This is a genomic window from Streptomyces sp. NPDC005202, assembly GCF_040608235.1.
Taxonomy (GTDB): Bacteria; Actinomycetota; Actinomycetes; order Streptomycetales; family Streptomycetaceae; genus Streptomyces.
Genome location: NZ_JBEXHW010000040.1, coordinates 1 through 54,512, shown reverse-complemented (window position 1 = coordinate 54,512; position 54,512 = coordinate 1). Strand labels below are relative to the sequence as shown.

The window sequence follows — 54,512 nt, the reverse complement described above, 5'->3', positions numbered from 1 at the left end:
TCGAACGCACCATGTCCTGGCTCGCCGGCTGCCGCCGCCTGCACCGCCGCTACGAACGCAAGGCCGAACACTTCCTGGCCTTCACCGCCATCACCCGCACCCTCATCTGCTACCGCAGACTCACCAAATGAGACGGCGTCTAACTCATGACCATTGCTCCAAGGCCCTGGCCGCCAGCGTCGTGATCGGCTCTGCGTCCTCGTCCACGAACTCGCCCACCTCCACCATCCCCACCATCCTCCCGGGTTCTGGCGCACCGTCGGCCGGGCGATGACCGACTACGAACACCTCCGCGACGAACTCGATGAGTGGGGCGCCGACGTCTGGCTGCCTAAGGCGATGCTCGGCCGCCTGTTGGTGCCCTTTGACCTGGGCTGGTGATCAAGAATTGGATGTGCGCGGGCTTGCCCCCGGAGCGCGGTCGGGTGAGGGCGGCCGCGATGACGGTGGCGAGACTGGTCATACCACCTCGAAATTCGCCATCATCGCCATGTCCTCGTGCTCAAGGTTGTGGCAGTGCAGCATGAAGCGGCCGTGATAGCCGTCGAAGCGGGCAAGGATCTCCACCACCTCGTACGGGCGAACGTCGACGGTGTCCTTCCAGCCCGCGTCGCTGGCCTCCGGGGGTGGGCCGCCGCGCGAGAGGACCTGGAAGTGGGCCATGTGCAGATGGACGGGGTGGTGGAAGTCGCTGCTCAGGCGCCAGCGTTCGACGGTGCCGAGGCGCGGGCGGGCCAGGGTCTCGGCGGCGTTGAAGGGACGGCCGTTGATCGTCCACAGGTCGGTGCCCTTCTTGATGAACCCGGTATCGTCGATGATCAGGACGCCATCTGGCTGCCCGAGCTTTTCGGCGACGTATTCCTGAAGGTCGTCGCGGACGGCGTCCGCGTCCCAGCGGCACCAGGACAGCAGCCGTTGCAGTCCATCCGGGGTGGGGTGGCCTGCGTATTCGGCGAGTTGCCAGCCGTTCTTGCGGCCCACCGGACCCAGCAGCCCGCGGACGTAGTCCCGCATCCTGCGGCGCGGTTCGATGCGGCCGAACCGGTGAGCCACCCGCTGGAAAAGATCCTCAAGTTCCGCTTCCCATACACCTGCTGCAAGATCCCCGATCACATAGGCAGGCTCCCCAGCAGATCACGCCTCCAGCGGCGGATATACACGATCGAGGGGCGGTCCCACCGAGACCGCCCCTGACACGCCGTCATTCGGATACGCTCAAAACCCTGCCCCTGACCAGCAGAAATACCAAAGTCCTGCTAGAGTACTAAGCCGTCAACGGCACGATCTTCCGGTGGGTCACGGGGGTACAACGAGGAGCGGCTCCACTCCGCCCTCGACTACGTGCCACCTGCCGAGTACGAACGCGACTACTGGCGGAGCCAGGCTCAAGCCGCGCAGTCTGCCTGAAACAAGATCACCGGACTCTACGAAACTTGGTGCAGTTGGTTCAGCCCCCAGCGGCTCGCCCGCGTGTTGCGCCTCTGGCTGATGTGCCGGAGGCCACTGTTCTGGTGGCGGGCCGACAATAGGCTCGTCGGCATGACCGATGACCATCTCACCCGCGTTCTGGAACGGCTCGACGCATGGCTCGAAGCGAACGCGCCGGCCGACCACGCGGCACTGAACTCCCCAGCCGCGCAAGGTGACATCAGCAAGATCGGCGAGTATTTGATCGAGCTGCACCCCGACGTCGTCACCTGGCTGAAACGGCACGACGGAGTCACAGCCACGACAGGCTCCTCCCCTGCCGGGTTCCTACTACCGGGCGGCTACGCCCCGAACACCGCCGACGAGATGAACGCTGGCCAGCGCGACATGGAACGAAGGGTTGCGTGGAGCCTCGACGAGGAAGACGAGGACGAGATTCTGTGGTTCACCGTCGAGGACGGGCACGAACTCGACATCATCGGTGACGGAACGACTGTCTACTCGACCGAGGACCTGGGACTCGTACCGGCTCCCACCACCTGCCACATCCGCTGGGTCCCGTTCGCATCCTCGACGGAATCCGGACACGACTTGATTGTCGACCACCGGCAAGGGCCGACGCACGGGGCTGTCCGCAGGATCGAACCGGACGCTGTGGACCCGAGCACTGTGGTCTGGCCCAGCGTGACCGCCATGTTCACCTCCGTGGTCGAAGCGCTGGAGACGGCCCGGCCGATCACGGTGGGAACGGTGGCATACGTGCCGAGAGTCCTTGACGGCGCTCTCGGCTGGGAGATCGTCCGCTAGGCGCGGACAGGCAGAAGGGGCCGACGAGTCGGACATCCTCGCCGGCCCCTTCTCGCTCCGCCGTATCAGCTACGGGCGGACCTCACACACCTCACCGATGGTGCACCCCTCCAGTCCTGGCGCTTCGATGTAGAAGGCGTCGTTGTCGGCGACCCGCGCCTTCGTGTAGAAGTTCCCCAGTCGGCCGCCGAGGCCCTGGTTCTGCTTGGCCGACATGGATGCGCGACCGCACAACTCCTTCCACGTGGGGTCGGGATAACGCTCGTCGTAGTACAGGCGCCACTTGCCGTCGTTGTTCTTCTGGGCATACAGCTGGACGCATTCATCGCCGCTCTGAACGAACTGGCCGCCGCTTTCCTTGGTGGCGGCGAACGGAAACTCGTCGCAGTCCACGCCCGACGTGCCCGGCTTGGTGATCTCCGGTGTGGCCTTGCTGTTCGTCTGCCACGACGTGGGACAGATCGTGTTCCGGTTCGCCTGGCGCACGGAGTCGTCGATCTCCCGGTGCAGCGGCTTCTTCTCCTTCTCGCTGCTCGGATGAGAGGGCAGCTGTTCCCGCAGCAGCCAGTAGTAGGCGGCCGCGACCGGGTACTTCGCGGTGTTGAGGGTGAACTTCGGGATGTGCTTCTTGAACACACAACCCGTCGAGTTGTTGACGTACACCGAGTTGTCGCACCTGACCTGGCTGAAGTAGGTGACGGTCGGCTGGGTGATCTTCAGCGACCCGGTCGCGGCGGACGGCTTGAAGTCCAGCCAGAACTTCCGGTCGAAGGTCTGCTCCGTTCCCTCGTCCGGCTTCGTCCACGTGGTCGTCTTGCCCGCCGCCGCCCAGTGGTGGTCGGACAGCCCTGTCCACATCGTGGAGCCATCCCAGGAGGACGAGTATTCGACCTTGCAGTTCGGTGCGCAGTCCGAATTCCAGGACTCCAGCGATACGGTTCCCAGCGTGGAATCGATCGTCAGGGCACTGACGGCGAGGATCTCGCGCATCGTGTTTTTGTAGCTGTTGGCCAGCTTCGTCTCATGGCGGACGAGGAACGTCGCATCGCCGATGTGCGTGACCTTGCCGTTGTCGACCCGGTCGACGCTGATCAGCACGGCGAACATCAGGCAGGCCTCACGCCGTTCGAGCGTGTAGCCGCTGACGGAGGGATCGGTGCCGCACCAGGTGACCAGGGTCCCGTTCGGTCCGGCGGCCCTGGGAGCGAGCCGAGGAGCGCGGGCGAACAGGGAAGGGTCGACTGTGGTCGTGTTGGTGACGCATTCCCGCAGGCCGTCCTTCGTCACGCAGTGCTGTGCCTTGCCCGCTTCGGCGCTCCGTATCAGGCCGGGCAGGGGTGTGGTGATGACGCCGTCGGGGTTGGGCTGCTTCTCCTTGTCGTCGTCGATGAAGTCGACGTCCGGTGCGTTGTTGTCGGCGTCCGGGAGGACGAGGCCACCCACCCCGGCGTCGGGTATGCCGTAGTCGCCGGGTACGAAGGCGGCCGCGTCCCAGGCGATGTCCTTGTCCGCGGTGCCAGAGCCGGTGGTGTTGGAGAGCCTGACCTCGGGTGTCTTGTCGTTGAAGCGGTAGGCGCCCAGGGACACCCACGAGTTGGACTTGTTGGCGCTCTGGTCGACCGTCTTCTTCACGATGCCTTCGGCGGTGTCGATCTCGTACACGGCCTGCTTCGTCTGTGCCCCGGTGTCCGGGATGTGCACGTAGACCTTGGCCTGCTTCTCGGCCACGGGCTTGTTCAGCTTCCAGGTGCCGAGGACGGTCAAGGGGCCTGCTGGCCCGCCCAGATGGTCCTTGTCGCGTTCGTGGGCGTACCAGAAGTGGCCCTGGTAGCCGCCGCCGATCTGGAACAGGTCTCCCTTGGCCTCGTACTGGCCGTCGGAGTCGGGGCGGAAGGTGAACTCGAAACTGCCGTCCGTCTTGGTCTTGCCGCAGTCGCTCCAGGTGTCGGTGCCCGCCGGATCGGACTCCACGACCAGGGATCCCGACGGTGCCCCGGAGCAGACGGGGGTGCCGTACTGGAGCCGGTATCCCCGTCCCGGCTCGGCCCGGAGCGTGGCGTACTTGATGTCCTCGTGGCCGCAGGTGGTGGCGCAGTCCTTCTTCCACGTCACATTGGAGCCGTTCCACCAGTACTGCTGGTAGCACTCGGCGTTGGGGCAGTCCGGCGGGCTGGAGACGTTGCAGTGGTTGGCCGTGTTGCAGAACGCGTCCAGCGGAGGCTTGATCTTGCTGCGCTGCCCCGCGTCGACCCACCAGGAGGGACGGAAACCGGCGGAGGAGAACCCGGACTCGCCGGGCCAGTCCTGCCGTCCGTCGGTGGAGTAGGAGTGGCCGGTGTCGATGGACCAGGCGGACCAGCCCATCACCTTCTCCTCATACGGCCAGTCCTGCGGATGGGCGGCGTCACGGCTGGCGTTCGGGTCCACGGAGGTGTCCATGAACGGCAGCCGGGACGGCGGGTAGAAGGGATTGGCGGGGTTGTTGTACCAGCCCAGACCCCAGTGCCCGTTGTTCTTCGACGCTTCCGACACCGGGTTGAAGCCGAGGTTGTAGTCCCACAGCGCGGCGAACCAGTTCTCCGGCCTGGACGGGTCGTCGTTGTTGACCGTGATGGTCTGCCCGCTGGTGTGGAGCTCGTTCCACTTGTCGGCCAGGATGTACATGGACGCGGCGACGTTCACCGTGTAGTCCAGCGCGACGGCCTTCTGCGTGGCCGGAGGCAGGCTGGTCTCGCCGGGCTTCTCGTGCCCGGCCAGGCGCATGCCGTCGGTGACCTGCCCGACGCCGTAGCCGCAGTCCGACTTGTCCCAGTGAATCTTCCAGTAATCGGCCGGGTCGCTGCCCTTGTGGCCGTAGAAACCGGCGGTGGCGGCGAGCGGGCTGCCCATCTGGCCGGGGATCACACCGGGTTCGGCCTCCCACATGTTCGACTCCTGGGCGAGGACGCCGAGCATCACCTGGGCGGGGATGCGTCCGCCGCCCTTCAGCGTGGGCGGTGGGAACATCCCTTGGGGGTCGATGGTGCCCAGGCCGGTCTGGGAGCGCCATCCGCCCTGGTTGACCCACTTGGCGCGCAGTTCACCGCGGACGGCCAGGTCGACCGCCCACTCGACCTCGTTCGGGGTCGGCTGAAGTGCCTGCGCTTTGACATCGTTGCGGGGGACGGAGCACCAGCGGTCGGTGTCGACCGGGTTGTGGGAGACGCCGGAACGCCGGTGTAGTCGAAGTCCCAGCGGCTGGTGTGGAAGGAGTGCCCGGCGAACGTCTCCAGGCCCGGCAGCCCGGGGAGTTTGGGGCGGTGCATCAGACCGATCGACATGGCCACGTACCGGGCCCGGATCAGATCCCCGCGGTCGGTGCTCACCAGCCACTTCCCGGCGGCCTCGTCCCAGCGCAGCTCGGTGACGGTGGTCTGGAAGAGGGCGTCGCGGTAGAGGTCGTACTGGTGGGCGATTTTCTGGAGGTGGGCGAAGATCTCGGGCCCGGTGGAGTACTTCTCGGTGGGTATCGTGCCGATCTCTTCGAGCAGCGGCATGTAGATGTAACTCTCGACGTCGCACCGGACGCCGGGGAAGCGGTTCCAGTACCAGGTGCCGCCGACGTCGCCGGCCTCGTCGATCAGCCGGATGCGCTCCAGGCCGGTCTCCTTGCGCAGATGGGCGCCGGTCAGCAGGCCGCCGATGCCGGCGCCGACGACGGCGACGTCCACCTCGTCGGTGAGCGGCTCGCGCTCCTGTCGCTCGGTGTAGGGGTCTCGCGCGTAGCGGCTGAAGTCACCGCGCGCGAACTGGTAGGTGCGACCGACGCTGCGCTTGTCGCGTTCCTGCCGGTATTTCTCCCTCACCGCTTCCAGGTCGATGGTCAGTGTTTCATCGCTACGGTCGTCGCTTTCGGCGCGGGCCACAGCTCCTCCTCTGGGGAAGGGGGCGGAAGGGAAACATGACGCCATACGTCGTCGAACTGATCGCGCAGCCGCAGCGGGGCGTCGGAGTTGCTGAAGAGATAGAAGCGGTCGGAGCCGAGGGCCTCCCACACGAGTCCGGCGACGTCCTCGGCGCTCACCGAGGTGTCGCCGCCCGCGCCGCGCGGGGCCGTCAGGCCTTTGACCATGGGGGTGTCGACCCGGCCGGGACACAGCACCGACACCCGGACCCCGGTGCCCCGCAGATCGGCGCGCAGACTGCGGGCGACCGCGAGGTCGGCGTGCTTGGAGGCGGCGTAGGCGGCGCTGCCGGCGCCGACGACGAAGGCGGACATCGAGGCGGTGTGGATCAGATGGGCGGGCCGACCGCGCTCCAGCAGCCGGGGGACGAAGGCGCGGGCGACCAGGACGTGCGCCCAGTGGTTCACCTCGAAGACCTGCCGCATCCGCTCCAGCGGCACCTCCCACAGGGGCTGTCCCACGGGGCCGAGGACCCCGGCGTTGTTGCACACCACGTCGATGTCGCCGAGCAGGTCGAACGCCGTGTCCGCGAGCCGTTCGACGGTGTCCGGGTCGGTCAGGTCGGCGGTCACGGCGGTGACCTGAGCGCCCTGTGCGGTGAGTTCGGCGGCCCGGCGGTGCAGTGCGTCGCCTTCGATGTCCGCCATGACCACGCCGGCGCCGGCCCGTGCGAAGCGGGCGCTGAGGGCGAGGCCGATGCCGCTGGCCGCGCCGGTCACCACGGCTGTCCTTGTCTGTAAGTGCACTTGGCTGTCTCCGCTTCTGCGCGCGGGTACGCCGAAGGACGGCGCGCCGTTGCCAACGAGAAGGTCTGGATCAGATCGCGCAGTTCGAGGGGCGCGGGTGTCAGCTGGGGTCGGGGAGCTTCAGGCTGATCACGAGAACAGTCGCCGAGAAACACGCCAACAGGGCGAGAACGAGCACGGCCGCCGACGCCGTCGACAGCGAACCGGCCAGGGAGACATAGAGGGTTCCGCCGACGGTCGCGCCCAGCGCGGTCGCCATCTGCTGGCTGGTCACCAGCACACCGCTGCCCATGCCGGCCTGCGCGGGGGGTACGTCGGCGAGGATCATCCGGAACAGCGTCGGGCCGATCAGCGCCGCGCCTACGCCGAAGAGGGCGATCCCGACGAGCACGAGCGCCAGGGAGGGATGCGGCCAGCCCAGCCGGATCACCAGCGCCAGCAGCAGCAGGCCCGTGCCCTGGACGAGGGCGCCCAGGGTGACGATCCGGCGGCCCAGGGCCGCCGCGATCCTCGGGGTGAACCGCGCCACCACGAAGAACGCCACGGCGAACGGCGCCAGCACCCCGCCGGAGGCGAGCCCGTCGAAGCCGAAGTGACCCTGCGCGATCAGCGCGTAGACGAACAGGAAGGCGCCGAAGCCGGCCGAGAACGGCACCATCGCCGCCAGCCCTCTGCGCATCCCCGGATGGGACAGCACCGACGGGGACAGCAGCGGTGAGCCGCCCCGCGCCTCCAGTCCGCGTTCGGCCCGCACCAGCGCCAGCGCCCCCACCGCGGCGACCGCGAGCAGCGACCACAGCCACAGCGGCCAGCCCAGGTCGGGGCCCGCCACGACCAAGGCCAGGACACAGACCATGGCGACACCGAACAGCACGGTGCCCAGCGGGTCGAAGCCCGGCTTCGCGTCGGCCCTGGTCGCGGGGACGCGTCGGACGGCCAGCAGCGCGGCCACTCCGATCGGCACATTGATCGCGAAGACCGACCGCCAGCCGATCCCGGCGACGTCCAGCGAGACCAGCAGCCCGCCCAGGATCTGCCCGGTGACCATGCCGAGGGCCGCGGTCGCGCCGTACATGCCGATGGCACGGGCGCGCGCCTGGCCCTCGGTGGCCGCCTGGATCGTCGCCAGCACCTGCGGTACGAGCATGGCGGCGGCGGCGCCCTGCAGCAGCCGGGCCGCGACGAGGAACTCGATGGTCGGGGCGAGTCCGCACAGCGCCGAGGTGACGGTGAACGCCGCGAGCCCGTAGGCGTACAGGCGCCGTCTGCCGAAGGCGTCGCCCAGCCGTCCGCCCAGCACCAGGCCGAGGGCGTAGGTGAGGCCGTAGCCGGACACCACCAGCTCCAGTGCGGCGGGGCCGCCGTGGAGGTCCTCACTGATCGAGGTCAGCGCCACATTGACGATGGAGGCGTCCACGATGGACAGGGCGTATCCGGTGAGCACCACCACGAGGGCGATGCCACTGAGCCCCGCGGCGGCCGGTTCCGTGCCGGCCGAGGGCTCCGGTGTCGCGTTGGGCCCCTTCAGAGGGGGGAGGCCCTCGTGTTTCGTCATGCGCTGCCTACCCAGGCGTTTGTGGGGGACGGTTGAGGCGGGTGCGGGGGCAACAACGTCACTCGGTGGTGGTGGGGGTGCCGGTGATCTTCGACATGATTCCCTTGGAGGCGTCCTTCGCGGACTCCGCCCAGGGGGTCAGGGCGTTGAACCCGCGGTGCGAGGAGGCGGGCTGGATGCGGGTGTCCATCGACATCCGCATGCCGGCCGGGTTCACCGAGACGTTCGGGATGGACTTGTGACACATGAAGGCGTGGAAGATGATCACGTCGCCCGGTTCCATGGGCGAGAACAGCAGCTGCTCGTCCGCGCCGAACTCCTCCGCCGGGATACCGCGCACGGCGTGGCCGAAGCGGCGGAAGTTCTCGGTGACGACGTGCTCGCGCGGGCCCTTCTTGTGGCTGCCGTCGGCGACGGCGACGCCGCCTATGTCGCGGGTCGTCGGGAGCAGCGGCATCCAGGCGGTGCGGAAGTCCTTGTTCGGGCCGATGTAGAAGCCGTCCTGGTGCAGCGGCGTCAGGAAGCTCGGCTCCGCGGAGCCCGCGGCGGAGGGGTAGTAGCGGATCGTCGTCGACTTGAAGACGAAGACGGGCTCGCCGAAGACCTTCTCCCAGACCTTGAGGGTCGAGGGGTGGTTCCACAGGTCGTCGTACTTGACGTAGTCGTGCATCGCCACCTCGTCGACCGCCTCGAAGGACTCGATGGTGAGGGTGTCGAGCGTGGTGCCGGGGGCGGCGTGGCCGAGTGCGATCAGGCCCTCGAGCATCTGCTCGGCGGCGGTCCGCACGAGTTCACGGTCCAGAGCGCCGCGCAGATAGAGGTAGCCGTGCTCGTCGTAGAACCGGTCGAGGGCCTCACGGTCGTCGAGAAGGGGCGTGCAGTCGACGTAGTCGCTGAAAGTGTCCGTCATGGTTCCTTGTCCTCGTGACTGTGCGTGGGGGGAGGAGCGTCAAACATCCGGGCGGGACGACGGCTTCGATCTTGCGGCATATGCCACCTATGACCATGAACGGTGGACGGCTGTGTTTCGCTCGTGCAATGCCACTCAGAAGGTAACGGGGAGTTCGTCGAACCCGCCGGTGATCCGGTGCTCCTGCCAGCGCAGCGACTCCTCGGGTACCGCGAGCCGCAGGTTGGGCAGTCTGCGGAACAGCCGCTCGAACACCGCGGTTAGCTCGATCCGGGCCAGCGTGCGGCCGATGCAGTGCCGGGCGCCGTGCCCGAACGCCAGGTGCGACTTGGGCTTGTCCCGGGCCAGGTCGAACAGGTCGCCGTCGGGGAACGCCCGGCCGTCGTAGTTGGCCGCGCCGATGGCCAGCATCACCGCGTCTCCGGTCCGGATCACTGTCTCGCCGACGGTGATGTCGCTGTGCGCGTAGCGGGGTATCAGCGCGTTGGATCCCCTGCCGCCAACGCCCAGGCGCAGGATCTCCTCGACCGCGGCCGGCGCGAGTTCGGGATTCTCGGCCAGCAGGGCACGCTGGGCCGGATTGCGCAGCAGCAGCAGGGTGCCCAGGTCGATGCGCACGATGGTGGTCTCGTAGCCGAACAACAGCACGGCGTTACCCAAGTGGGCAATGTCCGCATCGGACAGTGCGCCGTCTTTCTCGGCGATCAGCTCGGACAGGATGTCGTCGCCCGGTTCGGTTCGCTTGCGCGCCACCAGTTCCGTTGTGTAGTCGACAACCTGTTGAAAGGTGTTCGCCGAGCGCTGGTTGTCGCTCTGGTCGAATGTGCCTCTCGCCCACTGCCCGAACCGCTCCCGGTCGGCCAACGGCACGCCGAGCAGATCGCAGATCACCATGGTCGGCAACGGAAACGACAGCGCGCGGTGCAGGTCGGCCGGCGGGGTGCCGGCGGCCAACTGGTCGAGCAGGTCGTCCACGTGGTGCTCGATCCGGGTCTTCATGAGGCGCATCCGGCGCGTGGAGAACCGGGGCACAAGCAGCGCGCGCATCTGCGCATGCCTGGTGGCCTCGTTGTCGCAGTCGTCCCCGGCCATCAGCGCGATCATGAAGCCCCTGGCCGCGCTCTTGGCCGACTGCTCCGGGTTGGGATTGCTGAGACCGAGTCGGCGGTCGGCGAGTAGTGCCCTCACCTCGTCGTAGCGGGTGACCAGCCAGGCATCTTCACCGGCGGTCCGCACCCTGGTGATCGGCCCCTCCTGCTGCAGTGCGCGCATCTGGGGCGCTATGCCGAGCACGGCTGGGTTGTCGAACGGTAACCTCGGAAGTTTCCTTCATTTCGTCTGTCCTCGTGGCGTCGTGCGTGTCGGGCATCCGGGCACGCCGACGGCATCGGTGGCGTCGGGTGCGCTGCGCGCCGGTTTACGGGCGCGCCGAAGCGACGGCCGCCGCTTCGGCGGACGACCGTTGCTGACGTGCGGGTGGTACAGACGCCGGGTCGGCGAGAAACTACAAAGACGACCCGATGAGGAGTGCCAGGTCGACAAGGCGGTTTGAGTAGCCCCACTCGTTGTCGTACCAGCCGACGACCTTGACCTGCGGGCCGGACACCCGGGTGAGCCCGGCGTCGAAGACACAGGAGGCTGGGTCGCCCACGATGTCGGTGCTGACCAACGGCGCGTCCACGCAGGACAGCAAGCCCTTGTACGGTCCCGAGGCCGCCGCTGTGTACGCCTCCTTCACCTCGTCCACAGTGGTGCCGCGGCGGGTGGTGACCGTGAGGTCGGTGACCGAGCCGGTGGGGACGGGCACCCGCAGGGCGAAGGCGTCCAGCCGGCCGGCGAGTTCTGGCAGGACGAGGCCGATGGCCTTGGCGGCGCCGCTGGAGGTGGGCACGATGTTCAGGGCCGCGGCCCGGGCCCGGCGCAGGTCCTTGTGCGGGGCGTCCTGGAGGTTCTGGTCCTGCGTGTAGGCGTGGACCGTGGTCATCATGCCGGTGTCGATGCCGACGGCGTCGTGCAGCACCTTGGCCAGTACGCCGAGACAGTTGGTGGTGCAGGAGGCATTGGAGATGATGGTGTGGCGCTCGGGATCGTAGGCACCGTCGTTGACGCCCAACACCACCGTGATGTCCTCGCCGCTGGCCGGAGCGGCAATGATGACCTTCTTCGCTCCGCCTTCGACATGTGAGCGCGCCTTCGCGGCGTCGGTGAAGATGCCGGTGGACTCGATCACGATGTCCACTCCCAGGTCGCCCCAGGGCAGGGCGCCGGGGTCGCGCTCGGCGAGGACCTTGATCGTCCGGTCACCCACGCGGATCGCGCCCGGCTCGGCGGTGATCTCCTCGGGGAAGCGCCCCAGAATCGAGTCATAAGCGAGCAGGTGGGCCATCGTGGGCACGTCGCCCAGGTCGTTGACGGCGACGATCTCCAGCTCCGAAGTCCGCGCGGCCGCCGCACGGAAGACGTTGCGACCGATGCGCCCGAAGCCGTTGATGCCGATTCGCACAGTCATTGGTGTGTTCCTCACCTAGCGCTCTACAAGTCCATTGACGCGCCGTTGCGCCGAGGTGCAATGCAAACCGTGCGCCTGGACGAGGCGCCGGGCGCGCAATCGATCAGGAGCTTATATAAGTCTGCGATATATTTCCAGGGTGACTTCTACTCAGTGTGCCGACAACAGAGCCGACTTGGATGTCGGAGACTTCGCCAGGGCGATCGAGAACTTCAACCGCTACTACATCCGGCTTCCCGCGGTGCAGAAGCTGTCGTTCACGACACTGTCCGTGCTGGACACACTGGCCTTCAGCGGCCCGAAGCGGCTGACCGAACTGGTCAGGACCGAGCAGATCAGCCAGCCAGGGCTCACTCAGCTGGTCACCCGGCTCGAGCGCGACGGTCTCGTGGAACGCCGCCCCGACCCGGTGGATGGACGCGCCGTCCTCGTCCACATCACCGACAGCGGCCGAAAGATCGGCCAGGCCCGGCACGAGGACCGGGAGCGTCACCTGATCCCGCTGATCGCCCAGCTGACGCCCGCGGAACGACAGGCGATCGCCGCGGCTCTGCCTGCCCTGACCCGCCTAGCGGAACTCGGGGCCGAAGCCGGACGGTAGGGCCCGTCCATTCCTCGAACGTGTCGGCCACGCCCACGGATCGACGACGAGGGGCTACGGTCCCATGCGCCCAGGCGCTTGCCGCCGGGCAGTGAGGAGGCGGGCGGATCAGGCGGGGCCGCGCCGCGGTCGGTGGCGCAGCCCGCCTGATCCGGGCGAACTGCAGCCGCTCCAGAGGCGGGCCGCGAACTTGAGGGGGGAGCGCCACCGTCAGGTGACGCTGCCGCGGGTCGTCGGTCGTGTCCGGGGCGGCGGTGCAGCCGACCTCGGCCTCGCCGCAGCCCTGTGCTGCTACAAACGACTCGTCCGCCTCACCACATAGGACACGTCTACTGACCTTGGCGTTATAGCGTCTGAGCCTTCGTCGGACCTGGTGACAGGGTCCGTCTTGGCTGGTAGCCCGGAAGTATGCGGTATCCGGATGGGGGCGGGCTGACCGCCGAGCAGCGCAAGCGCCGGGAAGAGGTACGCATGCGGGCCGCTGACCTCTTCGAGGAGGACGTGAAAGTCCCGTGCATAGCCCGGGAGTTACGGGTGAGTAAGAAGTCGGTCTACCAGTGGCGCAGTGCCTGGGCGTCGGACGGGCGGGAAGCGCTGCGGTCCCAGGGGCCCCCGGGCTACGAGATCACAGCGGGGTGGGTGACCGCTGCCTGCCAGGCTTCGAGGCGACGCAGGTGGGCGCGGACCGAGACGTCCGGCTCCAGCTCGGGATGGATGAGCCGGCGGAAGTGGGCACAGCTGCGGTGGAGTTCCTTGATGTACGCCTCGATCTCAGCCTCGTCCGCATCGGTCTTTTCGAAGCGGTGCTGCTGGGCCGCGTAAAGATCCTGTCGGCGCACCCGGTCGTCCCCGTCCAGTACGAGCTGCAGCCACATGAGCTGTTCGAGCTCGTCGTTGGTGAGATTGTCCTGCAGAGGGAGCCAGTACGTCTCGTAAACGTGCTCGCCTCGGGTGGGCAGTCGCATGAACAGGTAGTTGCGCAGAAGGTCCGCCTGACTGAGCTTGAAGCCCGTGTTGTTGAGCGACTCGAAGATGCGATGCACGTTGTCCCCGCGCTCCGCGGTGACGGCGACGAGCGTGAGCCTGGAGGTGATGGCCTACCTGCCGTCGCCGCTCGACGTGCCGCCCGTGCGTGGCACTCACGACGGTACGGAGCAGGAGCGGGCCGCCGACCCGGCGGCGCCGTTCGACGCCCTCGCGTTCAAGGTGAACGCCACCGCCACCGGGCGGCTGACCTACCTGCGGGTGTACTCGGGCACGATCGAGAAGGGAGACACGGTGTGGGACGCGGGTGCGCGGCGCGCCGAGCGGATCGGGCGGATTCTGCGCGTCCAGGCCGACCGGCACGCCCAGCTGGAGCGCGCGGTCGCCGGGGACATCGTCGCGGTGGTCGGGCTGAAGGCCGCCCGCGCCGGCTCGACCCTGTGCGCGCCGGGCGCCCCGCTCGTCCTGGAACCGCCGGGCGTCGTTGAGCCGGTCGTCTCCGTGGCGGTCGAGGCCCGCAGGGGCACCGACACCGACCGGCTGACCTCCGCGCTTGCACGGCTGACCGAAGAGGACCCCTCGCTGGTCGTGCGGACCGACCCCGAGACCGGGCACGTCAAACAGGAGGGCGGGGCAGGGCAGTTCGCCCATGTCGTCCTCGACGTGGAGCCACTCCAGGCCGCAGAGGGGGCCACCGGCTTCGAATTCCGCTCGACCGTCGTCGGCGGGCGCGTGCCGCAGGAGTACGTCCGGGCCGTCGAGGCCGGCTGCCGGGACGCCCTCGCCGAAGGGCCGCTCGGCGGCCATCCCGTGACGGGCCTGCGCGTCACGCTCACCGACGGGGCGACGCATGTGAAGGACTCCTCGGAGACGGCCTTCCGCACTGCCGGCCGGCTCGGTCTGCGCGAGGCCCTGCGCGCCTGCGCGATGGTGCTGCTGGAACCGGTCGTCGAGGTCACCGTCACCGTGCCCGAGGACGCGGTGGGGTCGGTGCTGGGTGATCTGGCGGCGCGGCGCGGCCGGGTGACCGGCTCGACCACCCGCGCCGGCGCGGCGGTCGTCACCGCAACCGTGCCGCTGGCCGAGCTGTTCGGCTACGCGACCCGGCTGCGCAGCCGGACCCAGGGTCGCGGCACTTTCACCACCCGGCCCGCTGGCTACGCCCCGGCGCCGGTCCCGGCACCCTCGCGGTAGCACCGACGGCGGCCCTTCCCGTAGCCGGGTGGGGCCGCCACGGCCACCAGTGAGCGGCCCTTCCCGTACCCGGGCGGGGCCGCCGCCGTTACCGGCACCGCCACCGGTGCCGCCACCGGTGCCGGCCCCGGTGGTCAGGGATACGACACCACCGTCGACGGCGTCGTCGACGTCCCCGACGTCGGCGCCCCCGTCTCGTTGATGACGTGCTCGTACTGCCCGTTGCCGCCGAGCGAGACCACCAGCAGGTCGTGGAATGTCACCCCCGGCCGGTTCGGGGCGGCGAAGCCGTGGTGCTGCACGATCGTCGGGTCGACGTTGTAGTAGCAGTAGCTGCCCAGGCCCCAGCCCTCGTGCGCGGTGACGTTGTCGCCGACCTTGTAGGCGGCGTAGCCCTTGATGGATCCGTTCTGGACGGCGGCCTGGTTCGGGGCGTCGTAGGCCTTCTCGTTCTGGAAGAAGATGGTGCGTCCGCGCTGGCCGTACCACTGCACGTCGTACTTGTTGAAGTGCTCCACGAACAGGCCCGTGGCCAGCACGTCGTCGCCGTTGACGACGACGCCGTAGTCCGCCCGGTTGGTCTCCCAGCCGACGCCCGTGCCGTGGTCGGCGCGCCACACCCAGGTGTGGTCGACGATCGTGTGCCGGCTGTTGATCACCATGCTGGTGGTGGCCTTGCCGGCGCCGGCGCCGCCGATCCGCACGAACACGTCCTGCACGGTGGTCGGGTTGGCCGAGTGGTCCTGCGACGCACCCTGCGGGCCGACCTCCAGCAGCGTCGCGGAGTTGACCGGCCCGGCGTCGATGAGGAAACCGGCCAGCCGTACGCCGTCGACGTCGGCGACCTGCAGCGCCGTCACGCCGTTGTCCGGGACGACGGTCGCGTAACCCAGGCCCAGCACCACGGTGTTGGGCCGGTCCACCTGGATTGGCTGGTCCACGTGGTAGATCCCCGGGGTCAGCAACAGGTGAAGCCCTTGTGTCAGCGCCTGGTTGAGCGTTGCCGCGGTCACGCCCGGCCTGGCGACGTAGAACTGCGTGAGCGGCAGGGACGTACCCCTCGGCGTGCCGTTGCCCCAGGTGACCCCGCGGGCGTTCGTCCGTTTCTCCGGCAGGAAGACGCAAAACTCGCTGCCGCTGACGTACAGGAAGGGCTTCTCGCGGGAGACGGGGGTGGTGTCGAGCGTGGTGTACGGCGGGTTCGCGAAGCTCTGCGCGGGGGCTCCCTCGACGCCGGAGAACACCATGTTCCACACGCCGTTGAGCCAGCTGCCGATCGCGCTGTCGCGGGTGTACCACTGCTGCTGCGAGTACGGACCGACCTGGCCCTCGATGCGGCTGTCGGCGATGTAGCCGCCGCTGGCCCAACCGTAGCCGGTGGGTGCGAGGTTGAGGCCGCCGCGGACGTGCATGCGGCGGAAGGGCGCGGCCTGGGCGACGGCCCAGCGGTTGGTGCCGTTGGCGGGGACGAGGGCGAGGTTTTCCGCCGAGCGCCAGAAGTTCTGCGTGGCGTTGCCGTTGAACCAGCCCGCGTCGACCGTGACGTCCCCGTTGATGGTCGTGTCGTCGGGGGACAGGCCGAGGCCGGCGATGGAGGTGTAGAAGCCGAGCTGGGCGTTGAGGCCGTGGTAGGTGCCGGGTTTGAACAGCAGGGCGTAGCGGCCGGTGCCGAACTGCGCCGACTCCTGTCGGCTGAAGACCTCGTCGAGTCCGGCCTGGATGTCCGGCGTGGACGGGTCGAAGACGAGGACGTTGGGGCCGAGGTCGCCACCGCCGGGGAGGGCGCGCGGCTTCCTGCGGGACGGGGTGAGTTTCTCGGGTGGCCTGGCCTTCTGCGCGGCCGACGCCGGCGATGCGGACAGCCCCGCCAGGACGGGAGCGGCCGCGGCGGCGGCGCCGAGGACGGTTCTGCGGCCGACGGATGGCCGCAGGGCAGGGGAATCGGGGGAGACAGGGGGCATGGGGCGGCTCTCCTGGTTCAGGAAGTGAACGATGTGGGGTTCGGGGAGCGCTCTCTCGCCGATGAATGCTTCATCCGGGTGAACGATGCGTCAAGAGTTGTGACCGGAGTTCCGTCAGCGGTCGTTGATCGGCCGTCAACTCGCCGACGCCGCTCAGGAGATGCCTTGGCCGTCCGCGGCGTGGTCGGCCGGGGTGTCGAGACCCAACCGTTGCAGTACGCCCGCACCGCCCTCCCGTCGCAGGCCGTCGCAGGTCAAGCGCCCAGTGGCGGCGGTATACCGCCGACTGCGCCGGGTCCGCCGCGACCGCCCGTCGATTTCAGCCTTGCCGGATCCCTTGACGAGCGTTTCCCGTGAGGTTTAACTCACGTCCTAAATTAAGACGTGAGGAGCTTCGGGAGTCGAACGGGGTGTCGTCGTCTCCGGAGCCTTCTCGCGGTTCTCGACTCCCGGAAAGGGACACCAGGAGCCATGCGCAGCATCCGAGCCGCGGCCGTAGGCGCCGTCACCCTGTCTTTCGCCCTTGCCGCCTCGGCCTGCGGAGGCGGTTCGTCGACGGGCGGCGGGTCCAACGACTCGCCCAAGACGCTCACGTACTGGGCCTCCAACCAGGGCGCGAGCATCGAGATCGACAAGAAGGTCCTCCAGCCCGAGCTCGACAAGTTCCAGAAGCAGACCGGCATCAAGGTGAAGCTCGAGGTCGTCCCCTGGTCGGACCTGCTGAACCGGATCCTGACCGCGACCACCTCCGGCCAGGGCCCCGACGTCCTCAACATCGGCAACACCTGGAGCGCCTCCCTGCAGGCCACCGGCGCACTGCTGCCGTGGGACGCAAAGAACTTCGACAAGATCGGCGGCAAGGACCGCTTCGTCGACTCCGCGCTCGGCTCGACCGGCGCCGAGGGCAAGGGCCCGTCCGCGGTGCCGCTGTACTCGATGGCCTACGCGCTCTACTACAACAAGAAGATCTTCGCCGACGCCGGGATAGCCAAGCCCCCGGCCACCTGGGACGAACTGGTTGCCGACGGCAGGAAGATCCAGCAGAAGGGCAAGCAGGTCCTCGGCGCCGAGGGCTCCAACGTCTCGGAGAACATCCACCACGTCTTCGTCTTCGCCAAGCAGCACGGCGCCGACTTCTTCACCGCCGACGGCAAGCCCGACTTCACCAACGACGGCGCGGTCGCCGCGGTCAAGCAGTACGTCGGCCTGATGGCGAAGGACAAGTCCATCCCGCAGGGCAACGCCGAGTACGCGCAGAACCAGTCGGTGAGCGACTTCGCCAAGGGCAGGACGGCGATGCTGCTGTGGCAGTCCGCCTCCGCCAACCTCAAGTCGCAGGGCATGGGCGAGGACCAGTACGGCGTCGCCCCGGTACCCGTGCAGTCCGGCACCCCGGGGACCGGCACGCAGGTCAACTCGATGGTCGCGGGCATCAACATCGCCGTGTTCAGGAACAGCCACAACCTCGACGGCGCCGCGAAGTTCGTGAAGTTCATGACCAGCGACGCCGAGCAGAAGATCCTCAACAAGGCCTACAGCTCCATCCCGCCGGTCAAGTCCGCCCAGGAGGACCCCGCCTTCAACACCCCGGCGAACGCCGTCCTGAAGGACACCCTCGCCAAGAGCGCCGCCGCGCTGCCGCAGGTCGCCGCCGAGTCGCAGTTCGAGACGACGGTCGGTACGGCCGTCAAGGAACTGTTCGCCGACGCCGCGGCCGGACGCGCGGTGACCACCGCGTCGGTGAAGGCCAAGCTTCAGAAGGCCCAGCAGCAGATGCCGGCGAAGTGAGCGCGGACACCGTCATGACGACCACTGTCCCTACGGAGACGGGGGCACCGACCGTGCACAAGAGCTCCCCCGGTGCGGCGCGCGGCCCGCGCCGCACCGGGCGGATCCGGCGCGTCGGACTGCCGTACCTGCTGCTCCTGCCCGCCCTGCTCCTCGAACTCCTGGTCCACCTGGTGCCGATGGTGATCGGCATCGTGATGAGCTTCAAGGAGCTCACCCAGTTCTACATCCGCGACTGGGGCACCGCCCCCTGGTCCGGCCTCGACAACTACCGGATGTCGGTGGACTTCAACGCGCCCGTCGGTGAGGCGCTGCTCCACTCCTTCCTCGTCACCGTCGGCTTCACCCTGCTGTCGGTCGGCCTGTGCTGGCTGATCGGCACGGTGGCCGCGATCTACATGCAGGACACCTTCCGCGGCCGCGGCCTGCTGCGCGCCCTGTTCCTGGTGCCGTACGCGCTCCCGGTGTACGCGGCCGTCATCACCTGGGTGTTCATGTTCCAGCACGACAACGGCCTGGTGAACCACGTCCTGCACGACCAGCTGCACCTCACCGACAAGCCGTCCTTCTGGCTCATCGGCAGCAACAGCTTCTACGCGCTGCTGACGGTGTCGGTGTGGAAGGGCTGGCCGTTCGCCTTCCTCATCGTCATGGCCGGCCTGCAGAACATCCCCAAGGAGCTGTACGAGGCGGCCGCGCTCGACGGCGCCGGCATGTGGCAGCAGATCCGCCGCATCACCCTGCCGTCGCTGCGCCCGGTCAACCAGGTGCTGATCCTGGTGCTGTTCCTGTGGACGTTCAACGACTTCAACACGCCGTACGTCCTGTTCGGCAAGGCCGCCCCGGAGGCCGCGGACCTCATCTCGGTCCACATCTACCAGGCATCCTTCGTCACCTGGAACTTCGGCACCGGCTCCGCCATGTCCGTCCTGCTGCTGCTGTTCCTGCTCGTCGTGACGGGCGTCTACCTGCTGCTGACCTCCCGAGGAAGGAAGACGGCCGATGTCTAGCACCTCGCACGCGCCCCGGGTGCCGACGACGTCGGCCCCCGTCCGCTCGCCGATGGCACCGCCGCGGTCCTTCCTCTGGTCCCGGCGGATCTTCCTCACGCTGCTCACCGGCTTCGTCCTGGTGCCGGTGTACGTCATGGTCTCCAGCTCCCTGAAGCCGCTCGCCGACGTCACGGGCAAGTTCCGCTGGCTGCCGAGCGGCCTGACGATCCGCCCGTACATCGACATCTGGTCGACCGTCCCGCTGGCGAAGTACTTCGTGAACTCGCTGATCGTGGCGGGCGCGGCGACCGTCTGCTCGGTGGTCATCGCGGTCTTCTCCGCGTACGCCGTCAGCCGCTACACCTTCCGCGGCAAGCGCGTCTTCACGGTCACCGTGCTGTCCACGCAGATGTTCCCCGGCATCCTCTTCCTGCTGCCGCTGTTCCTCCTCTACGTCAACATCGGCAACGCCACCGGCATCGCCCTGTTCGGCTCGCGCGGCGGGCTGATCCTGACGTATCTGACCTTCTCGCTGCCGTTCTCGATCTGGATGCTGATCGGGTACTTCGACTCGGTGCCGCGCGACCTGGACGAGGCGGCGCTGGTCGACGGCTGCGGCCCGCTCGGCGCGCTGTTCCGCGTCGTCGTGCCGGCCGCGATCCCCGGCATCGTCGCCGTCGCCGTCTACGCCTTCATGACCGCCTGGGGAGAGGTCCTCTTCGCCTCCGTCATGACCAACGACACCACCCGCACCCTCGCCGTGGGCCTGCAGGGCTACTCCACGCAGAACGACGTGTACTGGAACCAGATCATGGCCGCCTCGCTCGTCGTCAGCGTGCCCGTGGTCGCCGGCTTCCTGCTGCTGCAGCGCTATCTCGTGGCCGGGCTCACCGCCGGTGCGGTGAAGTGACCGAACCCCCTACCTCCGAAGGGACTTCTGTGTCCGACGCCATCGACCTCGCCGCGCTCCCGCACGACTTCCTGTGGGGCACGGCCACATCGGCGTACCAGATCGAGGGAGCCGTCACCGAGGACGGCCGCTCGCCATCGATCTGGGACACCTTCTCCCACACCCCCGGAAAGATCGACAACGACGACCACGGCGACGTCGCCTGCGACCACTACCACCGCTGGCGCGAGGACATCGGCCTGATGCGGCAACTCGGCACCAACGCCTACCGGTTGTCGATCGCCTGGCCGCGCGTCGTGCCGGGCGGCGACGGTCCGGCGAACCCCAAGGGCCTCGCGTTCTACGACGAGTTGATCGACGGCCTGCTGGAGGCGGGGATCACCCCCTCGGTCACGCTCTACCACTGGGACCTGCCGCAGGCGCTCCAGGACCGCGGCGGCTGGCCCGAGCGGGCGACCGCCGAGCACTTCGCCGCGTACGCGTCGGTCGTCGCCGAACGCCTCGGCGACCGCGTCACCCACTGGGCCACCCTCAACGAGCCGTCGTGCTCGGCCTGGATCGGCCACCTGGAGGGCAAGATGGCCCCCGGTCTGACCGACCTGACCGCCGCGGTCCGCGCCTCCTACCACCTGCTCCTCGGCCACGGCCTCGCCGCGCAGGCGATCCGCGCCGCCGCGCCGAACGCCGAGGTCGGCATCGTCAACAACCTCTCCACCGTCTTCGCCGCCACCGACCGCCCCGAGGACGTGGCGGCCGCCCGCCGCCACGACGGCCACGTCAACCGCTGGTGGCTGGACCCCGTCCACGGCCGCGGCTTCCCCACGGACATGCGGGAGGTGTACGGCGTCGAACTCCCCGAGCAGCCGGGCGACCTGGAGACGATCGCCGCCCCGCTGGACTGGCTGGGCCTGAACTACTACTTCCCGGCCACAGTCGCCGACGACCCCACGGGCCCCGCTCCTCACGTCCGCTCCGTGCCCCGCCCCGGCGTGCCGCGCACCGGCATGGACTGGGAGATCGACGCGAGCGGCATCGAGACGCTGCTGCTGCGCCTCACCCACGAGTACGGCGCCCGCAGGATCTACGTCACCGAGAACGGCTCCGCCTTCCCCGACGTCGTCCGCACCGACGGCACGGTCGACGACCCCGAGCGCCAGGACTACCTGGTGAAGCACCTGGCCGCCTGCGCCTCCGCCGCCCGCAAGGGCGCCCCGCTGGCCGGCTACTTCGCCTGGTCGCTGCTGGACAACTTCGAGTGGGCGTACGGCTACGACAAGCGCTTCGGCCTCGTCCACGTGGACTACCGGACCCAGGTCCGCACCATCAAGGGCAGCGGACACCGGTACGCGGAGATCGTGCGCGCGCATTGGGAGCGGCACCGGAAGGCCGCCTGAGGCGCGTTGCTCGCGGTGCGGTGGGTGCAGTGGGTGCGGGTGCGGGAGCCCGCACCCACCGCGGCACCCTGCACCGGGCCGGTAGGTGGTTGCGCAGTACGGCCTCGATCTCCGCGGCGTCGCCTGTCGCCGCTAGGGGCCAGGGGGTCTCGTCGCCGTTTTCCATGACCAAGCTGCTCAGGAAACGCACGCCGGCCGGTGAGGGCACGTACGAGTCGCGGAGCCACTGGGCGAACAGGGCCGCCGCGTCCGCGGTCACGTCGATGATGCTGACATGGGCGTAGTCCGGGGCGGGCATGGCAGCCGTCCCCGTGACGAAGACGTCCGGCGCCACCTCGATCTCGAAGTCCAGGACAGGCACATCGCGGAGGGAGGAAGTGTTCGTCTCCAGGAAGGCGTCAGGAAAGGCCCGCGCCAGCGCATTCCTGAACGTCTCCAGGCTCGCCTGCCACGCGGCTGGACTGTCCTCGGGCGGAGCGAAGACGAAGTTCGACCGCAGGTTGTACTCTGCCACCACAGAAGTCCTTCACTCTCAGGGCACATACCGTGCGGAACCGGTGACACCGTTCATGGCCATCATCGACTCTCCGCCGACTTGTACACCTTCGCGAACGCCCGCCCCGCGTCGTCGTCCCCGGCCATGCCATGCTGACGGTCCAGCTCGTGGAAGAGCGCGATGGTGGTGTCGCGGGTGCCGACCATGACCGTGCCCACCATTCCCATGGACGCCTTGATCATGCCCTCGGCGATGACCTTCAGGTCCGGTGGCAGCCCCACACTCATCTCCTTACGACGAACAGGCCGATTACGCAGGCCAGTTGGCCTGCCTTTCCATCGCACAAGGATTCTGGCAGCACAGGGGCCACGGGCCGCGCGTCTCTGCCGGCCGCCGGTCCGTGAGCGCGCGCCAGCCCGGCCACCGGGCGCGGAGGCAGGTCCGGCCGGGCGTCGGCGACCGGAAGGCCCCGAAGTTCTCAAGGAGACCACGGCCCTCTGACGCGGCGACGGCGATCAACGGGGGTTTTCTCCTCAACGCCCTCTCATGGAGCAGACGTCGAGTTCCGCCCAGACGGTCTTGCCGCCCGGCGGATACGGCTCCGTGCCCCAGCGGTCGGCCAGGGCGGTGACCAGGAGGAGACCGCGGCCCGACTCGGCGTCCGGCGGCGTCTCGAAGTCCTCCGACAGGGACGGCAGTTGGTCGCCGCGAGCGTCGGTGACGGTGATGCGGAGAAGGCCGGCGGCCGGGTCGAGGGTGAGCGCGAGGCGGAAGTCGCGGCCCTGGAGGCGGCCGTGGAGGGCGGCGTTGGCGGCGAATTCGGCGACGATCTGCTCGGCCCGCTCGGTGACGCCGGGTGACACCTGCCAGATGCGCAGTTCCTCGGTCGCGAGCAGGCGGGCGAGACGGGCTCCGCGGCGGGTGGAGGACAGCTGTTGGGCGAACGTCCTGATGGCGGTGGACAGGTGAGGCGTGGTCGCGTTCATGGGACCACGGTGACGGGCGCGCGGGGGCGCGCACCAGGAGTGCGGACCGTACGGTGCGTCAGCGTACGGGCACATTCCGTGGACTGTACGCGGAGCTTGCCGTCACTCTGGGTGCTGTCGATCGCAGCACGACACTCAGCGTGCGTAAGGATTTGGAGGTGGCCGCGTATGACGGACGGCGTGGGGGAGAGCGGTGAGGCGGCGACCTGCGAGCTGGAACGGGAGCCCGACCCCTCGGACAGTCTGCGGACCTTCGGGGCCGTAGTCCAGGCCCTGCGTGAGAACGCGGGGTTCAGCAGGGCCGAGTTCGGGGAGCTGGTCCGGTTCTCCAAGCACACCGTGGAGTCGGTGGAGCTGGGGCGGCGGATGCCGGACGAGTCGTTCGTCGAGCGGGCGGAGGAGGTGCTGGGCAACACGGGGGCGCTGCGGAGGTCGGCCCGGTTTCTGACGCGGGGGGAGGCGGGGCTGGCGGCCTGGTTTCGGCGGTGGGCTCGGCTGGAGCGGGTGGCGGTGAGTCTGTGTACGTATGAGTGCCGGTTGGTGCCGGGGTTGTTGCAGTCGGAGGGTTATGTGCGGGCCCTCTGCGAGAACGACATCCCGCCTCTGTCGGACGATGCTTTGGAGGCGACGGTGCACGCCCGGATGGAGCGTCAGCAACTGCTCCGAGAGAGGCCCAACACCACGTTCGACTTCATCGTCGAGGAAGCCGTCTTCATGCGCTGTCTGGGCGGGGCTCAGGTGACCTCCGAGCTGCTCGACCATGTCCTCAAGCTCAGTTCGCTGCGTAACGTGACGCTTCAAATCATGCCCTCGAACAGCGAGCAGCACGCGTGTCTCGCCGGGCCGGTACGGCTGCTGGAGACTCCGGATGGTCATTGGCGCGCGTACTCCGAGGGCCAGGAGAACGGCCGCTTGATTGCTGACCAGAAAGCGGTGAGCAGGATCCACATGCGCTATGCGAGACTGCGCTCGCAGGCACTCTCTCCGAAGGACTCCACGAGCCTGCTGGTGCGGATAAGAGGAGCGCTATGAACACGCCCGAACTCGACTGGTTCAAGTCCAGCTACAGCAGTGCACAGGGCGATGACTGCGTGGAAGTCGCCGTCACCAATCACACCATCCACGTACGGGACTCCAAGGACGTGACGCGTCCCCACTTCGCGGTCGGCCGGGACGGCTGGGCGCGGTTCGTCCACTACGCCGCGCAGGGCTGACGCCCAACCGGCCCGGGTCTCCGCGTGGTCAGCTCGGCTTTCCCGCTGGCGCGTCCTTGCCCGCGCGGAGAGGGGCGCCTCCCAGTAGAAGCAGTACCGATACGACGGATGCGGCCCAGGGGCCCCGCCGCCGTAGGATTTCGGGTCCGCGAACATACCGGTTGTGGCCAGTGCGAGTAGGGTGCCCGTGCAGAGCAGACCGGTCCCGGCGGGCATGGGCCCCGCGGTGCGCCAGCGTCTGCGGGGGACCCACAGGCGTAACAGTCGTCATCCCCGACTGACGCGTCCGTCGATCCCACCTCGGCCGCGCTGCGCATGACGTACTACGCACTGGCCACCCGGGCGCGCCGCGAACTGCATCTCGCCTACGAGGGAAGCGAGGAGCCGCCCCTGCTCGCCACCGTGGGATCACATGATCTGCTGCGCGGCTGAGGCACCGAAGCGGCGTTCCAGGCTGCCCGGATCGCGTCGTCGACGAGGCGCCGCAGGATGACCGAACCGGACATCGGCGTCACCCGTACACCTGGTCCGTGGGAGGATGCCTCACCATGAGCGCGTCGCCGGCGGTTCGGGGTCTGCGCGCCGCGGTGTTCGCCGCGGTGTGCGTGCTCCTTGCTGCCGCCGGGCACGGGCTCGCCATGGGCGACATGCCGCCACTGTGGGCGGACGGCGCGGGATTCATCGGCGTCTTCGTCACCGGGTGGCTGCTCGGCGGCCGGGAGCGTTCTCTGCCCGGGATCGGCGCGGCGATGCTCGCCACCCAGGCGGGGCTGCACCTCGCCTTCCACGCCGCGCGGCCCCGTACGGGCACGCCCGGGATGCAGACCATGCCGTCCATGCCCTCCATGGCGTCGATGTCCGCTCACGGCATGCCCATGACCTCCGCCCATGCCATGGCCTCCATGCACGCCCACGCCATGGTCGCCCCGCACGGCCACGCCACGGCCGCCCTCACGCATCCGCACGCTCTGACCCCGTACGCCGTGGCCGCCCACGTCCTCGCCGCGCTCGTCGCGTCCTGGTGGCTGCGGCGCGGGGAGGCGGCACTGTGGTCGCTGCTGCGCTGGGCGGTCGCCTTCGTGCCCGGACTCGCGGCCTGGTGGCGGGCCGCGCCCGCCCCCCTGCCCGCACCGGCCGGTCGCCGCCACCGCGCCTCGGCCGAGTCGCCGACGTTGCGCCAGCTCCTGCTACGGCACGCGGTGAGCCGGCGCGGTCCGCCGGCCCGGATCCCGTACCCGATCTGACCCCAACACGCCCTTCCGTACGGAGATCCACTCACCCATGTCCACCACACGCACCACCGCGCGCCGCACCACCGCGCGCCGCGCCGGCATCGTCACCGCTCTCGCCGCCGCCGGAGTCCTCACCGCCGCGGGCGTCGCCTCCGCGCACGTCACCGTCCACCCCGACAGCTACGCCAAGGGCGCCACGGACGGCGTGCTGACCTTCCGCGTCCCCAACGAGGAGGACACCGCGAGCACCACCAAGGTGCAGGTCTACCTGCCCACCGATCATCCGGTCCTCGGCGTGCTCGTCACCCCGCAGGACGGCTGGACCGCGAAGGTGACGACCAGCAAGCTCAAGACGCCGGTGAAGACCGACGACGGGACGATCACCGACGCCGTCTCCGAGATCACCTGGACCGGCGGCAAGATCGGTCCCGGCCAGTACCACGACTTCAACGCCGCCTTCGGCCAGCTGCCCGACGACACCGACCAGCTGACCTTCAAGACGCTGCAGACCTACTCCGACGGCAAGGTCGTCCGCTGGATCGAGCAGGCCCAGGGCGGCCAGGAGCCGGAGAACCCCGCGCCCGTGCTCAAGCTCACCGCCCGGGGCAGCGAGGAGACGCCCGCCGCCTCGACGGGTTCCGGGAACGCCAAGAGCTCCACGTCGGCCGCCTCGGCCTCGTCCTCCAGTGACTCGACCGCCCGCGGCCTGGGCATCGCCGGGCTGGTCGTGGGCGTCCTCGGCCTCGCCGCCGCCGTCTTCGCCGTCGTACGGACGCGGTCCACGCGGTCGTAGAGCGGCGTCGAGGCAGCGGAAAGGACCCGGATCATCTCCCGTGATCCGGGTCCTTCCCGTGTGATGCGTGTGCTGCGTGTTGTGATGCGTGTGCTGCGGACATCACGCGGCCGGCACGGCCTCCCACGCCTCTTCAGTGGCCGGTGCGGCCTCCCAGACCTCTTCAGCGGCCGGCGCGGCCTCCCAGACCTCTTCAGCGGCCGGCGCGGCCTCCCACGCCTCTTCAGCGGGCGCCTCCAGCGCCTCCACAGTGGCCTCCAGCGTCTCCTCGGCCGGCGCCCCCTGCACCCGCGACGTCCGCCACAGCCACAGCACGTCCCGCCCGAACGACCACACCAGCAGCGCCAGGGCCGACAGCACCACACCCAGGTTGGCCACGTACGGCAGCAGGTCCGCGCCCGCCACCAGCAGGCAGATGCCCTGCAGCGCGGCCACCGTCTTGCGGGCGGTGCTCGGGGGCAGCGGGGCGTTCAGCCAGGGCAGGACGCGGGCGGCGGCGACGAAGGCGTAGCGCATGCCGCCGATCAGCAGCACCCACGGGCCGAGCTGCATGGCGTCGTAGACACTGAGCACCAGGATCAGGAACGCGTCGACCTCCATGTCGAAGCGGGCCCCCAGCGCGGTGGAGGTGCCGGTGCGGCGGGCGACCTTGCCGTCGACCCCGTCCAGGATCAGGGCCACGGCCGTCAGGCCCACCAGCAGCGACACCGGCGGAGAGCTCTCGAAGGAGTCCGCGACCAGCGCCGTCACACCGCCGACGAGAGTGGCCCGGCCCAGGGTGACCCGGTTGGCGGCGCCGAAGGAGCGCAACCGCGACCGGTGCAGTGCCCGGGAGAGCACCGCCCAGGTGGCGATCGCGAAGGCCAGGCCGGTCAGCCAGCCCGCCGGCCCCATGCCGATCGCCGTGCCGAGCAGGGCCAGCAACAGGATCTGTACGCCCGCTCCCACAGCGGTCTCCTGCTGGACCAGCCTCGCGTCGTAAGTGTTGTTCAGGGCCACCGCACACCCTCCGGCCGAGTGACAGAGTCGATCAACGCCGCGTACCTTGTGCGCGGCCTGTGCACATCTCGGTACGTGAACAACTTCCCAATCGTTCAGGAGGACGACGATGAACCGCTCAGCCCGCGCGTTCTGGCTCCGCTCGCCGGGCCACGGCGAGATACGCGACGTCACTCTTCCCGACCCGGCCGAGGGCGAGGTGCTGGTGCGCACGCTGTGGTCCGGGGTGAGCCGCGGCACGGAGACGCTCGTGTTCCGCGGCGGGGTCCCGGAGAGCCAGCGCTCCGCCATGCGCGCACCGTTCCAGGAGGGCGACTTCCCGGGTCCGGTGAAGTACGGCTACCTCAACGTCGGCGTCGTCGAGGATGGACCGCAGGAGCTGGCCGGGCGTACGGTCTTCTGCCTCTACCCGCACCAGACGCGCTACGTCGTCCCCGCGAGCGCCGTGACGCCGGTGCCGCAGGCCGTGCCCGCCGAGCGGGCCGTTCTCGCGGGCACCGTCGAGACCGCCGTGAACGCCCTGTGGGACGCGGCTCCCCTGGTCGGCGACCGTATCGCCGTGGTCGGCGGTGGCATGGTCGGCTGCTCGGTGGCCGCCCTGCTGGCCCGGTTCCCGGGGGTGCGGATCCAGCTGGTGGACGCCGATCCCGCGCGGGCGAAGGTCGCCGAGGCCCTCGGCGTCGACTTCGCCGCGCCCGAGGACGCCCTGGGCGCATGCGACCTGGTCGTGCACGCCAGCGCCACCGAGCAGGGCCTGGCCCGTTCCCTGGAGCTGCTCACCGCCGAAGGCACCGTCCTCGAACTGAGCTGGTACGGCGACCGGGGCGTCGCCCTCCCGCTCGGTGAGGCCTTCCACTCCCGCCGGCTCGTCATCCGTAGCAGCCAGGTCGGCACCGTCTCCCCGGCCCGCCGCTCCAGCCGTACGTATGCCGACCGGCTCGCCCTCGCCCTCGACCTGCTCGCCGACCCGGCGCTGGACGCGCTCGTCACCGGGGAAAGCGCGTTCGAGGAGCTGCCGGAGGTCATGCCGAAGCTCGCATCCGGGGAGATTCCGGCCCTGTGCCACCGGGTCAGGTACGCCGACTCCGAGGCCCCGGCCTGACGGAGCCGTTCAATCCGGAACGACAAGAGTGCCTGACCTGAGAAAAGAGTGAGAGTCGACTGAACAACGGGAAGCGAAGAGCCGTACTACACGGCATCCCCCGGCAGGGATCAGCGGGGGGACCAGACGCGCCGCACCTGGAGGGTCGTCCGTTGTTCAGCATCACCGTCCGCGATCACATCATGATCGCCCACAGCTTCCGCGGCGAGGTGTTCGGGCCCGCGCAGCGGCTGCACGGAGCCACGTTCCTCGTGGACGCCACGTTCCGCCGCGAACAGCTGGACGACGACAACATCGTCGTCGACATCGGACTGGCCACGCAGGAACTGGGCGCGGTCGTGAGCGAGCTGAACTACCGCAACCTCGACAACGAGCCCGACTTCGCCGGCATCAACACCTCCACGGAGTTTTTGGCCAAGGTCATCGCCGACCGGCTCGCCGAGCGGATCCACAAGGGCGCCATGGGCGAGGGCGCCAAGGGACTCGCGGGCATCACCGTCACCCTCCACGAGTCGCACGTCGCCTGGGCGAGTTACGAGCGTGCCCTGTGACCGACACGACCATCGACCGGGCGTCGTCCCTGAGGTACGTGCCCGCCCAGCGCGCGGGCCTCGAGAACGTCGGGATCATCCCCATGTCCCTGCGCACCGTGCACTTCGTCCTGCCGGGCGGCGTCGACGACCCGGCCACGCCGAGCGGCGGCAACGCCTACGACCGGCGCGTCAGCCTGGACCTGCCCGGCTTCGGCTGGCAGGTCCAGGGGCACCCGGTGGGCGGCAGCTGGCCCCGGCCGGGAGCGGCCGCCCGCACGGAACTCGCGTGCACGCTGCGGGAGTTGCCGGACAGCGCCGTCGTCCTCCTCGACGGGCTCGTCGCCTGCGGCGTGCCCGAGATCGTCGTCCCGGAGGCCGAACGGCTGCGCATGGCCGTTCTCGTCCACCTCCCGCTCGGCGACGAGACCGGGCTCGAGCCCGCCGTGGCCGCGGAGCTGGACGCACGCGAACGTACGGTCCTGCGGGCCGTACCCGCCGTGATCGCCACCAGCGACTGGGCGGTCCGCCGCCTGGTCTCCCACCACGGCCTGGCCCCGGACCGGGTCCATGTCGCCGCCCCCGGCGCCGACATCGCGCCGCTGGCCCCCGGCACCGACGGCGTCTCGCGGCTGCTGTGCGTCGCCGCGGTGACCCCGCGCAAGGGGCAGCACCGCCTGGTGGAGGCGCTGGCCGCGGTGACCGACCTGCCGTGGAGCTGCGTCTGCGTCGGCGGGCTGACCCAGGACCCCGATTACGTAGCCCATCTGCGCGGCCTGATCGGGAAGTACGGCCTTCAGGATCGCCTCCGTCTCGCCGGACCGCAGGCCGGCGCCGAGCTCGACGCCAGCTACGCGGCGGCCGACCTGATGGTCCTCACCTCGTACGCGGAGACGTACGGCATGGCGATCACCGAGGCGCTCGCACGCGGCATCCCGGTGCTGGCGACGGACGTCGGCGGCGTCCCCGAGGCGGTTGGCCGCGCCCCCGACGGCGGTGTGCCCGGCATCCTCGTTCCGCCGGAGGACCCCGCGGCCCTCGCCGCGGAACTGCGCGGCTGGTTCGGCGAGCCCGACGTACGACGCCGGCTGAAGACGGCCGCCCGGAGCCGGCGCGCCGCCCTCGACGGATGGGCGACGACCGCCCGCAGCCTGGCCGGCGTCCTGGGCCGGCTGCCGAACGAACCCCGGAGGGCGGCATGAGGAAGACGACGACTTCGACCGGCGCCGCCCAGCGGGGCGGAGGGATCCCGGCCCAGCCGGGACCGCGCGACACCACGGACGCGGTCCTCGCCGCCGACTCCGAGCCGCAGGCCGTCATCCCCGGTGCCGGCCCCGCCGCGCGCCCCGGCGAGCGCGCCACCGTCCGGCTGCGTGAGGACGGGCCCGAGGAGGCGCCCCGTTACGCGCCCGAGTGGCTGCAACTGCGCGAGCCGGCCGACGCGGCCGCGCGGGCGCAGGAGTTGCTGGACCCGCTGCGGATCCGGCTCGCCAACCTGCCGGGGCGGCACGGCGGGCTCGTCGTGCACGACCTGGGCTGCGGCACCGGCTCGATGGGCCGCTGGCTCGCCCCCCGGCTGGACGGCCCCCAGCACTGGATCCTCCACGACCGCGACCCCTACCTGCTGCACTTCGCCGCCGTCGCCTCCCCGCGCGCGGCCGCCGACGGCAGCCGGGTCACCGTGGAGACGCGGCGCGGCGACGTGGCCCGGCTGACCCCGGACGCCCTGCTCGGCGCGTCGCTGGTGACCGCGTCGGCCCTGCTGGACGTCCTCACCCGCGAGGAGATCGACACCCTCGCCGCCGCGTGCACCGGAGCCGGCTGCCCGGCGCTGCTCACGCTGTCGGTGGTCGGCCGTGTCGACCTCACCCCGGCCGACGCGCTGGACGCCGAGATCACCGAGGCGTTCAACGCGCACCAGCGCCGCACCGGCCTGCTCGGCCCCGACGCGCTCACCGTGGCCGCCGAGGCCTTCGCCGAGCACGGCGCCACCGTGCGGGTGCACCCGAGCCACTGGCGGCTCGGCCCCGACCAGCGCGAACTGACCGCCCAGTGGCTGCGCGGCTGGGTCGGCGCCGCCGTCGAACAGCGCCCCGAACTCCAGCCGCACGCCGACCGCTACCTCCAGGAGCGCCTCGAAGCCTGCGCGGCCGGGGAGCTGGAGGTCGTCGTCCACCACAGCGACCTGCTGGCGCTGTCCCGGCCGGCGGGCGGTGCCTCATGAGCGTGCAGACGGTGGACGTCCGGCTGGTACGGGCGGACGCGCGCCCGGACGTGAGGGAACCCGACGCGGCACTCGGACCGGCCGCCTCCCGTACCCCCCTCTCCCGCCCCGGCTTCCGCGCCCTGCGCACCCACCTCGGCACCGTCGCCGGCGTCGCCATCCTCGCCGTCCTGCTGTGGCGCCTGGGCACCGGCGTCTTCCTGGACGGGCTGCGCCGGATCGACGCCCCGTCGCTGACCGCGGCGCTCGGGATCGGGCTGGTCACCACCGTGTTCAGCGCCTGGCGCTGGCAACTGGTGGCCCGGGGCCTGCGGATCCGGCTGCCGCTCGGCCCGGCCGTGGCCGACTACTACCGCGCGCTGTTCCTGAACGCGGCCCTGCCCGGCGGTGTCCTCGGCGACGTCCACCGGGCGGTGCGGCACGGGCAGAGCGCCGGGGACATCGGCCGCGGCGTGCGGGCCGTGGTCCTCGAACGCGTCGCCGGGCAGATCGCCCTCGCCGTCACCGGTGCCACGGTCCTGCTCACCGTGCCGTCCCCGGTGCGGGGGCAGACCCGGCACCTCGCGCCGCTGGCCGCCCTCGCCGCCGTGGGCGCGCTCGCCGTCGCCCTCGCCCTGCGCATGAACCGGGCGCCCTCCCGCCGGGGGCGGGCCCTGCGCCGGACCCTGGGCGAGGCGCGCGAGGGCCTGCTGTCCCGCCGCAACGGGCCGGGCGTGGCTCTCTCCTCCGCCGTCGTCCTTGCGGGGCACGTCGCGATGTTCGTCGTCGCCGCCCGGGTCGCCGGCTCCGCCGCTTCCGTGGTCGCCCTGCTGCCGCTGGCGGTCCTCGCCCTGGTCGCCATGGGGCTGCCGCTGAACGTCGGCGGCTTCGGCCCCCGGGAGGGCGTCACCGCCTGGGCGTTCGGCGCCGCCGGACTCGGCGCGAACACCGGACTGGCCGTCGCCGTCGTCTACGGGGTGCTGAGCTTCGTGGCGAGCCTGCCGGGCGCGCTCGTCCTCGTCGCCCGCCGGTACACCGGCCTGCGCGCCGGGTCCGGCACCGCCGTACCGGACCCGGACCCCGACCGCGCGACCGACGGCGACTACCCGCGCTCGCTTCCCGCATCCCGTGCAAAGTTCCCGGACGCGTCGGCCGACGTGAGCAGCGAGAAATACGGGCCGAAGGAACCGGCGAGGCTCGCGAGCAGTTCCTTCCCCTTTTCCGCGGACCCCAGGGACGGACGGCCGATGACGCCCGATTCGGTATAGGCGGACATTCCGGCGGTGAGCAGATGACGCCGGTCGTCGGCGGTGAAATCGACGGACTCGTAACCGGCCCGGACCATTTCGGGATGAGCGTGCAGAAGAATGGAGGTCTCGATTTCCCCCGCATGCATGTCGGTGAGCAGCGAGGTGCGCACCCCGGCCCGCTCCCGGGCGGTTTCCCAGTCCTCCATGGCCGGGAAGAGTGCCATCAACTCGCCGCGTGCGGAGGACTCCTGAACCACATTGCCCAGCACGTAGTTCCCGCCGTGCCCGTTGACCAGCACCAACGCGTCGACGCCCGACCGGCGGAGCGACGCCGCGATGTCCCGTACCACCGCATGAAGGGTCACTGAGGAGATGCTGACGGTCCCCGGCCAGGCCGCGTGCTCGTGCGAGCAGGAGATCGTCACCGGAGGAAGGAGGTGCACCGGGTACGCGCCGGCGATCTCCCGGGCGATGGCACAGGCGACCAGCGTGTCGGTCGCCAACGGAAGGTACGGACCGTGTTGTTCGAAGCTACCGACGGGGAGGACCGCGACCTGCGTCGAGAGGTTTTCCCCCCGCGTCCGTACGTCGTCCGTGGTGTCCGCCGGCAACAGACCATATGCCGACGGCCGCGTTCCCGAACCACTCATTGTTTTCCGGCCTTTCGTCTCTGCTTAGGATCCAGATCATGACAGAAAACCTCGGCGTACTCGGCAAGAAGTCCCCACGGCGCACGGGCGTGGAACGCGTCGTAAATGCCCCCCTGCCCACCGTGTACGGGAAATTCCAGGCGGTCGGCTACCTCGACCACGACCGCGGCGACGAACAAGTGGTGCTGGTCTACGGCGACATCGGCACCGACGGCGTCCTGACCCGGCTGCATTCGGAGTGCCTGACCGGAGACGCCTTCGGCTCCCAGCACTGCGAGTGCGGCGACCAGCTCGCCTCCGCCCTGCGCGCCGTCGCCGCCGAAGGCAGCGGCATCGTCGTCTACTTGAGAGGGCACGAGGGCCGGGGCATTGGACTGCTCGCCAAGCTGCGGGCGATGGCCCTCCAGGCGGAGGGTCTGGACACCGTCGAGGCCAACCTCGCCCTCGGTCTGCCGGTGGACGCCCGCGACTACGGTGTCGCCGCGGAGATCCTGCGCGATCTGGGGGTGCGCTCGGTGCGGTTGATGTCCAACAACCCGCGCAAGCGCGAGGCGCTGCTGCGGCACGGCATCCAGGTCGCCGAGCAGGTGCCGCTGTTGATCCCGCCGTGCGAGAACAACATCACCTACCTGCGCACCAAGCGGGAGCGGCTGGACCACCACCTGCCCCACCTGGACGCGGTGGCACACCTGTCCTGATTACCGGCCCGGAGATCCGGACAGGAAGAGGGAGTGACCTTTGATGTCCTCTTCCTCTCCGGGGCCCGGGCGGCCCACTGCCCGGGAGGTGCGAGATGACCATGCGGGCCGGTGTCGTCGTCATCGGCGGCGGGGTGATGGGCACCAGCATCGCCTACCACCTGGCGCGGGCCGGCGTTCGGGACGTCGTGCTCGTCGAGCGGGACGAGCTCGCCGCCGGCTCCACCTCGAAGGCCGCGGGCGGGGTGCGGGCCCAGTTCTCCGACGAGCTCAACATCCAGCTGGGCGCGCGCAGCCTGGAGGCCTTCGGCCGCTTCGCGGAGGAGATCGGGTACGACATCGGGCTGCACCGAGTCGGCTACCTCTTCCTGCTGTCGACACCCGACGAGGTGGCCTCCTTCGATGCGAGCGTGGCGCTGCAGAACTCCCTCGGCGTGCCCAGCCGCCTGATCGACCCGGCGGAGGCCCGGCGGCTCTCCCCGCTGATCAGCACGGACGGGCTGCTCGCGGCCGCGTCCCCTTCATCGACCAGTACGACCTGCCCGCCGCCTGGAAGCCGCAGACCTTCGTCCGTGGCACGCTCCGCCTGGAGGGCTGGCTGCGCGCCTGGGGGCCGGTCTTCGAGGTGCTGAGGACGGGCGACGACGTCCGCATCGCCGCCCTCGCCCGGGAGCTGGCGGCCACCTACCCGACCACGGACGCCGACCGCGACCGCGTCGTCCTCGCCGTGTCGTTGGCCGTACGCGCCGACTCGGGGCGGACGTGGTCCGGTACCTGTCTCCTGGACCGCGTCGGCGACCGGGAGGAGAGCGCCATGGCCCACTGCGTCTCCCGCCCCCTCGCCCTCGGCGTCCGCCACATCCTCGACGGCAGCCTGCCGGCGGGGCTGAGCCGGGCGGCGGAGACGGCGGCCCGCTCGCAGCAGTGGCTGGACGAACTCGCGTGAGAGGGGCTGGAGTTCACCCTGCGGGCCGATCAGTAGACGACCACGACCACGACCACGACCACGACCGCGAACCGCGACCACGACCGCGAACCGCGACCACGACCGCGAACCACGACCACGACCGCGAACCACGACCGCGAACCACGACCACGACCGCGACCACGTGCGTCTCAGTCCACGACCGCGACCACGTGCGTCTCAGTCCAGGACCGCCTCGTGCACCAGCCGCTTCAGCTCCGGGAAGATCTTCAGGGAGCTCTTGGGGCGGACCTGGGTCATGAACTGGAACGTCAGGTCGCGGCTCGGGTCGACCCAGAAGGTCGTCGTCGCCACGCCGCTCCAGCCGTACATGCCGAGGCCCGACGGGGCCTGGGTACGCTCGGGGTCGATGACGACGGAGACGCCGAGTCCGAAGCCGACGCCGTCGTTGCCGGGGTCGTCGTGGGCGGGGCTGCCGAAGGAGCGCAGGTCGGCGCCGCCGGGAAGGTGGTTCCTCGTCATCAGGTCCACGGTCCCGGGGGCCAGGAGACGGGTGCCGTCGAGCTCCCCGCGGCGGCGCAGCAGCTCCATGAAGCGGTGGACGTCGTGCGCGGTGGCCACCAGACCGCCACTGCCGGACAGGAAGCGGGGGCGGCCGCGCAGGGGCAGGCCGGGGATCGGCTCGATGCCGCCGTCGTCGGTCTCGCCGTACAACTCGGCCAGCCTGCCCGCCTGTTCGTCCGTGACGCAGAACCCTGCGTCCGTCATGCCGAGCGGCCGGAAGATCCGCTCGGCGAAGAACGCGTCGAGCGGCTGCCCGGACACCACCTCGACGACCCGGCCCAGGACGTTGCTGGCGACCGAGTAGTTCCACTGCGTGCCCGGATCGAACTGCAGCGGCAGGCTTGCGTACACGTCCATCGTCTCGGCCAGATCCGCGCCCGGCGGCACGGACGACTCCAGGCCGGCTGCGCGGTAGAGGGCGTCGACGGGGTGGGAGTAGTAGAAGCCGAAGGTCAGGCCCGCGGTGTGGGTGAGCAGGTGACGGATGAGGATCGGCCCGGAGGCGGGGCGGGTCCTGACCTCGTCACCGGAACCACCGACGTACACCCGGGGGTTGGCGAAGACCGGGAGATGCATCTCCAGAGGGTCGTCCAGCGACAGCCTGCCCTCCTCGACCAGCATCAGCGCGGCGACCGTGGTGACCGGTTTGGTCATGGAATAGATCCGCCACAGCGTGTCGGTCTCCACCGGCAGCCCGGCGGCCACGTCCCGGCGGCCGTGCGCGGTGAGATGGGCGATGCGGCCGCCCCGCGCGACGGACACGAGGAAGCCGGGCAGGCGTCCTTCGTCGACGAAGCGGGCGACATACTGGTCCAGGCGGTCCAGCGCCTTCGCATCCAGCCCGGCCTCGCTCGGGTCGACCTCTCGTCGCGGCTGTGCCATCGCTCTCCTCCGTTCGCGTCGCACGAGGATCACTCCGGCATACCCCGGCCTGGACGTCCTCAGACCTCATGGTCGCGCAGGAACACGTGAACGGTCCCGAGGATCACGATGATCGACGACCGCGGTGCCGGAACGTGCGGGCAGTGCGCGGCCCGCCATCGCCCCCCGCCGCGGCCACCCCCGCGAGGACCACCAGCGGCAGCCCGGCACCCGCGCCGTGCCCGCGCAGCGTGGTCGCCGCGGCCACGCCCAGCGCCGGGCCGACGTTCATCGCGGTCTGCTGCAGCCCGCCCGCCACTCCGGCGGACTCGACGGCCGCCTCCCGGACGACGGCCTGCGTCGCCGCCACCATCACGGTGCCGAACCCGGCCCCGAGCAGCGCGAAGCCGCCGCACAGGGCGAGGGTCCCCGACGCCCGACCCAGGACCAGGACGCCCAGCGCGAGCACGGCCATCGCCACCACGGTCGTACGACGGGCCCCGACCCGGCGCAGCACCACCGGGCACACGGCCGCGGCGACCACCATGAGCACCGCCAACGGCAGGCTGCGCAGGGCGCTTTGGAAGGGGTCGAGACCCAGCGCGCCCTGCAGGACATAGGCGCCGACGAACAGCGTGCCGGACAGGGCCGCCGACGCGGCCACCAGGATCCCGAGCGCCGAGCCGACGGCCGCCGATCCGATGACGTCCGGGGACAGCAGCGGGGTCGCCGTGCGGCGCTCGTGCCGGACGAAGGCGACCGCGGCGACTGCGGCCACGACCGGCGCCACCCGGCCCGGATCCGGCAGCGCGGCCAGCGTGTGCACCGCGCAGCCGAGGGCCGCGGCGAGCAGCGCGGCACCGGGCACGTCGAGCCGGATGCCACAGGGGCGGTTCCGGTCCGGAGACGGTCATCGCCGGCACCCCGAAGACCAACGCGGGTACGACGTTGACGAAGAAGACGGCCCGCCGGCCCAGCTCCGTCACCAGCGCCCCGCCGATCACCGGACCGGCGGCGGCCGCCACCCCGATGGCACTCGTCCGCACGGCGATGGGCATGCCCAGCCGGTCGGGCGGGAACGCGGCCCGCAGCATACCCAGCGTGGCCGGCTGCAACAGCGCGCCGCACACTCCCTGCGCGACCCGCAGCGCGATCACCCAGCCGATGCCGGGCGCCAGGCCGATGCCCGCCGACGCGGCCCCGAAGCCGAGCATCCCGGCCGCGAAGACCCGCCGGTGCCCGTACCGGTCGCCGAGCCGCCCGGCGAACACCAACAGGCTCGCCACCGCGACGAGATACCCGGTACTCGTCCACTGCACGCGAGGGACGCGTCCATGTCCCGTTGCAGCGTGGGCTGTGCGACGGTGAGGACGGTACCGTCCAGGGCGACGACCATCGGTGCGGCCACACTGCTCGCGAGCGTCGTCGCCCGGTGGAGGTTCACCGGCCGTCCTCCGGGCCGAGGTGCGCCTCCAGGGCCGTACGCAGCAGTGGTGCGAAGTCGTCGGCGCCGGTGGCCAGTTGGAGGCTGCCCCAGCCCCAGAGCTGGGCGATGCCGTGCAGGTTCGCCCACAGGGAGGCTGCGACCGCGCGGGCGTCGGCGCCGGGGCGGGCCCGGCCGACCAGGTCCACCAGGACGCCGAAGAGCGGAAGGCTGGTGTCCCGCAGCCCCAGGTGGCCGCTCTCCAGCAGGTCGTGACGGTACATCAGCTCGTACATGCCGCGGTTGCCGAGCGCGAACTCCAGGTAGACCCGGCCCAGAGCGGTCAGCCGGGCGCGTGGGCCAGCCGCGCCGTCGCCGGTCGCCGCCGCGGCTCTCTCGGCCAGCTCGGCGAAGCCGCGGCGCGCGATGGCGGACAGCAGCTCCAGGTGGGTGGGGAAGTAGCGGCGCGGCGCCCCGTGCGAGACGCCCGCCCGGCGGGCGATTTCCCGCAGGGTCAGCGCCTGCGCGCCCTCCGTGGCCACCAGCTCCACCCCGACGTCGACCAGCCGGTCCCGCAGACTTCTCTCGGACTCACTCATAGACAGTGTCTACCAGACTGCGTAGACACTGTCTACTGGGGAATGCGAGCCTCGGTCGGGCGAGTTGACCGAGGTATGACTCAGGATGCGACGCACGACGACCCCACGCAGGACGCACTGCTCCGGCTGCTCTCCGAGGGGCACGGCGGGGTGCTGGTCACCCTCAAGCGCGACGGCAGGCCCCAGCTGTCGAACGTCAGCCACGCCTACGACCCGGACGAGCGCATCATCCGGGTCTCGATCACCGACGACCGCGCCAAGACCCGCAACCTGCGCCGGGACCCGCGGGCCTCCTACCACGTCACGAGCCCGGACCGCCGCGCCTACACGGTCGCCGAGGGTACGGCCGACCTCTCGCCCGTCGCCCGGGACCCGCACGACGAGACCGTCGAGGAGCTGATCCGCCTCTACCGCGACATCCTCGGCGAACACCCCGACTGGGACGACTACCGCGCCGCGATGGTCCGCGACCGCCGCCTCGTGCTGCGGCTGAAGGTGCAGCGGGCGTACGGGATTCCCCAGGGCGCCAACAACGGTTAGCCCTGCAGGTCGGTGCCGGTGCCGACGCCGGTGCCGACGCCGGTGGGGCTGGTGCCGGCGCCAGTCGGGCGGTGTCGGTGCCGGTGCGCGCCTCGATCGTCTGCAGGGCCGCCACCATGTCCTCACCGCCGTGCCCGAGCGACACCGTCTCCTCGAACAGGGCGTGGCACACGTCGAGCAGCGGGGAGGCGATGCCGGTCTTGCGGGCGGCCTCGGCGATGAGCCGGTTGTTCTTCAGGCCGGGGTCCCGGCGGGGACCGCGCGAGCGGATGGTCTTCAGCGCGGCTCAGCTCATCCGGAGCGACGGGGTCGGCGCGACGGGCATGCGGGACGTCGCCGCCCACGCGGACGCGCCGCGCGGATCGCTCCAGCACTACTTCCCGGGCGGCAAGGAACAGCTGGTCAACGAGGCGGTGGCCTGGGCCGGCCCGGTACGCGGGCAGGCGCGTCGCCCGTTTCATGGCGAGCATGGCCGAGCCGACGCCGAGCGGGCTGTTCGCCGATGGTGCGGCAGCGGACCGACGAGTACGAGACGGCCGGCTTCGCCTCCGGCTGCCCGGTCGCGGCCGCGACGGTGGACTGCGCCTCGTCCGGCACCTCCACCCGGGAGGCGGCGGCCGCCGCCTTCACGGCCTGGCGGGGGCCGGTCGCCGAGGCCCTGACGGAGATGGGCGTGCCGGCAGACCGGGCCGAGCCGCTCGCCACGCTGATGATCAGCGCGCTGGAGGGCGCGATCCTCATGGCCCGGGCCGAGCGGGACGTACGTCCCCTGACGACCGTGGCCCGCGAGCTCGGCCGCTCCTGGACGCGGCCGTGTCCCCGTCCTGATCGCGGGCCGCCGGATCACCGAGCGATCCCACCGGGTCGTCGTCGGTGCTAGGGCCCGGGGCGCAGGACGGATGGCCGATGGCCCGGAGATCACGGCCCTCCTAGGCTGCCGAGCGCGCCACCGCCACCGTCGCCGAAAGCGCCCGACCACGACACGAGGAGAGCCGCGCCATGCCCGTCAACGGCCGCAGCCACATCCGCATCGCCCGTCCCTCCCGGGACCTGGCCGCGGCCGAGCGCTTCTGGGTCGGCGGACTCGCACTGAACGTGCTGTGGCGGGCCGAGGGTGGCCCCGCACCCGGCGAGCACGACCTACTGATAGTCGGCTGGCCGGACGCCGGCTGGCATCTGGAACTCGTCCACGAACCCGCCCGTCCGGTCGAGCCCCGCCCCACCGAGGAGGACCTCCTGGTGGTCTACGTTGACGGCCCGGTGCCCGACGACCTGGTCACCCGGCTTCAGGAGCACGGCGGCAGGCGGGTGGCGTCCCCCAACCCGTACTGGAACGAGTGGGGCGTCACGATCGAGGACCCGGACGGCTACCGGCTGGTGCTGTGTCGGCGGTCCTGGTCCAACGCGTAGCCGCCGGTGCTTGCCACGCGCCTCGCGTCGCCCTAGCCTCCGCACGTGATCAATGGGGCACACGTGGTGATCCACAGCCGCGACGCGGAAGCCGACCGCGCCTTCCTGCGGGACGTACTGGGCTGGCCGCACGTCGACGCGGGCCACGGCTGGCTGATCTTCGCGGCGCCGCCCGCCGAGGTCGCCTGCCATCCGACCGAGGGCGAGCCGGCGCACGAGCTGATGCTGATGTGCGACGACCTCGATACGACGACCGCCGAACTCACCGCGCAGGGCGTCGAGTTCACCCGGCCGGTGCAGGACGTGCGCTGGGGCCGGGTGACGGCCTTCCGGCTGCCCGGCGGAGGCGAGGTCGGCCTGTACCAGCCGCGGCACCCGCGGCCCTAGTTCCGGCGCACTCGGCCGCTGCCCACCTCCTTCGCCCAGGTCTCCAGCCATCCCGCTTCGCCCGGGTGTCCAGCCATCCCGCTTCGCCCGGGTGTCCAGCGACCCGCCAAGTGACCCGCCCGCTCCGGCCGGTTGAGGCCGGCGAGGGCCGCCTCCCACCCCCGCCGGCCACGGCGAGCCGCAGCTTTGGGCCGGTGCTCCGCCGCCGTACTGCTTCCGCGGTCGCCGCCGGATCCTCGTAGGGCACGAGGAGTCCGCAGCAGGCGATGGCGGATGCCATCGCCTGCTGCGCGAACCGAGGGGTGGGGGCCGACCCGGGGGCAGGTGGGGGAGGGTTTCTCGCCGGAGCGGGTGGCGCGGGCCCCGGACGGAGCTGCTGGTGGCCGGGGCAGGGAGTCAGGCCGACACCGTCTCCGGCCGTGACGCCGTCTGCCGGGCCCGTTCGCCGAGCTGCTCCGTCGGGACCCTGTGGGTCTCGCGGGCCGAGAGGGCGGCGATCACCGGCGGGACGCACAGGGCCGCCGTGAACAGGGCCACCGCCGACCAGTCGGTGCCGTCCGGACCGGCGATCCCGGCGGCGAAGGTGACCGCGAACCCGGCCACCGCGAAGCCGATCTGCGTGCCGATCGCCATGCCCGACAGCCGGACCCGGGTGGTGAACATCTCGCCGTAGAAGGAGGGCCACACGCCGTTCGCGGCGCTGTAGACGACACCGAAGGCGACGATCCCGAGCACCAGCGTCAGCGGGTAGGAGCCCGTGGAGATCGCCCACAGGTAGAGGAACATCGTCACCGCGCTGCCGACCGCGCCGATCAGGTACACCGGGCGCCGGCCGATGCGGTCCGACAGCGTGGCCCACAGCGGAATGGCGGCCAGCGCGACGAGGTTGGCGAGCGCGCCCACCCACAGCATCGACGAGCGGGACATGCCGACCGAGTCGCTGGTCGCGTACGCCAGCGCCCACACCGTGAAGATCGTGGAGACCGAGGCGATGAGCGCGCCCGCGATCACCCGGAGCACGTCCGCCCAGTGCTCGCGCAGCAGCACCGCGAGCGGCAGCCTGGCCACGCCCTCGGTGGCGGCCTGCTGGGCGAACGCCGGCGTCTCCGTCAGCCTGCGGCGGATGACGTAGCCGACGACGGCGACCGCGACGCTCAGCCAGAACGGCACCCGCCAGCCCCAGGACAGCAACTGGTCCTTGGGGAGCGCGGCGACCGGGATGAACACGAGGGTGGCGATGAGCTGGCCGCCCTGGGTGCCGCTGAGGGTGAAGCTGGTGAAGAAGCCGCGCCGGTGCTCCGGCGCGTGTTCCAGGCTCATGGAGCTGGCGCTGGCCTGCTCGCCCGCGGCCGAGACACCCTGCAGCACGCGGCACACCACCAGCAGGACGGGGGCGAGGGAGCCGGCCTGGGCGCGGGTGGGCAGACAGCCGATGAGGAACGTCGACAGGCCCATCAGGATCAGTGTGAAGACCATGATCTTCTTGCGGCCGAGACGGTCGCCGAAGTGCCCGAGGAACAGCGCTCCGACCGGGCGGGCGGCGTAGGCGACGCCGAAGGTGGCCAGCGACAGCAGGGTCGCGGTGGCCGGGTCGGAGGCGTCGAAGAAGACCTTCGGGAAGATCAGCGCGGCCGCGCTGCCGTAGATGAAGAAGTCGTAGTACTCGAGCGCACTGCCGATCCAGGCGGCCGCCGCGGCCTTCTTCGGCTGACCGGGCGGGGCGGCGGCGTCGTGGGGTACGGCGGGGACAGACACGGCGGGCTCCTTCGGGGGGACTCCAACGTAGGTGGAGTGAGCGGAAGCGGAGAAGTGCCGGATCCCTGGGGGTGACGGGTCGGCCGCGCCGGGTGCGCTGCCCGGCTAATTAACCCACTGGATAGTTAGTAGTGGTTGGGAAGGGATGTTGCGCCCACGTTTCCCGGGTGTCAAGGGGGCGTGCCGCAGGGTTCGTACGAGTACGGGGAGCAGCACCAGCTCTACGACGGCGGTCAGTCCGCGGCGCGCTCTGCCGTCAGGTAGGCGATCACCATGTCGCCGAGCATCCTGCGGTAGTGCTCGCGCCGGGCCGGGTCGACGAGGTCGCGGCCGAACAGGGCGCCGAAGGTGTGGCGGTTGGCGACCCGGAAGAAGCAGAACGAGCTGATCATCGCGTGCAGGTCGACGGCGTCCACGTCGGCCGTGAACAGGCCCGACTCCCGGCCGGACTGAAGGATCCGGCGGATCACGTCCAGCGCGGGTGAGCCGATCCTGCCGAGCTTGTCCGAGGCGGCGATGTGCTCCGCCTCGTGGATGTTCTCGATGCTCACCAGGCGGATGAAGTCGGGATGTTGCTCATGGTGGTCGAAGGTCAGCTCGGCCAGGCGCCGGATGGCTGCCACCGGGTCGAGGTGCTCGACGTCCAGCTGCTGCTCGGCCTCGCGGATCACGCCGTACGCCCGCTCCAGCACGGCCGTGAACAGCTGCTCCTTGCCGCCGAAGTAGTAATAGATCATCCGCTTGGTGGTGCGGGTGCGGGCGGCGATCTCGTCGACGCGGGCCCCGTCGTAGCCGGCCCGGGCGAACTCCTGCGTGGCGACGTCGAGGATCTCGGCCTTGGTGCGGGCGGCGTCACGGATGCGCCCGTTCGGTCGTGCCGGTTCGTCGACGCTGGTCATCGGGTTCCTTCGGGCGTAGGGCCAGTGCCGGTGATTCTAGAAGCAGGGGCGGGCGTTTCCGCCGGGGTCTTCCCGGGAGCCCGCGAGGCTGATATAGCTAACGTACTAGTTCGTACATTAGCGCTTTGTTGTGAGAGCTCGCCCGCTCAGGAGGTCCGCGGTGGCCAAGGACTCGTATCTCGTCGGACTGATCGGTTCCGGCATCGGCCCGTCGTTCAGCCCGGCGCTGCACGAGCGGGAGGCCGGCCGTCAGGGCCTGCGCCTGCTGTACCGGCTCATCGACATCGACACCCTCGGCGTGCCGCCCGAGGCGGTGGGCGACCTGGTGCGCTCGGCCCGCGACCTGGGCTTCGACGGGCTCAACATCACCCACCCCTGCAAGCAGCTCGTCATCGAGCACCTGGACGCCCTCGCCCCGCAGGCCGAGGCGCTGGGCGCGGTCAACACCGTGGTCTTCGAGGACGGCCGCGCGACCGGCCACAACACCGACGTCACCGGCTTCGCCGCCTCCTTCGCGCGCGGCCTGCCCGACGCGCCGCTTCAGCGGGTGGTGCAGCTGGGCGCGGGCGGCGCGGGGGCCGCCGTCGCCCACGCCACGCTGACGCTGGGAGCCGAGCGGGTCACGGTCGTGGACGCACTGCCCGAGCGGGCCGCCGCCCTGGCCGACTCCCTGAACCGCCACTTCGGCGCCGGCCGGGCGGCCGCCGCCACCCCGGACGCGCTCGCGGACCTGCTCAACCAGGCCGACGGCGTCGTCCACGCCACGCCCACCGGCATGGCCGCCCACCCCGGCCTGCCCTTCCCGGCCGAGCTGCTGCACCCGGGGCTGTGGGTCGCCGAGGTGGTCTACCGCCCGCTGGAGACCGAGCTGCTGCGCACGGCCCGCGCGCTCGGCTGCGCCACGCTCGACGGCGGCGGCATGGCCGTCTTCCAGGCCGCGGACGCGTTCCGCCTGTTCACCGGGCGGGAACCCGACAGCGCGCGGATGCTCGCGGACATCGCCGAGCTGGCGGGCGGCCCGGTGGGGGCGCGGAAGTAGCCGGCGTCAGGAGCGCGGAAGAAGAAGAGAGGTACTGAGGTGCGGACGTCCATCGCCACCGTCTCCCTGAGCGGATCCCTCACCGAGAAGCTCACGGCCGCCTCCCGGGCCGGCTTCGACGGCGTGGAGATCTTCGAGAACGACCTGCTCGCCAGCCCCCTCACCCCCGAGGAGATCCGCGCGCGCTGCGCCGACCTCGGCCTGCGCATCGAGCTCTACCAGCCGATGCGCGACATCGAGGCGGTGCCCGCCGGGGAGTTCGCCCGCAACCTGCGCCGCGCCCGGCACAAGTTCGAGCTGATGCGCAGGCTCGGCGCCGACACCGTCCTCGTCTGCTCCAGCGTCTCCCCGCTGGCCGAGGACGACGACGCGCTCGCCGCCGAGCAGCTGAGCGAACTGGCCGACCTGGCCCAGGACTTCGGCATCCGCGTCGCCTACGAGGCGCTGGCCTGGGGCCGGCACGTCAACACGTACGACCACGCCTGGCACATCGTCGAGACGGCCGGCCACCCGGCGCTCGGCACCTGCCTGGACAGCTTCCACATCCTCTCCCGGGGCTCCGACCCCAAGGGCATCGAGGACATCCCCGGCGAGAAGATCTTCTTCCTGCAACTGGCGGACGCCCCGCAGCTCGCGATGGACGTGCTCCAGTGGAGCCGCCACTACCGCTGTTTCCCCGGACAGGGCGGCTTCGACGTCGCCGGACTCGTACGGCACGTGCTGCGCACGGGATACCACGGCCCGCTCTCCCTGGAGGTCTTCAACGACGTCTTCCGGCAGGCCGAGGCGGGCCCGACGGCCGTCGACGCGCACCGCTCGCTCCTCGTCCTCCAGGAAGCCGTCGGCGCGGCCGATCTGCCCGCGCCCGTCGTCCCCACGGGCGTCGCCTTCGCCGAGCTGGTCACGCCGGACGCCGAACCGGTCGCGGCGGTGCTGGGCGCCCTGGGCTTCGCCCGCACGGCCCGCCACCGCGGCAAGCCGGTGGACCTGTGGCAGCAGGGCGAGGCCCGCATCCTGGTCAACACCGGTCCGGCCGTACGCCGGGACGGCACCCAACTCGCCGCGATCGGCCTGGAGTCCGCCGACCCGGCGGGCGCGGCCCGTCGTGCCGAGGCACTGCTGGCCCCCGTACTGCCGCGCCGCCGCGCCCCGCAGGAGGCCCCGCTCGACGCGGTGGCGGCCCCCGACGGCACAGAACTGTTCTTCTGCGCCACCGACCGCCCCGAACTGCCCAACTGGCGCGCGGACTTCGAGGACGTGGAGCTCACACAGGGAGCCCCGGGCATCGAACGCATCGACCACCTCGCCCTCACCCAGCCCTGGCACCACTTCGACGAGGCGGCCCTCTTCCACCGCAGCGTGCTCGGGCTGGACGCCCAGGAAAGCGTCGATGTCGCCGACCCCTACGGACTGCTGCGCAGCCGCGCCGTCACCAACGCCGACGGCAGCGTCCGCATCGCCCTCACCGTCGGCGCGGCCCCCACCGACGACACCGTCCACGCCCAGCACCTCGCACTGGCCACGGACGACGTGGTCACCGCCGCCCGCCGCTTCCGCGCCGCCGGCGGCCGCCTCCTGCGGATCCCCGCGAACTACTACGACGACCTGGCGGCACGCTACGAGCTGACCGACGAGGAACTGGACACCTACCGCGACCTCGGCATCCTCTACGACCGCGACGCGGGCGGCGCCTTTCGGCACTGCTACACCGAGACCGTCGGCCGGGTCTTCTTCGAACTGGTCCAGCGCGATCCCGGCTACCGCGGCTACGGCGCCCCGAACGCGCCCGTACGCCTGGCGGCCCAGCACGCGCAGCGGTCGGCGCGGTGAGGCGAGCCGCCCCAGCGCGCCGAGCACCCGCACGGGCCGCGGTCTTCAGTTCCACTCCGCGACGACGGGCCGGCCGTGCTCCGAGGTCGGCCCGCTGCCCGACCTCGGACGGGGACTCGCCGGCGCGCTAGTCCTTCTTCGCGGACTCGACGGCGTGGCCGCCGAACTGGTTGCGCAGCGCCGCGACCATCTTCATCTGCGGGGAGTCCTCCTGGCGCGAGGCGAACCGCGCGAAGAGCGAGGCGGTGATCGCCGGGAGCGGCACGGCGTTGTGGATGGCGGCCTCCACTGTCCACCGGCCCTCGCCCGAGTCCTCGGCGTAGCCGCGCAGCTTCTCAAGGTGCTCGTCCTCGTCGAGGGCGTGCACCGCGAGGTCGAGGAGCCACGAGCGGATGACGGTGCCGTCCTGCCAGGAGCGGAAGACCTCGCGCACGTCGGTGACCGGCGCGACGGTCTCGAGCAGTTCCCAGCCCTCGGCGTAGGCCTGCATCATCGCGTACTCGATGCCGTTGTGGACCATCTTCGCGAAGTGGCCCGCGCCCACGCTGCCCGCGTGGACGTAGCCGTACGGGCCCTCCGGCTTGAGCGCCTCGAAGATCGGCTGGAGCCGTTCGACGTGCTCCTTGTCGCCGCCGACCATCAGCGCGTAGCCGTTCTGCAGACCCCACACGCCGCCGGAGACGCCCGCGTCGACGAAGCCGATGCCCTTGGCGCCCAGCTCCTTCGCGTGCTTCTCGTCGTCCGTCCAGCGGGAGTTGCCGCCGTCGACCACGATGTCACCGGGCGACAGGAGCTCCTTGAGCTCGTCGACGACGGACTGGGTGGCTGCCCCCGCCGGTACCATCACCCAGACCACGCGCGGGGCCTGGAGCTTGTCGACCAGTGCGGCGAGGCTGCTGACGTCGGAGAGTTCGGGGTTGCGGTCGTAGCCGACGACCATGTGGCCGGCGTGGCGGATGCGGTCGCGCATGTTGCCGCCCATCCTGCCGAGACCGATGAGTCCGAGCTGCATTTTCAGTTCACTTCCTAAGCGTGCGGTAGGCGGCCACGAGGGCAGCGGTGGACGGGTCGAGACCGGGCACCTCCGCGCCCTCGGTCAGGGCGGGCTCGACGACCTTGGCGAGGACCTTGCCGAGCTCGACGCCCCACTGGTCGAAGGAGTCGATGTTCCAGATCGCGCCCTGCACGAACACCTTGTGTTCGTAGAGGGCCACCAGCTGACCGAGGACCGACGGGGTCAGCTCGGTCGCCAGGACGGTCGTGGTGGGGTGGTTGCCGTGGAAGGTGCGGTGCGGCATCTGGTCCTCCGGCACACCCTCGGCACGCACCTCCTCGGCGGTCTTGCCGAAGGCGAGCGCCTGCCCCTGCGCGAACAGGTTGGCCATCAACAGGTCGTGCTGCGCCTTGAGCTCGTCGCGCAGCTCGTCCACCGGGTTGGCGAAGCCGATCAGGTCGGCCGGGATCAGCTTGGTGCCCTGGTGGATCAACTGGTAGTAGGCGTGCTGCCCGTTGGTGCCGGGCGTGCCCCACACCACCGGACCGGTCTGCCACTGCACGGGCCTCCCGTCGCGCTGCACCGACTTGCCGTTGGACTCCATGTCCAGCTGCTGCAGATAGGCGGTGAACTTGGACAGGTAGTGCGAGTACGGCAGCACCGCGTGCGTCTGCGCGTTGAAGAAGTTGCCGTACCAGATCCCCAACAGGCCCAGGATCAACGGGGCGTTGGCCTCGGCGGGCGCGTTGCGGAAGTGCTCGTCGACGATGCGGAAGCCGTCGAGCATCTCACGGAAGCGGTCCGGGCCGATGGCGATCATCAGCGACAGGCCGATCGCGGAGTCGTAGGAGTAGCGGCCGCCGACCCAGTCCCAGAACTCGAACATGTTGTCCGGGTCGATGCCGAACTCGGTGACCTTCTCCGCGTTCGTCGACAGCGCCACGAAGTGCCTCGCGACCGCCTTGTCTCCCCCACTCCCGGCTTCGCTCGAGCGGGAGGTGCCCCCCTCCCCGAGACCGGCCAGCAGCCACGAGCGGGCCGAGGTCGCGTTGGTGATCGTCTCGAGGGTGGTGAACGTCTTGGACGCGACGATGAACAGCGTCTCCGCCGGGTCCAGGTCGCGGGTCGCCTCGTGGAGATCGGCACCGTCGACGTTCGACACGAACCGGAACGTCAACTCCCGTGCCGTGGACGCGCGCAGCGCCTCGTACGCCATCGCCGGACCGAGGTCGGAGCCGCCGATGCCGATGTTGACGATGTTCCTGATCCGCTTGCCGGTGTGGCCGGTCCACTCGCCCGAGCGGACGCGGTTCGCGAAGTCCGTCATCCTGTCGAGGACCGCGTGGACCTGCGGGACGATGTTCTCGCCGTCGACCTCGATCACTGCGTCGCGCGGGGTGCGCAGCGCGGTGTGCAGGACGGCGCGGTTCTCGGTGATGTTGATCTTCTCGCCGCGGAACATGGCGTCGCGCAGGCCGAACACGTCGGTGGCGGCGGCGAGTTCCTGCAGCAGGGCGAGGGTCTCGTCGGTGACCAGGTGCTTGGAGTAGTCGATGCGCAGGTCGCCGACGCGCACCGTGTAGCGCTCCGCGCGGGAGGGGTCCGCCGCGAACAGCTCCCGCAGGTTCGGGTTCTGCAGCGCGTCCGCGCGGTGGTCCTCCAGGGCGGTCCACTCCGGCCGCCGGCTGAGCGTGGGGGTGTCGGACATGTCAGGCGCTCTCCTTGATGCCCTCGCCGCGCAGGGCGACGGCGTACATCTCGTCGGCGTCGAGGCGGCGCAGCTCCTCGGCGATGAGTTCGGAGGTGGGGCGGACCTTCAGCGCGAGGGTGCGCGACGGCTGGCCCGGCAGGCTCATCGTGGCCAGCGGGCCGTCGGGCCGGTCGATGATGATCTCGCCGTTGTCGGTGCCGAGCCGTACGGCCGTGACGAGCGGTCCGGCGCTGACCAGGCGGTCGGCCTGGACGTTCAGCCGCGCCTCCAGCCAGCGGGCGAGCAGCTCGGCGCTCGGGTTCTCGGCCTCCGCCTCCACGGCCGCCGAGGTCACCTTCTCCCGGGCCTGGTCCAGGGCGGCGGCCAGCATCGAGCGCCACAGGGTGAGCCGGGTCCAGGCGAGGTCGGTGTCGCCGGGCGCGTAGGAGTGGACCCGGGTCTGAAGGACGTCCAGTGGGCGCTCGACGGCGTACAGGTCGGTGATCCGGCGCTGGGCCAGTGCCCCGAGCGGGTCCTGCGCGGGGTTCACGGGCGCGTCCACCGGCCACCACACGACGACCGGCGCGTCCGGCAGCAGCAGCGGCAGCACCACGGAGTCGGCGTGGTCGGACACCTCGCCGTAGGTCCGCAGCACCACCGTCTCGCCGGTACCGGACTCGGAGCCGACCCGCACCTCCGCGTCCAGGCGGGAGTGGGTGCGGTCCCGCAGGGTGCGGGCGTGCCGCTTGATGACGACCAGGGTGCGCGAGGGGTGCTCGCGCGAGGCCTCCTCGGCCGCCTTGATCGAGTCGTAGGCGTTCTCCTCGTCCGTGACGATGACCATCGTCAGGACCATGCCCACGGCGGGCGTGCCGATGGCGCGGCGACCCTGCACCAGCGCCCCGTTGATCTTGCTTGCCGTGGTGTCGGTCAGGTCGATCTTCATGGCCTGCGCCAGCTCCGTCCGTCTCGTGCGAGCATCTCGTCGGCTTCCCGCGGACCCCACGTGCCTGCGGGGTACTGCGCGGGCCTGCCGTGCTCGTCCCAGTGGGCCTCGATCGGGTCGAGGATCTTCCAGGACTCTTCCACCTCCTGGTGACGGGGGAACAAGTTGGCGTCACCGAGCAGCACGTCCAGGATGAGGCGCTCGTAGGCCTCCGGGCTCGACTCCGTGAAGGACTCGCCGTAGGCGAAGTCCATCGCCACGTCCCGGATCTCCATCGAGGTGCCCGGCACCTTCGAACCGAACCGGACCGTCACGCCCTCGTCCGGCTGGACACGGATGACGATCGCGTTCTGGCCGAGTTCCTCCGTGGCCATCGTGTCGAAGGGGGAGTGCGGGGCACGCTGGAAGATGACCGCGATCTCGGTCACCCGGCGGCCGAGACGCTTGCCGGTGCGCAGGTAGAACGGCACGCCCGCCCAGCGGCGGTTGTCGATCTCCAGCCTGACCGCCGCGTACGTGTCGGTCTTCGACCCGGGGTCGATGGCCTCCTCCTGGAGGTATCCGACGACCTTCTCGCCGCCCTGCCAGCCCTCCGCGTACTGGGCGCGCACGGTGTGGGCGCCCAGGTCCTCGGGCAGCCGCACGGACTTCAGCACCTTGAGCTTCTCGGTGAGCAGCGCCTCCGCGTCGAAGGCGATGGGCTCCTCCAAGGCGGTCAGCGCCATCAGCTGCAGCAGGTGGTTCTGGATGACGTCCCGGGCGGCGCCGATGCCGTCGTAGTACCCCGCGCGGCCGCCGATGCCGATGTCCTCGGCCATCGTGATCTGCACATGGTCGACGTACGACCGGTTCCAGACGGGCTCGTACATCTGGTTGGCGAAGCGCAGCGCCAGGATGTTCTGGACGGTCTCCTTGCCCAGGTAGTGGTCGATGCGGAACACCTGCTCCGGATCGAACACCTCGTGCACGATCTGGTTCAGCCGGATGGCGCTCGCCAGATCGTGACCGAACGGCTTTTCGATGACGGCCCGCCGCCACGCGCCCTGTGGGGGGTCCGCCAGGCCGTGCTTCTTCAGTTGCTGCACGACCTTCGGGAAGAACTTCGGCGGTACGGAGAGGTAGAAGGCGAAATTGCCGCCGGTGCCCCGGGAGGTGTCCAGCTCCTCGATGGCCTCCCGCAGCCGCTTGAACGCGGTGTCGTCGTCGAAGTCGCCGGGGACGAACCGCATGCCCTCGGCGAGCTGCTGCCAGACCTCCTCGTGGAACGGTGTCCGGGCGTGCTCCTTGACCGCGCTGTGCACGACCTCCGCGAAGTCCTGGTTCTCCCAGTCCCGGCGGGCGAAGCCGACCAGCGAGAAGCCGGGCGGCAGCAGACCGCGGTTGGCCAGGTCGTACACGGCCGGCATCAGCTTCTTGCGGGACAGGTCGCCGGTGACGCCGAAGATCACGATGCCGGACGGGCCCGCGATCCGGGGCAGCCGGCGGTCTCGGGGGTCGCGCAGGGGATTCACCCAGTCGGCGGCCGGGACGACCGGTCCGCGCACGTCGGACGTCGCGGCCTCGGAGGTCGGCGCCTCGGTCTTGGCCTCGGCGGCCGGTGCCTGGCTCTTCGCGGCCTCGGCGGCCGGTGCCCCGGCCGTGGCGGCCCCGGGGGCCTGCGCAGCCGCCGCCTCGGCAGGCTTCTTGGTCATTGCGCGTCAACTCCCTTGCTGTTGAGGGACTTCGTGACGGCGTCCAGCAGGTCCTGCCAGGCCGCCTCGAACTTGCCGACGCCCTCGTCCTCGAGCTGCTGGACGACCTCGTTGTAGGAGATCCCCAGACGCTCGATGGCCGCGAGGTCGGCGCGGGCCCGGTCGTAGCCGCCGGTCACCGTGTCGCCGGTGATGTCACCGTGGTCGGCGGTGGCGTCGAGCGCGGCAAGGGGCATGGTGTTGACCGTGCCGGGCGCGACCAGCTCCTCCACATACAGGGTGTCCTTGTATGCCGGATCCTTCACGCCATATGCCGGATCCTTCACGCCGGTGGAGGCCCAAAGGGGGCGCTGCCTGGTGGCTCGGGCACCGGCCAGGGCCAGCCGGCGCTCACCGGGCTGTGTCGAATTGTCGGCAGAGCCGAACAGGGCCTCGTACGCCTCGTAGGCCAGCCGCGCGTTCGCCGGCGCCGCCCTGCCCTTCAGGGCCAGGGCCTCGATGCTGCCCAGCAGCGTCAGGCGCTTGTCGATCTCGGTGCCGACGCGGGAGACGAAGAAGGAGGCGACGGAGTGGATCGTCGACAAATCCAGGCCCGCGGCCTGCGCCTGCTCCAGACCGGTGAGGTAGGCATCCATCACCTCGCGGTAGCGCTCCAGGGAGAAGATCAGCGTCACGTTGACGCTGATGCCCAGGCCGATGACCTCGGTGATGGACGGCAGGCCCGCCCGGGTCGCCGGGATCTTGATCATGACGTTGGGGCGGTCGACCAGCCAGGCGAGCTGCGTGGCCTCGGCGACGGTCGCCGCCGTGTGGTGGGCGAGCCGCGGGTCGACCTCGATGGAGACCCGCCCGTCCCGGCCGCCGGTCGCGTCGTACACCGGCCGCAGGATGTCGGCGGCGGCGCGCACGTCGGCGGTGGTCATCATGGGCACGGCCTCGTCGACGGTGACGCCTCGCACGGCCGGCTCCGCGAGGGGCTCCTCGTAGCCCTCGCCGGAGCCGGTGGCGGCCTGGAAGATCGACGGGTTGGTGGTGACGCCGACGAGTTCCTGCTCTCGACGAGCTCGGCCAGGTTGCCCGAGGTGATCCGCCTGCGCGACAGGTCGTCCAGCCAGATCGACACGCCCTCGTCGGACAGGCGCTTGAGTGCCCCCGCGGTCGCGGTTGCTTCGGTCACAGTGATCATCTTCCTTGTCGCGTTCGGATCACGCGCGCGCGGCGGCCAGTGATTCGCGGGCTGCGGCGGCGACGTTCTCGGAGGTGAAGCCGAATTCGGCGAAGAGGGTCGTGGCATCGGCGGAGGCGCCGAAGTGTTCGAGGGAGACGATGCGTCCTGCGTCACCCACGAAGCGGTACCACGTCAGGCCGACGCCGTCGGAGACGAGCGCCCAGATGGTGTGGTCGAAGGGGGCCTCGCCCTCGGGGGCGTCCGGGTCGAACAGGCCGCGCTCGTAGCGGGCGGCCATCGCCATGCCCACGGCGTTGGCGACGCCCTGGCCGAGCGGGCCGGTGGTGGTCTCCACGCCCGCCGTGTGCCCGTACTCGGGGTGACCGGGCGTCTTCAACCCGCGGCTGCGGAACGCCTTCAGGTCGTCCAGCTCCAGCTCGTACCCGGAGAGAAAGAGCCGCGTGTACAGGGTCAGCGAGGTGTGGCCGGGGGACAGGACGAAGCGGTCACGGCCCGTCCACTCCGGATCGGCGGGGTCGTGACGCATCACCTTCTGAAAGATCGTGTACGCGGACGGGGCCAGGCTCATCGCGGTGCCGGGACGGCCGTTGCCGACCTTCTGTACGGCATCGGCCGCCAGAAGGCGGGAAGTGTCGACGGCACGCCGGTCGAGGTCGGTCCACTCGAAGCGGTCGGATGTCTGCGTGCTCATCTTCAAGAAGCCCTCGAAAAGAAGCGGATTGCTGCCGGATGCGTTCGAACGTAAAAGTCTGACTTTTTCGCGGGAAGGTCTCTCTGTGTCAGCCTGTGGTGGGACACGCTGACGACCCGGCGCGCGAACGAGGCGGCACGAGAAGGACATGACGGCACAACCCTCCAAGGCGGAGACGCAGCCGGTGACGCGATCAGAACCTTCCCCTTCCCGGTCGACCTCAGCGTCTGCGGTGTCGGGATGCAGATCGGTCCCATGGGCACCGATCGCACCTGGCACGCCGAGGCGCCCCTGCACCGCATCCACCGCATCGACTTCCACGTGGTCATGCTCTTCAGCGACGGCCCCGTGCGGCACATGATCGACTTCGCCGAGTACGAGGCCACGGCGGGTGATGTGCTGTGGAGCCGCCCGGGACAGGTCCACCGCTTCTGGAGGACCAACGAGTACCGCGGAACCGTCCTGACCATGCAGCCCGGCTTCCTGCCCTGCGCAACGGTCGAGGCCACCGGGCCGTACCGCTACGACCTGCCGCCCCTGCTGCACCCCGACGACGCCTGGCGTGACGCCCTGAAGGCCGCGCTCGCCCAGCTCCAGCGCGAGTACGAGGACACCACGACCCTCCCGCTGAGCCTGCACACCTCGGTGCTGCGCCACTCCCTCACGGCGTTCCTGCTGCGCCTTGCGCATCTCGCGGCGAGCTCGGCGGGGGCCGCCGGACAGCAGGCCGGCACGACCTTCACCCTCTTCCGCGACGCCGTCGAGAAGGGCTTCGCCATCAACCACAGCGTCAGCGCCTACGCCGACGCCCTCGGCTCCTCCCGCCGCACCCTCGTCCGCGCGGTCCGCGCCGCCACCGGCGAGACCCCCAAGGGCTTCATCGACAAACGCGTCGTCCTGGAGGCCAAGCGCCTCCTCGCCCACACCGACCTGCCCACAGGGCGCGTCGGCGCCGCCGTCGGCTTCCCCGACGCGGCGAACTTCTCCAAGTTCTTCCAGCTGCACACGGGACAGGCCCCGGCGGCGTTCCGGGCGGAGCTGCGCTGAGCGCTCCCATGGGAGAGGGGAGCTGCGCTGAGCGCTCCCATGGGAGAGGGGCCCCACGCGCGCCGGACGGGAGCGCTACGAACAGCTGAAGAAGTCCGCACACCAGGTCGCGCAGAACCCCGCGGTGCGCAACACCGCCGAGACGGCGGCGCAGCA

General features: G+C 70.5%; 43 protein-coding genes and 15 pseudogenes. 30 read left to right on the top strand and 28 right to left on the bottom strand.

All coding sequences use genetic code 11. The features are described 5' to 3' along the window. Window positions 1-131: pseudogene (locus ABZV31_RS33880) on the top strand (IS5/IS1182 family transposase); the annotation flags it as partial. 22 nt (window positions 132-153) lie between these two features. After that, entirely contained in the window at window positions 154-381 is a 228-nt protein-coding gene (locus ABZV31_RS33875) for a YgjP-like metallopeptidase domain-containing protein (protein ID WP_355900688.1), read from the top strand. Between the two features lie 78 nt (window positions 382-459). Here the strand turns inward: ABZV31_RS33875 and ABZV31_RS33870 are convergent. Beyond that, window positions 460-726, bottom strand: a pseudogene (locus ABZV31_RS33870) (multicopper oxidase domain-containing protein); the annotation flags it as partial. A gap of 57 nt (window positions 727-783) precedes the next feature. After that, a pseudogene (locus ABZV31_RS33865) lies at window positions 784-1,053 on the bottom strand (transposase); the annotation flags it as partial. A gap of 486 nt (window positions 1,054-1,539) precedes the next feature. Here ABZV31_RS33865 and ABZV31_RS33860 point away from each other — a divergent pair. Beyond that, window positions 1,540-2,235: a hypothetical protein gene (locus ABZV31_RS33860; protein ID WP_355900687.1), complete on the top strand. Its 696-nt coding sequence runs from the start codon at window positions 1,540-1,542 to the stop codon at window positions 2,233-2,235. Window positions 2,236-2,304: 69 nt separating this feature from the next. Here the strand turns inward: ABZV31_RS33860 and ABZV31_RS33855 are convergent, their stop codons facing one another. The 7 genes and pseudogenes from ABZV31_RS33855 to gap all read right to left on the bottom strand — a co-directional run bounded on the left by ABZV31_RS33855 (window position 2,305) and on the right by gap (window position 11,899). Further along, on the bottom strand, window positions 2,305-5,241 hold the full coding sequence (locus ABZV31_RS33855) for a hypothetical protein (protein WP_355900686.1): 2,937 nt from the start codon (window positions 5,239-5,241) through the stop codon (window positions 2,305-2,307). Continuing rightward, complete coding sequence (locus ABZV31_RS33850; RefSeq protein ID WP_355900685.1) at window positions 5,220-6,140, bottom strand: NAD(P)/FAD-dependent oxidoreductase; 921 nt, start codon at window positions 6,138-6,140, stop codon at window positions 5,220-5,222. The genes ABZV31_RS33855 and ABZV31_RS33850 overlap by 22 nt, the downstream gene beginning before the upstream one ends. Next, window positions 6,098-6,898 (bottom strand): 1-deoxy-11-beta-hydroxypentalenate dehydrogenase, encoded by an 801-nt coding sequence (gene ptlF, locus ABZV31_RS33845; RefSeq protein WP_355900684.1) that lies wholly within the window; start codon window positions 6,896-6,898, stop codon window positions 6,098-6,100. Before ptlF ends, ABZV31_RS33850 begins: the two co-directional genes overlap by 43 nt. 127 nt (window positions 6,899-7,025) lie before the next feature. After that, the gene (locus ABZV31_RS33840; protein ID WP_355900683.1) at window positions 7,026-8,480 is read right to left on the bottom strand and encodes an MFS transporter; all 1,455 of its coding nucleotides are present in this window, start codon (window positions 8,478-8,480) and stop codon (window positions 7,026-7,028) included. A gap of 58 nt (window positions 8,481-8,538) precedes the next feature. After that, entirely contained in the window at window positions 8,539-9,390 is an 852-nt protein-coding gene (gene ptlH, locus ABZV31_RS33835) for a 1-deoxypentalenic acid 11-beta-hydroxylase (protein ID WP_355900682.1), read from the bottom strand. Window positions 9,391-9,525: 135 nt separating this feature from the next. After that, window positions 9,526-10,701 (bottom strand): annotated as a pseudogene (penM, locus tag ABZV31_RS33830) (pentalenolactone synthase); the annotation flags it as partial. Window positions 10,702-10,894: 193 nt separating this feature from the next. After that, on the bottom strand, window positions 10,895-11,899 hold the full coding sequence (gene gap, locus ABZV31_RS33825) for a type I glyceraldehyde-3-phosphate dehydrogenase (protein WP_355900681.1): 1,005 nt from the start codon (window positions 11,897-11,899) through the stop codon (window positions 10,895-10,897). Between the two features lie 139 nt (window positions 11,900-12,038). Between gap and ABZV31_RS33820 the strand changes: the two genes are divergently transcribed. Both ABZV31_RS33820 and ABZV31_RS33815 read left to right on the top strand, forming a co-directional pair. After that, window positions 12,039-12,500: a MarR family transcriptional regulator gene (locus ABZV31_RS33820; RefSeq protein WP_355900680.1), complete on the top strand. Its 462-nt coding sequence runs from the start codon at window positions 12,039-12,041 to the stop codon at window positions 12,498-12,500. Window positions 12,501-12,908: 408 nt separating this feature from the next. After that, window positions 12,909-13,085, top strand: a pseudogene (locus ABZV31_RS33815) (helix-turn-helix domain-containing protein); the annotation flags it as partial. A 32-nt stretch (window positions 13,086-13,117) separates the two neighbouring features. Here the strand turns inward: ABZV31_RS33815 and ABZV31_RS33810 are convergent. After that, window positions 13,118-13,543, bottom strand: coding sequence for a hypothetical protein (locus ABZV31_RS33810; RefSeq protein WP_355900689.1), 426 nt, complete (start codon window positions 13,541-13,543; stop codon window positions 13,118-13,120). A gap of 46 nt (window positions 13,544-13,589) precedes the next feature. On the opposite strand from ABZV31_RS33810, the pseudogene ABZV31_RS33805 reads away from it, so the two are divergent. Further along, window positions 13,590-14,678 (top strand): annotated as a pseudogene (locus tag ABZV31_RS33805) (EF-Tu/IF-2/RF-3 family GTPase); the annotation flags it as partial. A 134-nt stretch (window positions 14,679-14,812) separates the two neighbouring features. Here the strand turns inward: ABZV31_RS33805 and ABZV31_RS33800 are convergent. Then, window positions 14,813-16,639: a coagulation factor 5/8 type domain-containing protein gene (locus ABZV31_RS33800; RefSeq protein ID WP_355900679.1), complete on the bottom strand. Its 1,827-nt coding sequence runs from the start codon at window positions 16,637-16,639 to the stop codon at window positions 14,813-14,815. A gap of 471 nt (window positions 16,640-17,110) precedes the next feature. On the opposite strand from ABZV31_RS33800, the gene ABZV31_RS33795 reads away from it, so the two are divergent. Genes ABZV31_RS33795 through ABZV31_RS33780 form a run of 4 tightly spaced genes read left to right on the top strand, consistent with a single transcriptional unit; the run spans window position 17,111 to window position 21,723 of the window. Next, window positions 17,111-18,427, top strand: coding sequence for a sugar ABC transporter substrate-binding protein (locus tag ABZV31_RS33795; RefSeq protein ID WP_355900678.1), 1,317 nt, complete (start codon window positions 17,111-17,113; stop codon window positions 18,425-18,427). A 14-nt stretch (window positions 18,428-18,441) separates the two neighbouring features. Next, window positions 18,442-19,437 carry a sugar ABC transporter permease gene (locus ABZV31_RS33790; protein WP_355900677.1) on the top strand — a complete coding sequence of 332 codons (996 nt, stop codon included), beginning with the start codon at window positions 18,442-18,444 and terminating at the stop codon, window positions 19,435-19,437. Next, window positions 19,430-20,329, top strand: coding sequence for a carbohydrate ABC transporter permease (locus tag ABZV31_RS33785; RefSeq protein WP_355900676.1), 900 nt, complete (start codon window positions 19,430-19,432; stop codon window positions 20,327-20,329). Before ABZV31_RS33790 ends, ABZV31_RS33785 begins: the two co-directional genes overlap by 8 nt. 29 nt (window positions 20,330-20,358) lie before the next feature. Further along, window positions 20,359-21,723, top strand: coding sequence for a GH1 family beta-glucosidase (locus ABZV31_RS33780; RefSeq protein WP_355900675.1), 1,365 nt, complete (start codon window positions 20,359-20,361; stop codon window positions 21,721-21,723). On the opposite strand, the gene ABZV31_RS33775 is transcribed toward ABZV31_RS33780, so the two are convergent. From ABZV31_RS33775 to ABZV31_RS33765, 3 genes are all read right to left on the bottom strand, one after another. Continuing rightward, complete coding sequence (locus ABZV31_RS33775) at window positions 21,653-22,237, bottom strand: hypothetical protein (protein WP_355900674.1); 585 nt, start codon at window positions 22,235-22,237, stop codon at window positions 21,653-21,655. The two genes, ABZV31_RS33780 and ABZV31_RS33775, sit on opposite strands and share 71 nt — an antisense overlap. A gap of 62 nt (window positions 22,238-22,299) precedes the next feature. Continuing rightward, window positions 22,300-22,500 carry a hypothetical protein gene (locus tag ABZV31_RS33770; RefSeq protein WP_355900673.1) on the bottom strand — a complete coding sequence of 67 codons (201 nt, stop codon included), beginning with the start codon at window positions 22,498-22,500 and terminating at the stop codon, window positions 22,300-22,302. A 252-nt stretch (window positions 22,501-22,752) separates the two neighbouring features. Next, window positions 22,753-23,205, bottom strand: a complete 453-nt coding sequence (locus ABZV31_RS33765) for an ATP-binding protein (RefSeq protein ID WP_355900672.1) — start codon at window positions 23,203-23,205, stop codon at window positions 22,753-22,755. Window positions 23,206-23,373: 168 nt separating this feature from the next. Here ABZV31_RS33765 and ABZV31_RS33760 point away from each other — a divergent pair, with 168 nt between their 5' ends. The 4 genes from ABZV31_RS33760 (at window position 23,374) to ABZV31_RS33745 (ending at window position 26,444) form a co-directional block, all read left to right on the top strand. Then, a complete protein-coding gene (locus ABZV31_RS33760; RefSeq protein WP_355900671.1) occupies window positions 23,374-24,237 on the top strand; it encodes a helix-turn-helix transcriptional regulator in 864 nt (287 codons plus the stop codon). Further along, complete coding sequence (locus ABZV31_RS33755; RefSeq protein WP_355900670.1) at window positions 24,234-24,419, top strand: DUF397 domain-containing protein; 186 nt, start codon at window positions 24,234-24,236, stop codon at window positions 24,417-24,419. Before ABZV31_RS33760 ends, ABZV31_RS33755 begins: the two co-directional genes overlap by 4 nt. A 548-nt stretch (window positions 24,420-24,967) precedes the next feature. Continuing rightward, on the top strand, window positions 24,968-25,663 hold the full coding sequence (locus tag ABZV31_RS33750) for a hypothetical protein (RefSeq protein ID WP_355900669.1): 696 nt from the start codon (window positions 24,968-24,970) through the stop codon (window positions 25,661-25,663). A 37-nt stretch (window positions 25,664-25,700) separates the two neighbouring features. Further along, window positions 25,701-26,444 carry a YcnI family protein gene (locus tag ABZV31_RS33745; RefSeq protein ID WP_355900668.1) on the top strand — a complete coding sequence of 248 codons (744 nt, stop codon included), beginning with the start codon at window positions 25,701-25,703 and terminating at the stop codon, window positions 26,442-26,444. 102 nt (window positions 26,445-26,546) lie between these two features. Here the strand turns inward: ABZV31_RS33745 and ABZV31_RS33740 are convergent, their stop codons facing one another. Next, window positions 26,547-27,443: a CDP-alcohol phosphatidyltransferase family protein gene (locus ABZV31_RS33740; protein WP_355900667.1), complete on the bottom strand. Its 897-nt coding sequence runs from the start codon at window positions 27,441-27,443 to the stop codon at window positions 26,547-26,549. Window positions 27,444-27,552: 109 nt separating this feature from the next. Between ABZV31_RS33740 and ABZV31_RS33735 the strand changes: the two genes are divergently transcribed. The 5 genes from ABZV31_RS33735 (at window position 27,553) to ABZV31_RS33715 (ending at window position 32,546) form a co-directional block, all read left to right on the top strand. Beyond that, entirely contained in the window at window positions 27,553-28,545 is a 993-nt protein-coding gene (locus ABZV31_RS33735; RefSeq protein ID WP_355900666.1) for a zinc-binding alcohol dehydrogenase, read from the top strand. 152 nt (window positions 28,546-28,697) lie between these two features. Continuing rightward, complete coding sequence (locus ABZV31_RS33730; protein WP_355900665.1) at window positions 28,698-29,096, top strand: 6-carboxytetrahydropterin synthase; 399 nt, start codon at window positions 28,698-28,700, stop codon at window positions 29,094-29,096. Beyond that, window positions 29,093-30,277, top strand: a complete 1,185-nt coding sequence (locus ABZV31_RS33725) for a glycosyltransferase family 4 protein (protein WP_355900664.1) — start codon at window positions 29,093-29,095, stop codon at window positions 30,275-30,277. The genes ABZV31_RS33730 and ABZV31_RS33725 overlap by 4 nt, the downstream gene beginning before the upstream one ends. Beyond that, window positions 30,274-31,299, top strand: coding sequence for a trans-aconitate methyltransferase (locus ABZV31_RS33720; protein ID WP_355900663.1), 1,026 nt, complete (start codon window positions 30,274-30,276; stop codon window positions 31,297-31,299). The genes ABZV31_RS33725 and ABZV31_RS33720 overlap by 4 nt, the downstream gene beginning before the upstream one ends. Further along, window positions 31,296-32,546: a lysylphosphatidylglycerol synthase transmembrane domain-containing protein gene (locus tag ABZV31_RS33715; RefSeq protein WP_355900662.1), complete on the top strand. Its 1,251-nt coding sequence runs from the start codon at window positions 31,296-31,298 to the stop codon at window positions 32,544-32,546. Before ABZV31_RS33720 ends, ABZV31_RS33715 begins: the two co-directional genes overlap by 4 nt. Here the strand turns inward: ABZV31_RS33715 and ABZV31_RS33710 are convergent. Continuing rightward, window positions 32,528-33,178 (bottom strand): annotated as a pseudogene (locus ABZV31_RS33710) (creatininase family protein); the annotation flags it as partial. The gene ABZV31_RS33715 and the pseudogene ABZV31_RS33710 sit on opposite strands and share 19 nt — an antisense overlap. Before the next feature lie 38 nt (window positions 33,179-33,216). On the opposite strand from ABZV31_RS33710, the gene ribA reads away from it, so the two are divergent. From ribA to ABZV31_RS33695, 3 genes and pseudogenes are all read left to right on the top strand, one after another. After that, the gene (gene ribA, locus ABZV31_RS33705; protein ID WP_355900661.1) at window positions 33,217-33,876 is read left to right on the top strand and encodes a GTP cyclohydrolase II; all 660 of its coding nucleotides are present in this window, start codon (window positions 33,217-33,219) and stop codon (window positions 33,874-33,876) included. Between the two features lie 95 nt (window positions 33,877-33,971). Next, window positions 33,972-34,391, top strand: a pseudogene (locus ABZV31_RS33700) (FAD-binding oxidoreductase); the annotation flags it as partial. Continuing rightward, window positions 34,391-34,822, top strand: a pseudogene (locus tag ABZV31_RS33695) (saccharopine dehydrogenase C-terminal domain-containing protein); the annotation flags it as partial. The pseudogenes ABZV31_RS33700 and ABZV31_RS33695, both read left to right, overlap by 1 nt. A gap of 198 nt (window positions 34,823-35,020) precedes the next feature. Here ABZV31_RS33695 and ABZV31_RS33690 read toward each other — a convergent pair. From ABZV31_RS33690 to ABZV31_RS33680, 3 genes and pseudogenes are all read right to left on the bottom strand, one after another. Continuing rightward, window positions 35,021-36,247, bottom strand: a complete 1,227-nt coding sequence (locus ABZV31_RS33690) for a serine hydrolase domain-containing protein (RefSeq protein ID WP_355900660.1) — start codon at window positions 36,245-36,247, stop codon at window positions 35,021-35,023. Between the two features lie 66 nt (window positions 36,248-36,313). Beyond that, a pseudogene (locus ABZV31_RS33685) lies at window positions 36,314-37,622 on the bottom strand (MFS transporter). A gap of 44 nt (window positions 37,623-37,666) precedes the next feature. Next, a complete protein-coding gene (locus ABZV31_RS33680) occupies window positions 37,667-38,248 on the bottom strand; it encodes a TetR/AcrR family transcriptional regulator (protein ID WP_355900659.1) in 582 nt (193 codons plus the stop codon). A 75-nt stretch (window positions 38,249-38,323) separates the two neighbouring features. Between ABZV31_RS33680 and ABZV31_RS33675 the strand changes: the two genes are divergently transcribed. Further along, window positions 38,324-38,788, top strand: a complete 465-nt coding sequence (locus tag ABZV31_RS33675) for a PPOX class F420-dependent oxidoreductase (RefSeq protein ID WP_355900658.1) — start codon at window positions 38,324-38,326, stop codon at window positions 38,786-38,788. A gap of 82 nt (window positions 38,789-38,870) precedes the next feature. Here ABZV31_RS33675 and ABZV31_RS33670 read toward each other — a convergent pair. Next, window positions 38,871-39,026 (bottom strand): annotated as a pseudogene (locus ABZV31_RS33670) (NAD(P)-dependent oxidoreductase); the annotation flags it as partial. Here ABZV31_RS33670 and ABZV31_RS33665 point away from each other — a divergent pair. The 3 genes and pseudogenes from ABZV31_RS33665 (at window position 39,007) to ABZV31_RS33655 (ending at window position 40,585) form a co-directional block, all read left to right on the top strand. Then, window positions 39,007-39,616 (top strand): annotated as a pseudogene (locus ABZV31_RS33665) (TetR/AcrR family transcriptional regulator). The pseudogenes ABZV31_RS33670 and ABZV31_RS33665 sit on opposite strands and share 20 nt — an antisense overlap. Window positions 39,617-39,787: 171 nt before the next feature. Continuing rightward, on the top strand, window positions 39,788-40,198 hold the full coding sequence (locus ABZV31_RS33660) for a VOC family protein (RefSeq protein ID WP_355900657.1): 411 nt from the start codon (window positions 39,788-39,790) through the stop codon (window positions 40,196-40,198). A 45-nt stretch (window positions 40,199-40,243) separates the two neighbouring features. Next, a complete protein-coding gene (locus tag ABZV31_RS33655) occupies window positions 40,244-40,585 on the top strand; it encodes a VOC family protein (protein WP_355900656.1) in 342 nt (113 codons plus the stop codon). Window positions 40,586-40,981: 396 nt separating this feature from the next. Here the strand turns inward: ABZV31_RS33655 and ABZV31_RS33650 are convergent, their stop codons facing one another. Further along, window positions 40,982-42,340: an MFS transporter gene (locus tag ABZV31_RS33650; protein ID WP_355900655.1), complete on the bottom strand. Its 1,359-nt coding sequence runs from the start codon at window positions 42,338-42,340 to the stop codon at window positions 40,982-40,984. Between the two features lie 233 nt (window positions 42,341-42,573). Continuing rightward, window positions 42,574-43,239: a TetR/AcrR family transcriptional regulator gene (locus ABZV31_RS33645; protein WP_355900654.1), complete on the bottom strand. Its 666-nt coding sequence runs from the start codon at window positions 43,237-43,239 to the stop codon at window positions 42,574-42,576. Between the two features lie 160 nt (window positions 43,240-43,399). On the opposite strand from ABZV31_RS33645, the gene ABZV31_RS33640 reads away from it, so the two are divergent. Both ABZV31_RS33640 and ABZV31_RS33635 read left to right on the top strand, forming a co-directional pair. Continuing rightward, a complete protein-coding gene (locus ABZV31_RS33640) occupies window positions 43,400-44,278 on the top strand; it encodes a shikimate dehydrogenase (RefSeq protein ID WP_355900653.1) in 879 nt (292 codons plus the stop codon). A 39-nt stretch (window positions 44,279-44,317) separates the two neighbouring features. Next, a complete protein-coding gene (locus tag ABZV31_RS33635; RefSeq protein WP_355900652.1) occupies window positions 44,318-46,108 on the top strand; it encodes a TIM barrel protein in 1,791 nt (596 codons plus the stop codon). Window positions 46,109-46,235: 127 nt separating this feature from the next. Here the strand turns inward: ABZV31_RS33635 and gnd are convergent, their stop codons facing one another. The 6 genes and pseudogenes from gnd to ABZV31_RS33605 form a co-directional block, all read right to left on the bottom strand. Next, a complete protein-coding gene (gene gnd / locus ABZV31_RS33630) occupies window positions 46,236-47,120 on the bottom strand; it encodes a phosphogluconate dehydrogenase (NAD(+)-dependent, decarboxylating) (RefSeq protein ID WP_355900651.1) in 885 nt (294 codons plus the stop codon). Between the two features lie 7 nt (window positions 47,121-47,127). Then, the gene (gene pgi, locus ABZV31_RS33625; protein WP_355900650.1) at window positions 47,128-48,810 is read right to left on the bottom strand and encodes a glucose-6-phosphate isomerase; all 1,683 of its coding nucleotides are present in this window, start codon (window positions 48,808-48,810) and stop codon (window positions 47,128-47,130) included. A 1-nt stretch (window position 48,811) separates the two neighbouring features. After that, on the bottom strand, window positions 48,812-49,738 hold the full coding sequence (opcA, locus tag ABZV31_RS33620) for a glucose-6-phosphate dehydrogenase assembly protein OpcA (RefSeq protein WP_355900649.1): 927 nt from the start codon (window positions 49,736-49,738) through the stop codon (window positions 48,812-48,814). Further along, entirely contained in the window at window positions 49,735-51,429 is a 1,695-nt protein-coding gene (gene zwf / locus ABZV31_RS33615; protein WP_355900648.1) for a glucose-6-phosphate dehydrogenase, read from the bottom strand. Before zwf ends, opcA begins: the two co-directional genes overlap by 4 nt. Beyond that, window positions 51,426-52,615 (bottom strand): annotated as a pseudogene (gene tal / locus ABZV31_RS33610) (transaldolase). The gene zwf and the pseudogene tal overlap by 4 nt, the downstream one beginning before the upstream one ends. A 184-nt stretch (window positions 52,616-52,799) precedes the next feature. After that, window positions 52,800-53,309, bottom strand: a pseudogene (locus ABZV31_RS33605) (transketolase); the annotation flags it as partial. 240 nt (window positions 53,310-53,549) lie between these two features. On the opposite strand from ABZV31_RS33605, the gene ABZV31_RS33600 reads away from it, so the two are divergent. Both ABZV31_RS33600 and ABZV31_RS33595 read left to right on the top strand, forming a co-directional pair. Continuing rightward, window positions 53,550-54,356 carry an AraC family transcriptional regulator gene (locus ABZV31_RS33600; protein ID WP_355900647.1) on the top strand — a complete coding sequence of 269 codons (807 nt, stop codon included), beginning with the start codon at window positions 53,550-53,552 and terminating at the stop codon, window positions 54,354-54,356. 55 nt (window positions 54,357-54,411) lie between these two features. Continuing rightward, window positions 54,412-54,512 (top strand): annotated as a pseudogene (locus ABZV31_RS33595) (YtxH domain-containing protein); the annotation flags it as partial.

Coding starts and splice junctions, on each gene's coding strand:
- ABZV31_RS33860 (WP_355900687.1), top strand. CDS start 1,540: ATGACCGATGACCATCTCACCCGCGTTCTGGAACGGCTCGACGCATGG.
- ABZV31_RS33855 (WP_355900686.1), bottom strand. CDS start 5,241: ATGTTCCCACCGCCCACGCTGAAGGGCGGCGGACGCATCCCCGCCCAG.
- ABZV31_RS33840 (WP_355900683.1), bottom strand. CDS start 8,480: ATGACGAAACACGAGGGCCTCCCCCCTCTGAAGGGGCCCAACGCGACA.
- ptlH (WP_355900682.1), bottom strand. CDS start 9,390: ATGACGGACACTTTCAGCGACTACGTCGACTGCACGCCCCTTCTCGAC.
- gap (WP_355900681.1), bottom strand. CDS start 11,899: ATGACTGTGCGAATCGGCATCAACGGCTTCGGGCGCATCGGTCGCAAC.
- ABZV31_RS33800 (WP_355900679.1), bottom strand. CDS start 16,639: ATGCCCCCTGTCTCCCCCGATTCCCCTGCCCTGCGGCCATCCGTCGGC.
- ABZV31_RS33795 (WP_355900678.1), top strand. CDS start 17,111: ATGCGCAGCATCCGAGCCGCGGCCGTAGGCGCCGTCACCCTGTCTTTC.
- ABZV31_RS33790 (WP_355900677.1), top strand. CDS start 18,442: ATGACGACCACTGTCCCTACGGAGACGGGGGCACCGACCGTGCACAAG.
- ABZV31_RS33785 (WP_355900676.1), top strand. CDS start 19,430: ATGTCTAGCACCTCGCACGCGCCCCGGGTGCCGACGACGTCGGCCCCC.
- ABZV31_RS33765 (WP_355900672.1), bottom strand. CDS start 23,205: ATGAACGCGACCACGCCTCACCTGTCCACCGCCATCAGGACGTTCGCC.
- ABZV31_RS33760 (WP_355900671.1), top strand. CDS start 23,374: ATGACGGACGGCGTGGGGGAGAGCGGTGAGGCGGCGACCTGCGAGCTG.
- ABZV31_RS33755 (WP_355900670.1), top strand. CDS start 24,234: ATGAACACGCCCGAACTCGACTGGTTCAAGTCCAGCTACAGCAGTGCA.
- ABZV31_RS33750 (WP_355900669.1), top strand. CDS start 24,968: ATGAGCGCGTCGCCGGCGGTTCGGGGTCTGCGCGCCGCGGTGTTCGCC.
- ABZV31_RS33745 (WP_355900668.1), top strand. CDS start 25,701: ATGTCCACCACACGCACCACCGCGCGCCGCACCACCGCGCGCCGCGCC.
- ABZV31_RS33735 (WP_355900666.1), top strand. CDS start 27,553: ATGAACCGCTCAGCCCGCGCGTTCTGGCTCCGCTCGCCGGGCCACGGC.
- ABZV31_RS33720 (WP_355900663.1), top strand. CDS start 30,274: ATGAGGAAGACGACGACTTCGACCGGCGCCGCCCAGCGGGGCGGAGGG.
- ABZV31_RS33715 (WP_355900662.1), top strand. CDS start 31,296: ATGAGCGTGCAGACGGTGGACGTCCGGCTGGTACGGGCGGACGCGCGC.
- ribA (WP_355900661.1), top strand. CDS start 33,217: ATGACAGAAAACCTCGGCGTACTCGGCAAGAAGTCCCCACGGCGCACG.
- ABZV31_RS33690 (WP_355900660.1), bottom strand. CDS start 36,247: ATGGCACAGCCGCGACGAGAGGTCGACCCGAGCGAGGCCGGGCTGGAT.
- ABZV31_RS33680 (WP_355900659.1), bottom strand. CDS start 38,248: ATGAGTGAGTCCGAGAGAAGTCTGCGGGACCGGCTGGTCGACGTCGGG.
- ABZV31_RS33675 (WP_355900658.1), top strand. CDS start 38,324: ATGACTCAGGATGCGACGCACGACGACCCCACGCAGGACGCACTGCTC.
- ABZV31_RS33660 (WP_355900657.1), top strand. CDS start 39,788: ATGCCCGTCAACGGCCGCAGCCACATCCGCATCGCCCGTCCCTCCCGG.
- ABZV31_RS33645 (WP_355900654.1), bottom strand. CDS start 43,239: ATGACCAGCGTCGACGAACCGGCACGACCGAACGGGCGCATCCGTGAC.
- gnd (WP_355900651.1), bottom strand. CDS start 47,120: ATGCAGCTCGGACTCATCGGTCTCGGCAGGATGGGCGGCAACATGCGC.
- pgi (WP_355900650.1), bottom strand. CDS start 48,810: ATGTCCGACACCCCCACGCTCAGCCGGCGGCCGGAGTGGACCGCCCTG.
- opcA (WP_355900649.1), bottom strand. CDS start 49,738: ATGAAGATCGACCTGACCGACACCACGGCAAGCAAGATCAACGGGGCG.
- zwf (WP_355900648.1), bottom strand. CDS start 51,429: ATGACCAAGAAGCCTGCCGAGGCGGCGGCTGCGCAGGCCCCCGGGGCC.
- ABZV31_RS33600 (WP_355900647.1), top strand. CDS start 53,550: ATGCAGATCGGTCCCATGGGCACCGATCGCACCTGGCACGCCGAGGCG.